The organism is Micromonospora sp. NPDC049497 (genome assembly GCF_044465805.1).
GTDB lineage: Bacteria > Actinomycetota > Actinomycetes > Mycobacteriales > Micromonosporaceae > Micromonospora.
In genome coordinates, this window is the sequence record NZ_JBITMC010000019.1 from 55299 (window position 1) to 112122 (window position 56824).

47 protein-coding genes, 1 tRNA gene and 3 pseudogenes (2 of these 51 only partly in view) are annotated in these 56824 nt (G+C 71.5%); 24 read left to right on the forward strand and 27 right to left on the reverse strand.

What is annotated here, in order from left to right:
* The 3 genes in view from ACIBR0_RS23260 to ACIBR0_RS23270 are tightly spaced (at most 39 nt apart) and all read right to left on the reverse strand, a layout consistent with a single transcriptional unit that may run on beyond the window.
* On the reverse strand, nucleotides 1–879 hold the 5' portion of the coding sequence (locus ACIBR0_RS23260; RefSeq protein WP_396718953.1) for a peptidoglycan DD-metalloendopeptidase family protein. The gene continues 258 nt to the left of window position 1, outside the view; only the first 879 of its 1137 coding nucleotides appear in the window; its start codon is at nucleotides 877–879; its stop codon lies beyond the left edge, outside the window.
* Nucleotides 880–918: 39 nt separating this feature from the next.
* Nucleotides 919–3510 (reverse strand): GH25 family lysozyme, encoded by a 2592-nt coding sequence (locus tag ACIBR0_RS23265; RefSeq protein ID WP_396718955.1) that lies wholly within the window; start codon nucleotides 3508–3510, stop codon nucleotides 919–921.
* On the reverse strand, nucleotides 3507–4037 hold the full coding sequence (locus ACIBR0_RS23270) for a hypothetical protein (protein ID WP_396718957.1): 531 nt from the start codon (nucleotides 4035–4037) through the stop codon (nucleotides 3507–3509). The genes ACIBR0_RS23265 and ACIBR0_RS23270 overlap by 4 nt, the downstream gene beginning before the upstream one ends.
* Before the next feature lie 339 nt (nucleotides 4038–4376).
* Here ACIBR0_RS23270 and ACIBR0_RS23275 point away from each other — a divergent pair, with 339 nt between their 5' ends.
* From ACIBR0_RS23275 to ACIBR0_RS23285, 3 genes are all read left to right on the forward strand, one after another.
* Nucleotides 4377–4904, forward strand: coding sequence for a DUF6244 family protein (locus ACIBR0_RS23275; RefSeq protein WP_396718959.1), 528 nt, complete (start codon nucleotides 4377–4379; stop codon nucleotides 4902–4904).
* A gap of 250 nt (nucleotides 4905–5154) precedes the next feature.
* On the forward strand, nucleotides 5155–5490 hold the full coding sequence (locus ACIBR0_RS23280) for a hypothetical protein (RefSeq protein WP_396718961.1): 336 nt from the start codon (nucleotides 5155–5157) through the stop codon (nucleotides 5488–5490).
* Nucleotides 5490–7694 carry a bifunctional polysaccharide deacetylase/glycosyltransferase family 2 protein gene (locus tag ACIBR0_RS23285; RefSeq protein ID WP_396718963.1) on the forward strand — a complete coding sequence of 735 codons (2205 nt, stop codon included), beginning with the start codon at nucleotides 5490–5492 and terminating at the stop codon, nucleotides 7692–7694. Before ACIBR0_RS23280 ends, ACIBR0_RS23285 begins: the two co-directional genes overlap by 1 nt.
* Here ACIBR0_RS23285 and ACIBR0_RS23290 read toward each other — a convergent pair.
* From ACIBR0_RS23290 to ACIBR0_RS23325, 8 genes are all read right to left on the reverse strand, one after another.
* Nucleotides 7687–8676, reverse strand: coding sequence for a glycoside hydrolase family 6 protein (locus tag ACIBR0_RS23290; protein WP_396718965.1), 990 nt, complete (start codon nucleotides 8674–8676; stop codon nucleotides 7687–7689). The genes ACIBR0_RS23285 and ACIBR0_RS23290 overlap by 8 nt on opposite strands.
* A gap of 63 nt (nucleotides 8677–8739) precedes the next feature.
* Nucleotides 8740–9963, reverse strand: coding sequence for a nitrate/nitrite transporter (locus tag ACIBR0_RS23295; protein WP_396718967.1), 1224 nt, complete (start codon nucleotides 9961–9963; stop codon nucleotides 8740–8742).
* Between the two features lie 13 nt (nucleotides 9964–9976).
* Nucleotides 9977–10738, reverse strand: a complete 762-nt coding sequence (gene narI, locus ACIBR0_RS23300) for a respiratory nitrate reductase subunit gamma (RefSeq protein WP_396718969.1) — start codon at nucleotides 10736–10738, stop codon at nucleotides 9977–9979.
* Nucleotides 10735–11355, reverse strand: a complete 621-nt coding sequence (gene narJ, locus ACIBR0_RS23305; RefSeq protein ID WP_396718971.1) for a nitrate reductase molybdenum cofactor assembly chaperone — start codon at nucleotides 11353–11355, stop codon at nucleotides 10735–10737. The genes narI and narJ overlap by 4 nt, the downstream gene beginning before the upstream one ends.
* Nucleotides 11352–13049, reverse strand: a complete 1698-nt coding sequence (gene narH / locus ACIBR0_RS23310; protein WP_396718973.1) for a nitrate reductase subunit beta — start codon at nucleotides 13047–13049, stop codon at nucleotides 11352–11354. Before narH ends, narJ begins: the two co-directional genes overlap by 4 nt.
* On the reverse strand, nucleotides 13049–16714 hold the full coding sequence (locus ACIBR0_RS23315; protein ID WP_396718975.1) for a nitrate reductase subunit alpha: 3666 nt from the start codon (nucleotides 16712–16714) through the stop codon (nucleotides 13049–13051). The genes narH and ACIBR0_RS23315 overlap by 1 nt, the downstream gene beginning before the upstream one ends.
* A 153-nt stretch (nucleotides 16715–16867) precedes the next feature.
* A complete protein-coding gene (locus ACIBR0_RS23320; RefSeq protein ID WP_396718977.1) occupies nucleotides 16868–17308 on the reverse strand; it encodes a hemerythrin domain-containing protein in 441 nt (146 codons plus the stop codon).
* A 120-nt stretch (nucleotides 17309–17428) separates the two neighbouring features.
* On the reverse strand, nucleotides 17429–18235 hold the full coding sequence (locus ACIBR0_RS23325; protein WP_396718979.1) for a DUF2249 domain-containing protein: 807 nt from the start codon (nucleotides 18233–18235) through the stop codon (nucleotides 17429–17431).
* On the opposite strand from ACIBR0_RS23325, the gene ACIBR0_RS23330 reads away from it, so the two are divergent.
* The 5 genes from ACIBR0_RS23330 to ACIBR0_RS23350 are packed head-to-tail and all read left to right on the forward strand — an operon-like array spanning nucleotide 18234 to nucleotide 23586.
* Nucleotides 18234–18992 (forward strand): helix-turn-helix transcriptional regulator, encoded by a 759-nt coding sequence (locus tag ACIBR0_RS23330; RefSeq protein WP_396718981.1) that lies wholly within the window; start codon nucleotides 18234–18236, stop codon nucleotides 18990–18992. The genes ACIBR0_RS23325 and ACIBR0_RS23330 overlap by 2 nt on opposite strands.
* Nucleotides 18989–20116: a hypothetical protein gene (locus tag ACIBR0_RS23335; protein WP_396718983.1), complete on the forward strand. Its 1128-nt coding sequence runs from the start codon at nucleotides 18989–18991 to the stop codon at nucleotides 20114–20116. The genes ACIBR0_RS23330 and ACIBR0_RS23335 overlap by 4 nt, the downstream gene beginning before the upstream one ends.
* Nucleotides 20116–21459, forward strand: a complete 1344-nt coding sequence (locus ACIBR0_RS23340; RefSeq protein ID WP_396718987.1) for a hypothetical protein — start codon at nucleotides 20116–20118, stop codon at nucleotides 21457–21459. Before ACIBR0_RS23335 ends, ACIBR0_RS23340 begins: the two co-directional genes overlap by 1 nt.
* A gap of 3 nt (nucleotides 21460–21462) precedes the next feature.
* Nucleotides 21463–22824, forward strand: a complete 1362-nt coding sequence (locus tag ACIBR0_RS23345; RefSeq protein ID WP_396718989.1) for a multicopper oxidase domain-containing protein — start codon at nucleotides 21463–21465, stop codon at nucleotides 22822–22824.
* 6 nt (nucleotides 22825–22830) lie between these two features.
* Nucleotides 22831–23586, forward strand: coding sequence for a YwiC-like family protein (locus ACIBR0_RS23350; RefSeq protein WP_396718991.1), 756 nt, complete (start codon nucleotides 22831–22833; stop codon nucleotides 23584–23586).
* Between the two features lie 206 nt (nucleotides 23587–23792).
* On the opposite strand, the pseudogene ACIBR0_RS23355 reads toward ACIBR0_RS23350, so the two are convergent.
* Nucleotides 23793–24901: pseudogene (locus tag ACIBR0_RS23355) on the reverse strand (low temperature requirement protein A); the annotation flags it as partial.
* 328 nt (nucleotides 24902–25229) lie between these two features.
* On the opposite strand from ACIBR0_RS23355, the gene ACIBR0_RS23360 reads away from it, so the two are divergent.
* Nucleotides 25230–25940 (forward strand): hypothetical protein, encoded by a 711-nt coding sequence (locus tag ACIBR0_RS23360; RefSeq protein WP_396718993.1) that lies wholly within the window; start codon nucleotides 25230–25232, stop codon nucleotides 25938–25940.
* Nucleotides 25941–25994: 54 nt separating this feature from the next.
* Here the strand turns inward: ACIBR0_RS23360 and ACIBR0_RS23365 are convergent, their stop codons facing one another.
* From ACIBR0_RS23365 to ACIBR0_RS23375, 3 genes are all read right to left on the reverse strand, one after another.
* Nucleotides 25995–28190: a S8 family serine peptidase gene (locus ACIBR0_RS23365; protein WP_396718995.1), complete on the reverse strand. Its 2196-nt coding sequence runs from the start codon at nucleotides 28188–28190 to the stop codon at nucleotides 25995–25997.
* Nucleotides 28191–28271: 81 nt separating this feature from the next.
* Complete coding sequence (locus ACIBR0_RS23370; protein WP_396718997.1) at nucleotides 28272–29369, reverse strand: LPXTG cell wall anchor domain-containing protein; 1098 nt, start codon at nucleotides 29367–29369, stop codon at nucleotides 28272–28274.
* A 91-nt stretch (nucleotides 29370–29460) separates the two neighbouring features.
* Complete coding sequence (locus ACIBR0_RS23375) at nucleotides 29461–32157, reverse strand: LuxR C-terminal-related transcriptional regulator (protein ID WP_396718999.1); 2697 nt, start codon at nucleotides 32155–32157, stop codon at nucleotides 29461–29463.
* A gap of 193 nt (nucleotides 32158–32350) precedes the next feature.
* On the opposite strand from ACIBR0_RS23375, the gene ACIBR0_RS23380 reads away from it, so the two are divergent.
* Nucleotides 32351–32902, forward strand: coding sequence for a hypothetical protein (locus ACIBR0_RS23380; protein WP_396719001.1), 552 nt, complete (start codon nucleotides 32351–32353; stop codon nucleotides 32900–32902).
* Between the two features lie 203 nt (nucleotides 32903–33105).
* Nucleotides 33106–34122, forward strand: a complete 1017-nt coding sequence (locus tag ACIBR0_RS23385) for an ion channel (RefSeq protein WP_396719003.1) — start codon at nucleotides 33106–33108, stop codon at nucleotides 34120–34122.
* 99 nt (nucleotides 34123–34221) lie between these two features.
* Here the strand turns inward: ACIBR0_RS23385 and ACIBR0_RS23390 are convergent, their stop codons facing one another.
* Complete coding sequence (locus tag ACIBR0_RS23390) at nucleotides 34222–34686, reverse strand: hypothetical protein (protein WP_396719005.1); 465 nt, start codon at nucleotides 34684–34686, stop codon at nucleotides 34222–34224.
* A gap of 210 nt (nucleotides 34687–34896) precedes the next feature.
* On the opposite strand from ACIBR0_RS23390, the gene ACIBR0_RS23395 reads away from it, so the two are divergent.
* The 3 genes from ACIBR0_RS23395 to ACIBR0_RS23405 all read left to right on the forward strand — a co-directional run bounded on the left by ACIBR0_RS23395 (nucleotide 34897) and on the right by ACIBR0_RS23405 (nucleotide 37744).
* On the forward strand, nucleotides 34897–35409 hold the full coding sequence (locus ACIBR0_RS23395; protein ID WP_396719007.1) for an RNA polymerase sigma factor: 513 nt from the start codon (nucleotides 34897–34899) through the stop codon (nucleotides 35407–35409).
* The gene (locus ACIBR0_RS23400; protein WP_396719009.1) at nucleotides 35406–36158 is read left to right on the forward strand and encodes an anti-sigma factor family protein; all 753 of its coding nucleotides are present in this window, start codon (nucleotides 35406–35408) and stop codon (nucleotides 36156–36158) included. Before ACIBR0_RS23395 ends, ACIBR0_RS23400 begins: the two co-directional genes overlap by 4 nt.
* 131 nt (nucleotides 36159–36289) lie before the next feature.
* The gene (locus tag ACIBR0_RS23405; RefSeq protein ID WP_396719011.1) at nucleotides 36290–37744 is read left to right on the forward strand and encodes a glucose-6-phosphate dehydrogenase; all 1455 of its coding nucleotides are present in this window, start codon (nucleotides 36290–36292) and stop codon (nucleotides 37742–37744) included.
* Between the two features lie 153 nt (nucleotides 37745–37897).
* On the opposite strand, the pseudogene ACIBR0_RS23410 reads toward ACIBR0_RS23405, so the two are convergent.
* A pseudogene (locus ACIBR0_RS23410) lies at nucleotides 37898–38115 on the reverse strand (MerR family transcriptional regulator); the annotation flags it as partial.
* Nucleotides 38116–38160: 45 nt separating this feature from the next.
* A complete protein-coding gene (locus ACIBR0_RS23415; RefSeq protein ID WP_396719013.1) occupies nucleotides 38161–38748 on the reverse strand; it encodes a DUF305 domain-containing protein in 588 nt (195 codons plus the stop codon).
* Between the two features lie 472 nt (nucleotides 38749–39220).
* On the opposite strand from ACIBR0_RS23415, the gene ACIBR0_RS23420 reads away from it, so the two are divergent.
* Together ACIBR0_RS23420 and ACIBR0_RS23425 are read left to right on the forward strand one after the other, a co-directional pair.
* On the forward strand, nucleotides 39221–40498 hold the full coding sequence (locus ACIBR0_RS23420; RefSeq protein WP_396719015.1) for a low temperature requirement protein A: 1278 nt from the start codon (nucleotides 39221–39223) through the stop codon (nucleotides 40496–40498).
* Between the two features lie 335 nt (nucleotides 40499–40833).
* On the forward strand, nucleotides 40834–41613 hold the full coding sequence (locus ACIBR0_RS23425; RefSeq protein ID WP_396719017.1) for a formate/nitrite transporter family protein: 780 nt from the start codon (nucleotides 40834–40836) through the stop codon (nucleotides 41611–41613).
* A gap of 431 nt (nucleotides 41614–42044) precedes the next feature.
* Here ACIBR0_RS23425 and ACIBR0_RS23430 read toward each other — a convergent pair whose 3' ends face one another.
* Nucleotides 42045–42764 carry a GAF and ANTAR domain-containing protein gene (locus ACIBR0_RS23430; protein ID WP_396719019.1) on the reverse strand — a complete coding sequence of 240 codons (720 nt, stop codon included), beginning with the start codon at nucleotides 42762–42764 and terminating at the stop codon, nucleotides 42045–42047.
* A gap of 318 nt (nucleotides 42765–43082) precedes the next feature.
* Between ACIBR0_RS23430 and ACIBR0_RS23435 the strand changes: the two genes are divergently transcribed.
* On the forward strand, nucleotides 43083–43529 hold the full coding sequence (locus tag ACIBR0_RS23435) for a hypothetical protein (RefSeq protein WP_357034591.1): 447 nt from the start codon (nucleotides 43083–43085) through the stop codon (nucleotides 43527–43529).
* Entirely contained in the window at nucleotides 43526–44626 is a 1101-nt protein-coding gene (locus ACIBR0_RS23440) for an L-dopachrome tautomerase-related protein (protein WP_396719021.1), read from the forward strand. Before ACIBR0_RS23435 ends, ACIBR0_RS23440 begins: the two co-directional genes overlap by 4 nt.
* Nucleotides 44627–44939: 313 nt before the next feature.
* On the opposite strand, the gene ACIBR0_RS23445 is transcribed toward ACIBR0_RS23440, so the two are convergent.
* The 6 genes from ACIBR0_RS23445 to ACIBR0_RS23470 form a co-directional block, all read right to left on the reverse strand.
* On the reverse strand, nucleotides 44940–45920 hold the full coding sequence (locus tag ACIBR0_RS23445; RefSeq protein ID WP_396719023.1) for an AraC family transcriptional regulator: 981 nt from the start codon (nucleotides 45918–45920) through the stop codon (nucleotides 44940–44942).
* Between the two features lie 333 nt (nucleotides 45921–46253).
* Nucleotides 46254–46652, reverse strand: coding sequence for a hypothetical protein (locus ACIBR0_RS23450; protein ID WP_396719025.1), 399 nt, complete (start codon nucleotides 46650–46652; stop codon nucleotides 46254–46256).
* Between the two features lie 135 nt (nucleotides 46653–46787).
* Nucleotides 46788–47144, reverse strand: a complete 357-nt coding sequence (locus tag ACIBR0_RS23455) for a cupin domain-containing protein (protein WP_396719027.1) — start codon at nucleotides 47142–47144, stop codon at nucleotides 46788–46790.
* Complete coding sequence (locus ACIBR0_RS23460; protein ID WP_396719029.1) at nucleotides 47141–48277, reverse strand: peptidoglycan DD-metalloendopeptidase family protein; 1137 nt, start codon at nucleotides 48275–48277, stop codon at nucleotides 47141–47143. The genes ACIBR0_RS23455 and ACIBR0_RS23460 overlap by 4 nt, the downstream gene beginning before the upstream one ends.
* An 804-nt stretch (nucleotides 48278–49081) precedes the next feature.
* Complete coding sequence (locus ACIBR0_RS23465; RefSeq protein WP_396719031.1) at nucleotides 49082–49522, reverse strand: VOC family protein; 441 nt, start codon at nucleotides 49520–49522, stop codon at nucleotides 49082–49084.
* A gap of 594 nt (nucleotides 49523–50116) precedes the next feature.
* Nucleotides 50117–51163 carry an alpha/beta fold hydrolase gene (locus tag ACIBR0_RS23470; RefSeq protein ID WP_396719033.1) on the reverse strand — a complete coding sequence of 349 codons (1047 nt, stop codon included), beginning with the start codon at nucleotides 51161–51163 and terminating at the stop codon, nucleotides 50117–50119.
* Here ACIBR0_RS23470 and ACIBR0_RS23475 point away from each other — a divergent pair.
* Both ACIBR0_RS23475 and ACIBR0_RS23480 read left to right on the forward strand, forming a co-directional pair.
* Nucleotides 51137–52066, forward strand: coding sequence for a helix-turn-helix transcriptional regulator (locus tag ACIBR0_RS23475; RefSeq protein WP_396719035.1), 930 nt, complete (start codon nucleotides 51137–51139; stop codon nucleotides 52064–52066). The genes ACIBR0_RS23470 and ACIBR0_RS23475 overlap by 27 nt on opposite strands.
* A 416-nt stretch (nucleotides 52067–52482) precedes the next feature.
* On the forward strand, nucleotides 52483–53499 hold the full coding sequence (locus tag ACIBR0_RS23480; RefSeq protein ID WP_396719037.1) for a hypothetical protein: 1017 nt from the start codon (nucleotides 52483–52485) through the stop codon (nucleotides 53497–53499).
* Between the two features lie 203 nt (nucleotides 53500–53702).
* Here the strand turns inward: ACIBR0_RS23480 and ACIBR0_RS23485 are convergent, their stop codons facing one another.
* Nucleotides 53703–54065, reverse strand: a complete 363-nt coding sequence (locus tag ACIBR0_RS23485; protein WP_334483554.1) for a YciI family protein — start codon at nucleotides 54063–54065, stop codon at nucleotides 53703–53705.
* Nucleotides 54066–54189: 124 nt separating this feature from the next.
* A complete protein-coding gene (locus ACIBR0_RS23490; RefSeq protein WP_396719039.1) occupies nucleotides 54190–54615 on the reverse strand; it encodes a hypothetical protein in 426 nt (141 codons plus the stop codon).
* 213 nt (nucleotides 54616–54828) lie between these two features.
* Between ACIBR0_RS23490 and ACIBR0_RS23495 the strand changes: the two are divergent.
* From ACIBR0_RS23495 to ACIBR0_RS23510, 4 genes and pseudogenes are all read left to right on the forward strand, one after another.
* A pseudogene (locus ACIBR0_RS23495) lies at nucleotides 54829–55032 on the forward strand (carbohydrate-binding protein); the annotation flags it as partial.
* A gap of 305 nt (nucleotides 55033–55337) precedes the next feature.
* Nucleotides 55338–55413 (forward strand) — tRNA-Arg (locus ACIBR0_RS23500).
* 306 nt (nucleotides 55414–55719) lie between these two features.
* Entirely contained in the window at nucleotides 55720–56454 is a 735-nt protein-coding gene (locus ACIBR0_RS23505; protein WP_396719041.1) for a hypothetical protein, read from the forward strand.
* Nucleotides 56455–56555: 101 nt separating this feature from the next.
* A protein-coding gene (locus tag ACIBR0_RS23510; protein WP_396719043.1) for a hypothetical protein crosses the window boundary here: on the forward strand, nucleotides 56556–56824 show its 5' portion. The gene runs 55 nt beyond the window's last position; the window shows 269 of its 324 coding nt (coding positions 1–269); it begins with the start codon at nucleotides 56556–56558; its stop codon lies off the right edge, out of view.

Here is a 56824-nt window from a genome sequence, read left to right on the forward strand (position 1 = left end):
CGTGCCGGGGGCGCCGTCGATCGGACCGGTGTAGCCGAAGCCGCGCAGGATCGTCTGCACGCCCTTCCAGGAGTTGGTGCCCATGACGCCGTCGGCGGGGCCGCCGTAGCCGCCCTTCGCGGCGAGCCGCTGGAGGGCGGCGTAGGTGTACGTGCCGGGGGCGCCGTCGATCGGACCGGTGTAGCCGTAGCCGCGCATCACCTGCTGCACGCCGTACCAGGTGTACGTGCCCGGCACGCCGTCGACCGGGCCGGTGTAACCGCCCGCCTGGCCGATCTCCTGCAGGATGACGCCCTCCGTCTGGGGGGCCGGGGTGGGGGTGGGGCCTGTCCCCCCGCCGACGTAGTCGAGCGGGTTGACCCGGACGCCGTTCGGGGTGATCAGGTGCCAGTGCAGGTGCGGGCCGGTGGACGAGCCCGAACCGTCCGCGCCGGCGGCACCCCCCGAGCGGCCCACGACCGTCCCGGACGCCACCGAGGCCCCGTTCGCCAGCAGGAACTGCGACAAGTGCATGTACTGGCTGCGCCAGCCGCCGGCGAGGTGGATCGTGACGGTGTGCCCGCCGGTCCCGTTGTAGTAGATGTTCTCGACGGTTCCCGCCCCGCACGCGGGCAGGTTGGTGCCGACGGCCATGCCGAAGTCGATGCCGCCGAGGGAGCCGCGGTTGAGGTGGGCCTGCCAACCGTCGGTGATCGGGTAGGCGCGGAACGGGTGGTAGATCGCCGGGTTGGCGTACGCCGCGGTCGGCAGCAGCAGGCCGCCGACCACCAGCCCGCCGCCGACCGCCGCGCCGCCCCGCAACATGGCACGACGGCTGATGACGGGAGCGGTACGCGGGTCGTCGCCGTCGCAGCACCCGCGTGATACGTACTCGGACATGGTTCTCTCCTCTTGAGGTGGGGTGGTCGGACGAGTCGCTCAGGGGACGAGGTTGGCGAGTGCGCGGTACGTGTTCGGCCCCGGCACCCCGTCGAGCGGCCCGGTGTAGCCGCCGCCCTGGGCCATGCGTTGCAACGCCGTGTACGTGCCGGATCCGGGTGCGCCGTCGATCAGGCCCGAGTAGCCCCAGCCCCGCAGGCAGGTCTGGAGACCGCTCCAGCTGTACGCTCCGAGCACGCCGTCGGCGGGGCCCGCGTAGCCGCCCAGCTTCGCCATGCGCTGCATGGCCGCGTACGTCTGGCCGCCCGGGACGCCGTCGATCGGCCCGGTGTAGCCGAACCGCCGCATGACGGTCTGGACGCCCTTCCAGCTCTGGACGCCCATGACGCCGTCGACGGGACCGGTGTAGCCGCCGGCGGTCGCCAGGGTCTGCAACGCCTTGTACGTGTTGGTGCCCGGCGCCCCGTCGATCGGACCGGCGTAGCCGTAGCCGCGCAGCACGGTCTGCACGCCCTTCCAGCTCTGCGCACCGGGGACACCGTCGAGCGGCCCCGGGTAGCCGCCGCCGACGGCGATGCGTTGCAGCGTCGTGCCGTCCGCGATCGAGATGGGGCCCGGGACGCCGGAGGTGACGCTGAGATACGTGCGGATGGCGGCGTACGTGTTCGGTCCGGGCACCCCGTCGATCGGGCCGGTGTAGCCGTAGTCGGCGGCGAGCAGCTGGAGTGACTTGTACGTGTTCGGTCCGGGCACCCCATCGATCGGGCCCGTGTAGTAACCCCGGGACAGGACGGTCTGCACGCCCTTCCAGCTCAGCACTCCCAGGACGCCGTCGACCGGCCCGGTGTAGCCGCCGCGCTGCGCGAGCTGCTGGAGCGTCTTCGCGTCGGCCGTCGCGATCGTGACGCCGCCGGCGACCTGGTCGAGGTACGCGCGCAGCCCCGCGTAGCTGTTCGGTCCGAGGACGCCGTCGACGGGGCCGGTGTAGCCGCCGCGCTGCGCGAGCAGTTGCAAGCCCTTGTACGTGTTGGTGCCGGGCACGCCGTCGACCGGACCGCTGTACAGCCCGAGCCGCGTGAGGTGCGTCTGCACGCCCTTCCAGCTGTTCGACCCGAGGACGCCGTCGACCGGGCCGACGTACCCGCCGAGCTCCGCGACCCGCTGCAGCGTGACGCCGTCGGCGAGGGGGATGCCCGGCGTCGGGCCGGGGACCGGGTTCGCGCCGGGCGGCGGCAGGGTCGCCGAGCCGAACGCGTCAGGCTTCGCGACGTTCATGTCGATGGCCACGCCCTTGACCGACCCCGAGGCGCTGAACTGGTGGATCGCCCACGTCGGGTACGCGGTGCCGATGTTCGGGCTGCCCGGCGGTACGTCGTAGTGCGCGATCCACAGCTTCGCGCCGGTCGCCTGCGTCAGCGGCCAGGTCCGTGACCGCAGCAGCGCGGAGTACGTGTACAGGAACGGCGTCACACCCAGGGCCGCCTTGACGGCGTTGATGAACGCGGCGGTCTGCGCGTCGCTCCACACGGGGCTGCCGTCGATGCCCTCGACGTCGACCATCAGCGGATCGCCGGGGCGGTAGTCGTGCAGGTTCGCGAGGAAGTACGCGGAGTCGCCCGCCGCGGTACCCCAGCCCGTCATCCAGTAGTGGCCGACGAGGAACCCGGCCGCGCGGGCGGCGTCCACCTGCCGGGTGTAGTACGGCGACGTGTACGGCTGGCGCGTCCCGTCGTTGGACCCGCCCGACTTGACGACGCAGAACCGGAACCCGGCGGCGCGCGCGGCCAGGAAGTCGAGGTTCGCCTGGCTGGTGCCGACGTCGATACCGGGCACGTAGTCGTTCGCGGGCGGGGTGACCGGCGGATGGGCGTCCAACCACGCCGCGACGCCGCGGATGGTGTTGGGGCCGAGGACGCCGTCGAGTGGTCCCTCGTAGCCGCCGTCGCGGGCCAGCGTCTGGATCGCCGTGTAGGTCCGGGTGCCGGGGATTCCGTCGATCGGCCCGGTGTAGCCGAAGTCCCGGACGGCGGTCTGCACGCCCTTCCAGCTCAGGACGCCCATGACGCCGTCCACGGGGCCGCCGTACCCGCCGCGCAGAGCGAGGCGCTGAAGCACCCGCTGGTCGTCGGCGGTGAGCACGTACTCCGACGGTCCCGGGGTGGTGCCCGGGCCGGGGGCGCCCACGTCGGCCATCCGGTAGCCGACGTTGTCCAGGGTCCAGCCCTTGTAGATCAGGCCGGACAGGGCGGTGTACCGGGCGACGGACTGGGTGCCGATGCAGTACCCACCGGGCGCGAAGTCCTGCCCGCCCGAGAGGAGCGACGACGCCATCAGGCAGCGGGTGCCACCGCCGTCGAGGTCGAGGGCGACGTGACCGGGGTGGCCGCCGTTGCCGTGGTTCGCCCACCAGTGGAAAGCGCCGCGCGGCGCCGCCGAATAGTCGGCGTACTCGGCCCCGGAGTCGATGAACGCCTGATAGGCGGTGCTCCGGGAGTCTCCGAGCGCGCAGGCGCGGAACATCAACGCCTGGCACATGCCGTTCCAGTTGTAACCGTTGTAGAAGCCGGCGCCACCGGCGTCGACGACGTGCTGGCGGGCCCACTGCTCGGCCCCGGCGACGGTCCTGGTCACTGTCCGCTCCGCACGTCGAGGGTGGTGATGGCGAGGATGTCCTCCGCGCCGACGAGTTGCGCCCGCAGCACCGGGTGGGCGCCGGTCGCGGAGGTCGGCACGGCACCGCTGCGCAGCCAGCGGTCCAGCGAGATCCGCCCGGCGCCGTCGGTGTCGAGGTCGAGGTGGCCGAGGCGCGGCGCAGACCGGCGCCCGGAGGCGACCTCGAACCACACGCTGAGGTCGACCCGGTGGAACTCGCTGATCGAGAACCGCACCCGCCGTCCGGCGAGCGGACGGCTGTTCGCGACAAGGGTGAAGACGACGCCGGGCGCGGCGCGTCCGGCCCGGCCCGCCGAGGTCGCCCAGACGTGTACGGGTGCGGAGAACGCGCCCCGCACCGCGCCGTCCAGCCGGGACGCCCCGGCGGCGGAGGCCGCCCGCCCGCCCGCCGTCGCGAGCACCACTCCCGGTACGAGCACACCCGCCCCGCGTAGGACGGCACGGCGGGACACCCGCGGTAGGTTCCTGTCGATCAGATCGGCCATCTGCTCTCCCCTCGCGTGCGGCATCCGCACGTCATCGGCCGGTATCCCGGTCGGGGGCCGTCGGTCATCTTCGCCAGACCTTCGACCGCTCCCGGTCAAGTACCGTCATCGTCGGGGTCCGCCGGGCCGCTGTGACCCAACGGATCCGCAGACTTCGAAGGACGGTCCCCGCCGCCAACGCGGGCGTGACGACGTCGCCCCGCCCGACCGCGTACCTGAGCCGCCCGGTTCGTGGCACTGACGCGGTCACGCCATCGACGACGTCTGGTGGTGGCACGGATGCCCCGGTAGTTTCAGCGGTCAGACACCTTCACTGCCTGCGATCGGAAAGTCGGCTACGTGTCGCACATCGAGAAGATCACCGGTGAACTGCGCGCGCTGATGACGGGCGTCGAGCGCGCACAGGGGTTGGCAGCCGCCGCCGACAGTCAGGCGCAGGAGGTGGCGCTGCGGGCCGCGGCGGCCGGCTTCCTGGCCGTGGCGGCGGGAATGGCCCGGGTACGCAGCACGATCACGGCAATCCAGGGCGACCTGGGTAGCCTTTCCGGTTCGATCGGGGAGGCGACGAAGGCGGCCGCTGCCGTTCCGCACGAGGCCACCACGCAGGAGACGATCTCCGGACTGACACCCGTTCAGTCCGCGGTGGTCAGCGCACGCGACGCGACGGCCGGGGCGATCACCCAGGTCGGTGAGGCACAGCAACTCGTCACCATGATTCTGCGGGGTGGGCAGCCCGGGTCGCTGCTCCAGGCCCTGGACAACATCAAGCAGGTCCTGGTGCTGGTCGTTCAGCGCACCGGCGTCGTCCGACAGTCCATCGAGGCGGCGATCGCCGAAGCGCGACAGCTGGGGTCCTCGGGAAGCTGAGCAGGGCAGGTGTCGTACCCGGCTCAATTCTCTTCGCAGGTCAGCGTTAGTAGATCAAGCGGCCGTGGGTACTGCCCCCACTGTGAAGAACATGAACAGGCGTTACGTCGCGCGCGTGCCGCCAGCCGAACCAGCCCCCGCCAGCCGGGAGTCAGCCGGGATTCCGTGGGCACGTCGGCGGGCCCGCTCCGCCTCACCCGGAGCCGCCCGCGGTGTCGCGGCATCGACCGGGCCGGCCGTCGTCCGTGGCGTGGCCGCACCCACCGCACCCACCCGGCCGGCCGTCGTCCGTGGCGTGGCCGCACCGACCGGGCCGGCCGTCCCGCCGGGCAGCGCCGCTCAGGTGGAGCCGCCGGTACGGCACGGCGTGGTCCCGGTGGAGCCGGCGACCGCCGATGAGCCGGTCGACGTGGCCACCCAGCTGTTGCAGCCACCCGACGTGACGGCGGCGATCTTCGTGGACCGCTCCGGGCGCCGGGGTCACCTGCTGCGCCAGACCGTGTACGCGCTCGTCGCGATCGCTCTCCTGCTCGTCGTCGCGTTCTGGATCGTCCAGGGTCTCGACGTGTTGGGGTCGACGAGCTGATGGCCGTCTGGAGTGGACGCCGACGGGTGGCCGACACCGGCGAGATCGTGCCAGCGTCCACGCCGTCCGCGTCGTCGGCGGAGGAGCGGCGGCAGCGCAGGCGTAACCGCCGACGGTGGATGCTGGCGGCGGTGTCGACGTTCATCCTGCTGAACCTGCTCGCCGTCGGGGCGTACGCGAACGCGCGCTTCACCCCCGACCACCAGAGCGACGGTCCGACCGGGACCGGCACGGTGCCGGCGGTGGTCCGCGACGGCGGGACGGTGGTCGACACGCGCGGCGGCAAGCTGGACGCCCGGCCGATGCCGGCGCGGACGATCGCCCTGACCTTCGACGACGGTCCCGATCCGACGTGGACCCCCAAGGTGCTCGACGTGCTGAGCCGGCACGGCGCACCGGCCACCTTCTTCGTGGTGGGCTCGCAGGTCAGCCGGCACCCCGAGCTGGCGGAGCGGATGGCCCGCGAGGGTCACGAGCTGGGCATCCACACCTTCACCCACCCGGAGATGGCGGACCTGCCGTCCTGGCGGCGCAAGCTGGAGTACTCGCAGACCCGCACCGCCATCCAGTACGTCACAGGCGTCGACACCTCGCTGGCCCGCCTGCCGTACTCCAGCGGGGTGGACTCGCTGGACGACGCGAGTTGGCCGCTGGTGCGGGAGTCCGGCCGGTGGGGTTACGTGTCCGTGTTCAACGACACCGACAGCCGGGACTGGGCCCGTCCGGGCTCGGGCGCCATCATCCGCAACTCCATCCCCGAGGGTGACCAGGGCGCGGTGGTCCTGATGCACGACAGCGGCGGGGACCGGTCGCAGACCATCGCCGCGCTGGACCGCTTCATTCCCGAGATGCAGGCCCGCGGCTACCGGTTCACCACCGTCTCCCAGGGGCTCGGCTGGCCGACCGCCGCCACGGTCCGGCCGGGCGCCGCCGACCAGATTCGCGGCGCGCTGCTGGTCGGCGGCGTGCGGCTCGCCGACGGCACCGTGCACGTCCTGTGGCTGCTGCTCATCGTCGTCGGCCTGCTCACCCTGACGCGCACCCTGCTGCTCTTCGGGTACGCGGTGGCTCATGCCCGCCGTCGCCGCGCCCCGACCTGGTCCTGGGGTGGCGAGGTGAACGACCCGGTCACGATCATCGTGCCCGCCTTCAACGAGCGGACCACCATCGCTGCCGCCGTTCGCTCACTGGCCTCCGGCACACACCCCGGCATCGAGGTGCTGGTCGTGGACGACGAGTCCGACGACGGCACCGCCGACGAGGTGGAGCGCCTCGGGCTGCCCAACGTGCGGGTGGCCCGGGTTCCCGGTGGCGGCAAGGCCGCCGCGCTCAACGCCGGGGTGGCGCTCGCCCGCAACGACCTGGTGGTCATGGTCGACGCCGACACCGTCGTCGCGCCCGACGCGGTGCACCGTCTGGTGCAGCCGTTCGCGGACCCGCGGGTCGGCGCGGTGGCCGGCAACGTCAAGGTGGGCAACCGGCGGCGGCTGCTCGGCCGCTGGCAGCACATCGAGTACGTCATCGGGTTCAGCCTCGACCGGCGCCTCTACGACACGCTGCACTGCATGCCCACCATCCCCGGAGCCCTGGGCGCGTTCCGTCGCGAGGCGGTACGGGCCGCCGGCGGGCTCAGCCGGGCCACCCTCGCCGAGGACACCGACCTCACCATGGGCATCCACCGCGCCGGCTGGCGGGTCGTCTACGAGGAGACCGCCGTCGCCCGTACCGAGGCGCCGAGCACGTTGCCGGAGCTGTGGCGGCAGCGCTACCGGTGGAGCTACGGCACCATGCAGGCGTTGTGGCGACACCGCCGGGCGTTGGTCGAACGGGGGCCGTCGGGCCGGTTCGGTCGACGCGGGCTGCCGTTCATCACCCTGTTCTCGGTGCTGCTGCCGCTGCTCGCCCCGGTCGTCGACATCTTCGCCGTCTACGGGCTGTTCTTCCTCGACCGCTACGAGACCGTGCTCGCCTGGCTGGCCGTCATGGTCGTGCAGATCGTCACCGCGATCCTGGCGTTCCGCCTCGACCGGGAACCGCTGAGCCCGCTCTGGGCCCTTCCGCTCCAGCAGTTCCTCTACCGGCAGGTCATGTACCTGGTGCTGGTGCACTCGGTGATCACCGCGCTCAGCGGTGGACGGCTGAAGTGGCACAAGCTGCGTCGTACCGGCGAGGTGGCCGAGGCCCAGCCGCAACCGGTCACCTGAGCGGTGCCCGCGCCCCGGCTGCCGCCTCCCGGGCGGCAGCCGGCAGCCACGGCGTTGCCGCGATCAGGGCGCGGGCCTGGGCGGGGGAGAAGACGCCCGCCGCCGGTTCGGCCCGGCCGCACGGCCCGTCGGACTCGCCTGGACTCTTGATCCAGAGCAGTGCGGCGACCCGTTCCAGGCCCGGATCGGTGGTCGGCGGTGGACCGAGAGCCTCCGGGGTCGCGTTGCACCACTGGTCGTCCGGCGGCGCGGGCAGCCCGTTGCGCGAGGTGTCGATGACCATCTCCCGATCGCCCACCAGCCGTGACACGGCCAACCCCCACCGGTGGCTGTCGGCGGTGGACTGGCGGTTGGCCACGTTGACCGAGAATCCCTCGGCCCGGGTGATGCCGGACCTTCGCAGCCGCTCGGCGGTCTCGGTCGGCCTCCGCCAGCGGCGATGCCCCGCGTCGAGGTAGACGTGGTGGCCGGCGTCGGCCAGCGTCCGGGTGGCGTCGGCCAGCAGGTCCGCCCGGGCGTCGTCGAAGCAGTCCGCCGCCACCGCGTCCGGCTCCAGGACCACCGCCGCCCGGTCGTCGCCGAGCCGCCGCACGGTCTGCGCGATGAACCGCGCGTAGGCCTCCGCGTCGACCGCGCCGCCCCGGCTCGGGCCGGCGCAGTCGCGGTTCGGGACGTGGTAGATCACCACGACCGGCAGAGCCGCGCGCCGGCGGGCCGCGGCCAGCACCGGCGCCAGGTCCGTCAGGTCGTCCGGACCGGTCAGCCACCGGGCCTGCGGGGTGTCGGCGATCGGATCCAACCAGGTCGCGTCGTGGTCGTCCCGCCAGTGCGCCGCCGGGCTGTCGGTGTCCACCAGCAGGGTCGCGCCGCGGAACGGGTGCCGCAGCGGGCTGTACCCGGCGCCGCCCTCGCCGCCCGCGCAGCCGCCGGCCGTCCCGAGCAGTACGGCGGCCAGGGAGCCGGTGAGCAGAGCCGATCGCATCCGATCACGGTAGGCCGGGACGGGGTCGACCGCAGCACGGGCGGCAGGGACCTGCGATGCGGATCAACCGGTGCGAGCGAGGTTGGCCATCTTGACCGCGGTGAACACCGCCGCGGCCAGCGCGACGTCGGACAACAGCATCAGACCGATCGCGTACGAGCCCTGGATGTCGTACACCCACCCCATCACCAGCGGCGGAACGAAGCCACCCAACCCGCCCGCAGCACCGACCAGTCCGGTCACCGCACCCACCTGATCGGCCGGGGCGACCTTGCCGACCAGGGCGAACACGGCGCCGCTGGCAGCGCCGAGCAGCGCCGCCATGCCGAGCAGCGCGACCGTCGCCACCGGCATCAGGGGCGGCGCGAACGCCTGCACGACGGCGAGGACTGCCACCCCGGCGAAGCACCACACCAGCACCGGCACGGGATGCACCCGGTCGGAGAGCCATCCGCCGGCCGGTCGGGCCAGCACGGCCAGCACCACGAAGCCGGCGGTACGCAGCGCACCGTCGGCGGGCTCCAGTCCGTACTGGGTGCGCAGGTACGCGGGCAGATAGACGCTGAAGGCAACGAAGCCGCCGAAGCCCACCGCGTACAGGAAGCACAGCTGCCAGGTCACGGTCAGCCGCGCGACGGCGGTGAGCCGCTGCCGGAGCGTGCCCGCCGGGCGGACACGCCCGGGTGCGTCGCGCAGCAGCAGGAACGCCAGCACCGCGTATGCGGCCAGGATCGCGGCGATCAGCAGAAAGGGGGCGTCTTCGCCGTACGCGTCGGCCAGCCGCACGGTGGTGAAGTTGGCGATCGCGGTGCCGCCGGTGCCGATGCCGAACACGCCGATCGCGAAGCCGCGCCGGGCCGCCGGGTACCAGCCGGAGACAAGGGGAACTCCGACGGCGAACGCCGTGCCGCCGATGCCGAGGAAGAAGCCGGTCACGATCAGCGCGGGATACGACGACACCACCGTCAGTGTCAGCACCGGAATGATCGTGGCGAGTGTGACCAGGGGGAAGACGACCCGGGCACCGTACCGGTCGGTGAGCGCGCCGACCGGGATTCGGCCGAGGGATCCCACCAGCACCGGTACGGCGACGAGCAGAGACTGCGCGGCGAAGCCCAGGTCGAGCCGTTCCTTGATGCCGGGACCGAGGGGACCCAGCAGCGCCCATGCCCAGAAGTTGACCAGGAAACCGAGTGTGGCGACGGTGAGCTGGAGCGTCGCACCGGGTCCCGTCCGGAGCGAGGTGCCGGGGCCGGAGGTGAGCGGCGTGTCCGTGGCGGTGCTCATCGTTGCTCCTTCCTCACCGGCTCGATCGGGTGCGCCGGCCGCGCGGCCTGGGCAGTTGGGGCGGGCCCTCCCAGCCGGGCCGGGCCGGGCGCAGTCCAGGCCGGTCGTCGCGGCTGCGGTAGACGACGTACGGGCGGGTGGCGTAGCCCACCGGTGCGCTGAAGGCGTGGACGAGCCGGGTGAACGGCCAGAACGCGAAGAGCGCGAAGGCCGCCAGGATGTGGATCTGGAAGCCGATCGGCACGCCGGCCATGATGTCCGGGTCGGGGCTGAGGTAGAACAGCGACCGGAACCAGGGGGAGATCGTCTCGCGGTAGTCGTAGCCCGGGCCGCTGATGTTGGCCCGGACGGTGGCCCAGAGCCCCAGGACGATCACCCCGGTGAGCACCACGTACATGGCCTTGTCGTTGCGGGTGGTAGCGGCGAAGACCGGTCCGGTCAGCCGGCGGCGGGCGATCAGGATGGCCAGTCCGATCAGGGTGCAGAAGCCGGCCACCGTGCCGATGAAGACGGCCATCAGGTGGTAGGCGTGCTCGGTGACGCCGACCGCCTCGGTCCAGGACTTCGGCACCAGCAGGCCACCGATGTGGCCGACGAGGACCATCAGCACTCCGAAGTGGAACAGCGGGCTGCCCCACCGCAGGATGGTGGTCTCGTACAGTTGGGACGAGCGGGTGGTCCAGCCGAACTTGTCGTACCGGTAGCGCCAGATCAGGCCCCCGACCAGGATCGCGATGGCCAGGTACGGGTACACCACCCACAGCAGGATGTTCATCGGCGTCCTCCAGTCGTGTCGACCAGTCCGAATGGTTCGAGCCCGACCTGCTCCACGGGTGGGCCGGTGCGGGCCAGGCGGGCGGCGGCGGCGATGTCTCCGGGCTGTGCGGGTGGCAGCATCTCGCGGACGGCGGCGACCGCCTGCCGGTACACCGACTTCTCCCGCCCCAACGCCTCGACCAGCAGGTCCAGGCCCACCCGGTTCTCCCGCAGCAACCGCCAACCGCGATCGTCGACGGCGGCCAGGTCGAGCACCGTGGGCAGGAAGTCGGGCAGCTCGCCGTCGACGACGGCCAGCCCGGCCGCCTTGTACGCCCCGGCGAACTCCACCAGCGCCTCCCCACGGCGGCGGGTGTCGCCGCTGGTGTAGTAGGTCAGGTGCAGGCAGCAGCGACGCCGGAAGTCGAACATCTCCACGTAGCTCGCCCGCAGGTCGACGGGCGGGACCGCCTCCCGGTGGGCGACCACCTCGCGCAGCGGTCGGCCGACCGCGGCCGGCAGGCCGTCGAGCGCGGCGCGCACCGTGGGCAGCGCCGCGAGCACCTCCTCGTCGGGGTAGCGCAGCAGCAGGGACGCCGCACGGGCGGCCACCGCCCGCCAGGTCGGCTGGCTCACGGCTTACCTCCGTCGACGTGTTCGGATTCGGAGCCACGGGGCGGGAAGAGACCCTTCGGGCTGCCCTTGCCGTCCCAGTTGAGCAGGTTGACCCGGCGGGGTTCGTCGCCCGGGTCGGTGAAGCCCTCGGCGGTCTGCCGGTCGCGCAGCATGTGGAAGGTCTCCACCTGCACCGGCACCGGCGTGCCGGAGGACTCCCCGAAGGGCCCCTGGCCGTACGGACCGCCGCCGCCCATCCCGGGGCCGCCCTCGTAGTCCAGGCTGCACTCGGTGGCGATCTTCTCCAGCCGGTGGGCGTCCTCGGCGTGCGCGGCGGGGATGACGTAACGCTGCTCGTACTTGGCGATGGCGAGCAGCCGGTACATCTCGTCCATCTCCTCGCCGGTCATGCCGACGGCGGCGGCGATGGACTCGTCGCGCTCCTCGCCCAGGTTGATCCGGCGCTGGTAGGCGCGCATCGCGGCGAGCCGGTTCAGCACCCCGCGCACCGGTTCCGGGTCGCCGGCGGTGAAGAGTTCGGCGAGGTAGTCGATCGGGATGCGCAGCGCGTCGATGGCGCCGAACAGGTTGCCGGCCTCCTCCGCGTCGTGGCCCGTCTCGCGCAGCACGTCCGCCACCGGCGACAGCGGCGGGATGTACCAGACCATCGGCATGGTCCGGTATTCCGGGTGCAGCGGCAGCGCCACCTCGTACTTCATGATGAGGTCCCAGATCGGGGAGCGCTGCGCCGCCTCGATCCAGTCGTCGGCGATGCCGGCGGCGCGGGCCGCCGCCACGACCTGCGGATCGTGCGGGTCGAGGAAGACCGAGCGCTGCGCGTCGTACAGGTCGTGCTCGTCCTTCATCGCGGCGGCCTCGGTGACCCGGTCGGCGTCGTAGAGCATCAGCCCGAGGTAGCGCAGCCGGCCGACGCAGGTCTCCGAGCAGATGGTCGGCTGGCCGATCTCGATGCGCGGGAAGCAGAAGGTGCACTTCTCGGCCTTGCCGGTGCGGTGGTTGAAGTAGATCTTCTTGTACGGGCAGCCGGTCACGCACATCCGCCAGCCCCGGCAGCGGTCCTGGTCGACCAGGACGATGCCGTCCTCGGCCCGCTTGTAGATCGCCCCGGAGGGGCAGGAGGCCGCGCAGGACGGGTTGAGGCAGTGCTCGCAGATTCGCGGCAGGAAGAACATGAAGGTCTTCTCGAACTCCTGCTTCACCTGGCCGGAGACCTTCGCCAGCACCGGGTCGCCGGCGGCGATCTCGTTGCCGCCCGCGAGGGAGTCGTCCCAGTTCGCGCTCCAGGTGACCTTCGTGTCCTTGCCGGTGAGCAGCGACTTCGGCCGGGCCACCGGGGTGTCGTCGCCGGCCGGCGCGTTGATCAGGTGCTCGTAGTCGTACGTCCACGGCTCGTAGTAGTCCTGCATGGACGGTAGCTTCGGGTTGGCGAAGATGCTGAACATCTTCTTCACCCGGCCGCCGGAGCGGGGCTTGAGCTTGCCGGAGCGGGTCCGCACCCAGCCGCCCTGCCAGCGCTCCTGGTTCTCGTAGGTGCGCGGGTAGCCCTGCCCCGGGCGGGTCTCCACGTTGTTGAACCAGACGTACTCGACCCCGGACCGGTTGGTCCACGCCTGCTTGCAGGTGACCGAGCAGGTGTGGCAGCCGATGCACTTGTCGAGGTTCATCACCATCGCCATCTGTGCCATGACCCGCATCAGTACTGCACCTCCTGGGAGCGGCGGCGGATCACGGTGACCTCGTCGCGTTGGTTGCCGGTCGGGCCGAGGTAGTTGAAGGCGAACGACAGTTGGGCGTACCCGCCGATGAGGTGGGTGGGTTTGACCAGCAGCCGGGTCAGCGAGTTGTGGATGCCGCCGCGCCGGCCGTTGGTCTCCGACTTCGGCACGTCGATCACCCGCTCCTGGGCGTGGTACATGTACACCGTGCCCTCGGGCATCTTGTGCGTCACCACGGCCCGGCAGACCACCACGCCGTTGCGGTTGACCGCCTCGATCCACTCGTTGTCCCGGACGCCGATCTTCTCCGCGTCGGCCTCGCTCATCCACATGGTCGGGCCGCCGCGGGAGAGCGTCAGCATGATCAGGTTGTCCTGGTACTCGGAGTGGATGGACCACTTCGAGTGCGGGGTGAGGTACCGGACGGTGATCTCCAGCTCGCCGTTGCGGCCGAGTCTCGGCTCGCCGAACAGCTTGTGCATGTCCAGCGGCGGTCGGAAGATCGGCAGGGCCTCGCCCGCCTCGTGCATCCAGTCGTGGTCGAGGAAGAAGTGCTGCCGGCCGGTCAGCGTGTGCCAGGGCTTGAGCCGTTCGGTGTTGATGGTGAACGGCGAGTAGCGCCGGCCGCCGTGCTCGCTACCGGACCACTCCGGGCTGGTGATCACCGGCACCGGGCGGGCCTGGGTGTCGGCGAAGGTGATCTGTTTGCCCTCGTGCTCGGCGGCCAGGTCGGCCAGGCGTACCCCGGTGCGCTTCTCCACGTCCCGGAAGCCGGCCGTGGCGACCCGGCCGTTGGTGGTGCCGGACAGCGCCAGGATCGCCTCGCAGGCGTGCACGTCCTTGGCCAGCGACGGCCGTCCGTCGGCGGCGCCGCCGCGCACCTCGCCGTTCTTGCGGCGCAGGTACTCCACCTCGGGCCGGACGTCGACCGAGAAGCCCTTGCCGGTGGTGCCCAGGTTGTCCATCAGTGGCCCGAGCGCGGCCATCTTGTCGGCGATCGCGCCGTAGTCCCGCTCGACCACCAACAGCTTTGGCATGGTCCGGCCCGGCACCGGCGTCTCGCCGGTCACCGCCCAGTCGCGGACCCGGCCGTGCGGGGTCGCCATCGCGTCCGGGGTGTCGTGCAGCAGCGGCGCCGCGACCAGATCCCTGCGTACGCCCAGCCGCGGCCCGGCGAGCGCGGAGAACGCCTTCGCGATGCCGTGGAAGGCGTCGAAGTCCGTCCGGGTCTGCCACGGCGGGTTGATCGCCGGGGTGAACGCGTGCACGAACGGGTGCATGTCCGTGCTGCTCAGGTCGTGCTTCTCGTACCAGGTGGCGGCCGGCAGGACGATGTCGGAGAAGAGCGTGGTGGAGGTCATCCGGAAATCCAGCGAGAGCAGCAGGTCGAGCTTGCCCTCGGGGGCCTCGTCCCGCCAGGTCACGTCCTTCGGCCGCAGCTCCTCCGGCGCCTCCTCGGCGCGCAGGTTCGCGTCGGTGCCGAGCAGGTGGCGCAGGAAGTACTCGTTGCCCTTGGCCGACGAGCCCAGCAGGTTGGCCCGCCACACGGTCAGTACCCGCGGCCAGTTCTCCGGCGCGTCCGGGTCGGTGCAGGCGAACTTCACGTCTCCCTGGCCGAGCCGCTCGGCGACCCAGCCCGCCGGATCGTCCGGCCGGGCCGCGAGGGCCTCGTCGGCCAGCTTCAGCGGACTGCGGTCGAACGTCGGCATCGACGGCATCCAGCCCGACCGCGCCGACTGGGCCAGCAGGTCCATCGTGTGCTTGCCGTCGAACGCGCCGGTGCCGGTGGGGGAGGAGACCACGTCGGCGGAGTACGTGTCGTAGCGCCACTGGTCGGTGTGCACGTACCAGAAGGCGGTGCCGATCATCTGCCGTGGCGGGCGGACCCAGTCCAGGCCGAAGGCGAGCTGCGCCCAGCCGGTCGCCGGGCGGCACTTCTCCTGCCCGACGTAGTGCGCCCAGCCGCCGCCGTTGACCCCCTGGCAGCCGGTCAGGGTGACCAGCGCCAGGATCGCCCGGTAGGTGGCGTCGGAGTGGAACCAGTGGTTGGTGCCGGCGCCGAGCAGGATCATCGAGCGGCCGCCGGAGCGCTCGGCGTTGTCGGCGAACTCCCGCGCCACCCGGGCCACCTGGGCCGCCGGCACGCCGGTGATCGGCTCCTGCCACGCCGGGGTGTACGGCGCCTCGACGTCGTCGTACCCGGCCGGCCACTGGCCGGGCAGGCCGTCGCGGCCGACCCCGTACTGGGCCAGCAGCAGGTCGAACACGCTCGTGACGAGCTGGCCGGCCACTGTGCGGGTGGGCACGCCCCGGCGCAGCACCTGCGGCGTGTCGGTGTCGAAGCGGGGCAGCTCCACCTGCACCGCGTCGCCCGCGCCGAGGCAGGTCAGCGCCGGCTCCAGGTCGCCCAGGTCCAGGTTCCACTGGCCCTGCTGCTCGCCCCAGCGGTGGCCGAGGCTGCCGCGCGGCACGGCCGGGGCGTCGGTGGCCGAGTCCCAGAGCACCGTCTTGAAGGCCGCCTCCTTGTCCGTCTCGCCCAGGTCCTCGGCGGTGAGGAACTTGCCCGGCCGGTACGCGCCGTCGGCGCCCGGCTCCAGGGTGACCAGGAACGGCAGGTCGGTGAACGTGCGGACGTAGTCGACGAAACGCGGCGTGCGCCGGTCGACGAAGAACTCCTTGAGGATGACGTGCCCCATCGCCATCGCAAGGGCGCCGTCGGTGCCCGGTTGGGCGGGCATCCACTCGTCGGCGAACTTCACGTTGTCGGCGTAGTCGGGACTGACCACCACGACCTTCTGACCCCGGTAGCGCGCCTCGGCCATCCAGTGCGCGTCGGGGGTGCGGGTCACCGGGACGTTGGAGCCCCACATGACGAAGTAGGAGGCGTCCCACCAGTCCCCGGACTCGGGCACGTCGGTCTGGTCGCCGAAGACCTGCGGGGAGGCCACCGGCAGGTCGGCGTACCAGTCGTAGAACGACAGCATCGAGCCGCCGAGCAGCGACAGGAAGCGGGCGCCCACGGCGTGCGACACCATCGACATGGCGGGGATGGGGGAGAAGCCGGCGACCCGGTCCGGGCCGTACTCGCCGATGGTGTGCACGTGCGCGGCGGCGATCATCTCCTGGGCCTCGTCCCAGCCGATCCGCACCAGGCCGCCCTTGCCGCGCGCCTTCTGGTAGCGGCGACGACGCTCCGGGTCGGCCTGGATGTCCGCCCACGCGGCCACCGGGTCACCGAGCCGGCCCTTGGCCTCCCGGTACATCTCCACCAGCACACCCCGGGCGTACGGGTAGCGCACCCGGGTGGGGGAGTAGGTGTACCAGGAGAAGGCGGCGCCCCGGGGGCAGCCGCGCGGCTCGTACTCCGGCCGGTCCGGCCCCACGCTCGGGTAGTCGGTCTGTTGCTGCTCCCAGGTGATGATGCCGTCCTTGACGTACACCTTCCAGGAGCACGAGCCGGTGCAGTTCACCCCGTGCGTGGAGCGGACCACCTTGTCGTAGGACCAGCGGTCGCGGTAGAAGGCGTCGGCTTCCCGGCCGCCGATCTGGTGCAGTGTCCGGCCGTCGGCGGAGACCTCGGCCCGGCGCACCAGGCCTCCCACCGCCAGTAGCGCCCGTCCCGCACTCTCGGTCGCTCGCGACATATGCCTCAATCCTTCGATAGCTTCTGTCGTGATGTCCCACGTTCTCGGCAGGGGCGCCGAAGCGCAACCGGAGTGGGGTGTCCCGGTAATCCTGCCGGCGCACTACCTCCCCGAACCGGGCCGAAGGTCCCGAGATCACCGGCTGTACCTTCGTCACCGTTCGGACCCGGTCGTCGGGGTGATCCGGTCCCAGGCGGGGATCGGCAGCGTGATCACCGCGGCCGGGAAGAGCCCGTGCTCCTCGTTGTCGATGTGCCGGTGCAGCCGGTCGAGGGCGGCCAGCACCGGTGGCCAGTCGGGCGCGGTCCGGTCGACGGCGCCGAGCACGCCGTGGATGTCGTCGTGTTCGGCGCAGAGCTGATCGACCGCCTCGGCCATGCTGCCCTCGGCCCGTAGTTCCGCGAAGAGGCCGCCCTCCTCGGTGGCGGTGTGCGGCATCAGCAGCGCGAGCAGGTCGTCGAGCGCGACGAGGGCGTCGTCAGCGCCGTCGTGCACCGCCGTGCGCAGCCGGCCGGCGGCGTTCGAGATCGTCTCGTGCTCGGCGGAGAGCCGTCCGATCAGCGGGAACCCCCGACAGCCGCAGTAGTTGCACACGAGCCTTCCTCCCCTGGTGGCGGTTTCCAGCCTGCGTCGCGCTCACCACCGGGGGCAGGGCCGAACGGCCCGGTGCGCCGGACGGCGGGCCCTGACCCCGTCGTGCGGAACCCGGCATGCTCAGGCCGCGACCGGCTGGCGGGACAGCCGGACCTGCCACACCTCCGGTCCGTCCTGCAGCCACTCGGTGGTCATGCCGCCGCCGTAGCGGGCCTCGACTTCGGCCAGCAGCGGGCGGGGCGCGTGCGGGGCGACCAGCACCAGCGCGCCGCCGGCGGGCAGCGCGTCCAGGGCCGCGAGCACCCGCGCGTGGCGCTGGTGGTGCGGCAGCAGCCGCACGTCCAGCCGGGGGTCGATGCTCACCATCGGGGCCGGCGCGTCGGCGGAGGCCTGGTCGCCACCGCAGCCGCAGCCTCCCCCGCCGCAACCACCCCTGCCCGATCCGTCCGAGGAGCCGAGCAGATCGTGCATACCGTCCAGCAACGTCGCCAGCGAGACGTCGGGCGCGTCCACCAGCACCGGGACGATCAGGTCGTTCTCCTTGGTTAGGTGGACGGCGAAGAGGGCGGCGAGGGCGCGTGCGGCGGCGGCGAGGCGTACCGGCCGGTCGGCGGCCTCCAACTCGGCGACCAGGCCGCTGATCGCCCGGTGCTCGTCGAGCATGCCCCGGATCAGCAGTGCGGCCTCTACACGATCACCGGCGGCGGTGTAGAGCGAGCCCTCCTCGGCGTACGCGTGCGGCAGCAGCTCGTCGCGGAGCCACCCGAGCAGCTCGTCGCGGTGCCGGAGCGCCCCGGCGGCGTCGCCCTGGTCGGCCGCGTCCAGCAGGTCGTCGACGTGCCGGTCGAGGTCGGCGGCGAGCTGGGCGTGGTGCCGGACGACGGCCTGCGCAGCCTGCTGGTCGGCGGTGGAGCGGGAGGCGGACATGGAACCCTCCAGGGTTTTGTGGTCGAACGACGTTGTAACGTTATCTAACGTGGAAACCCCGAGAACAGGGCCGACCGGCGGAACCATCGACCCGCTCCGCCACCGGGCACTGGGCACCGCCAGCCGGGCCTCGATCCTGGAGATGGTGCGCGCCACCGGCACCGGCATGACGATCGCCGAGGTGGGGGAGCGGACCGGCCTGCACCTCTCCACCGCCCGCGCCCACCTCGACCGCCTGGTCGACGCCGGGCTGCTGGTCAAGGCGCGGGCCAGCGGCGGCCAGCCCGGCCGGCCGGCGTGGCGCTACCGGGTGGCCATGACGGATACCCCTGCCCCGGGGCCGTACCGGGCACTCGCCGCCGCGCTGCTCGACCACCTGTCGCGCCGCAACCCCGGCGACGTCCGGGCCGAGGCCACCCGCGCGGGACACGACTGGGGACGCCACCTCGCCGCCGCCACCGCCGGAGGCCAGGACCCGGTCGACACCCTGCTCGACGTGCTGCGCGGGCTGGGCTTCAGCCCGCGCCGGCAGGAGACGGCCGACGGGACCGTCGAGGTGCACCTGCACACCTGCCCCTTCCTGGAACTGGTCAACCGCAACCCCGACGCGATCTGCGCGCTGCACGTCGGCGTGATCCGCGGCGCGCTCGAGCACGTCGGCGCCCCGCCGAGCGGCGCCGTGCTGGAGCCGTTCGGAGCACCGGACGCGTGCGTGGTGCGGCTGGCCCTGCCGGGTACGACGGACGAGTCGGCATGAGACCCCAGCCCGTCGGCGTGCGCTGGCGGCTTCCCGTCCTCGCCACCGGCGCGTTCGCCCTGCTCACCGGCCTCTACGCCGCCCTGCTCCTGCTCGGCCTGCCGGTGCCCGCGCCGAGCGCGCCGCTGGAGCAGGTGCACGGCCCGCTGATGGTGCTCGGTTTCGTCGGCACCCTGGTGGCGCTGGAACGCGCGGTGGCGCTCGGCGCCCGCTGGGCCCTGCTCGCGCCCGCCTGCGCCGGCGCCGGAGGGCTGGCGCTGGTGCTGACCGGCCCGAGCCTGCCCGGCCGACTGCTGCTCATGACCGCCTCGGTGCTGTTGCTGCTGATCTACCGGCACCTGTGGCGGCGGCAACCAGGCCCGGCCCTCCTGGCCCAGGCCACCGGCGCGCTGAGCTGGTACGCCGCCACCCTGCTCTGGCTCGCCGGCTTCGACGTGCCGGAGATCGTGCCCTGGCTCGTCACCTTCGTGGTGGCGACCGTCGCCGGGGAGCGGCTCGAACTCGCCCACCTCACCCTGTCCCGGCATGGCGAAAGCTGGTTCCTCGCCGCACTCGGCGCGTTGACCGTCGGGGCCACCGCCACCGCGCTGTGGCCGTCCGTCGGGGCGTACCTGTTCGGGGTCGGCCTGCTCGCGACCGTGGCCTGGCTGGTGGTCAACGACGTCGCCCGCCGCACGGTGCGCGCCACCGGCCTGCCCCGCTACGTCGCGGTCGGGCTGCTCACCGGGTACGCCTGGCTGGGGCTGGCCGGCCTGCTCTGGGCCGGCGCCGGCCCGGTGACCGACGGCCCGCGCTACGACGCCACCCTGCACCTGGTCTTCCTGGGCTTCACCATGTCGATGATCTTCGTGCACGCCCCGGTCATCCTGCCGGCGGTGCTGCGTCGCCCACTGCCCTACCGATCCTGGCTGTACGCCCCGCTGGCCCTGCTGCACGTCACCCTGGCGGTCCGGGTCCTGGTGGGTGACGCGCTCGGCGTGCAGACCGTGTGGCGCTGGGCCGGCCTGGGCAACGTCCTCGCGGTGCTCGGCTTCGTCGGCTGTGCCGTCGCCGCCGTACGCGGCGCGGGTGGGGCGCGTGCCCGCACGGCGGCCGTCCCGCCGGTCGTGGCGGCGGTGCGGTGATGGTCCGCGCACTCGGCGGTCCCGCCCCGGCCGACCCCGCCCCGGCCGACCCCGCCCCGGCCGACCCCGCCCCGGCCGACTCCGCGGGCCCGTCCTCGGCCCGGCCCGGCGGTTCCGCTCCGGCCACCACGGCGGCCACGGCGGCCACGGCGGCGGGGACCGGGCGGGCCGGCTGGCACCGCAGGGTCGCTGCGCTGCCGCTGGCCTACCTGGCCGCGCTCGTCGTGCTCGGCTTCGTCCACCCTTTCCTGCCGACCTGGCGCTGGGCGGCCGTCCACCTGCTGCTGCTCGGCGCCGTCAGCAATGCCATCCTGGTGTGGAGCGCCCACTTCACCGCGGCGGTGCTGCGCACCCCCGCCCCGGACCGTCGCCGCGCCCAGGCCGCCCGGCTCGGCATCCTCAACGTGGGGGTGCTGGCGGTCCTCGTCGCCGGGACGGCCGACCGGCCGTGGCTGGGCGTGGGTGGCGCCGCGCTGGTCTTCGCGGCGGTGGCCGCCCACCTCGTCGGGCTCGCCCGGCGGCTCCGGCGCGCCCTCCCGGCCCGCTTCACCGTCACCGTCCACTACTACCTGGCGGCGGCCGTCGCCCTGCTCGCCGGCGTGCCGGTCGGCGCCTGGATGCTGGTGGTCGACGACGCCCTCCGACCCCGGCTGGTGCTGTTCCACGCGCACGTCAACCTGCTCGGATGGGTGACGCTGACCGTCCTCGGTACGCTGCTGACCCTCTGGCCCACCGTGCTGCGCGCCCGGATGGCCGACGGGGCGGTCCGCGCCGCCACCGTCGCGCTCCCCCTGGCGGTGACCGGTCTGGCCCTGCTGGGTGTCGGCGTGCTCGCGTGGTGGCGGGTCGTCGCCACCGCCGGGCTGGCCCTGTTCATCCTCGCGGCGCTGGTCGCCCTGCGTCCCGCGCTGGCCGTCGCACGGGTGCGGCCCCCGTACGCCTTCGCCGGCTGGTCGCTCGCCGCGGCCTCCGTCTGGCTCCTGGCCGCGCTCGGCATGGACGCCGCGACGCTGCTGTCCGCCGACGGACCCGCCACCGCCGCCGACCGGTTCGACGCCGTGCTGCTGCCGTTGCTGGTCGGTTTCGTGGCGCAGGTCCTCATCGGGGCGCTGAGCCACCTGCTGCCCATGGTGCTCGGCGGCGGACCCGGACCGGTACGCCGTCGCACCGCCCTGCTGGAACGGCACGGTCCGCAACGCGTCGCGGCGGCCAACGCCGCCCTGGTGGTCTTCGTCCTGCCCACTCCGCCCTTCGTCCGCGTCACCACCTCGCTGCTGATCCTCGTCGTGCTGGTGCAGTTCCTCGTACCGGCCGCCCGGGTCCTGCTCACCGCCCGGAGGTAACCCGTGTCCGCGCGCCCCGAGACCCCCGCTGCCCGCCCGCTCGGCGGTGCCGCCGCCGGTCTCGCCCTCGTCCTCGTCGCCGTCCTCGTCGGGGTGGCCGCCCAGCGCGTCTCCGATGGCGCGCCGGTCCCGGCCGCCGCGTCCGCCGTGGCACCCACCGGACACACCACCACGGTCACCGTGGTCGCCGACGGGATGCGCTTCCACCCCGACCGGATCGACGTACCACGGGGTGACCGACTGGTCATCGAGCTGATCAACCGTGACCACCGCCGGCACGACCTCGTCCTCGACTCCGGGGCGAAGACGCCGCCGATCGCGCGGGGCGGCATGGACCGGCTCGACGCGGGCGTGGTCGGGGCCGAGACCCGCGGCTGGTGCTCCCTGCCCGGCCACCGGCAGGCCGGCATGACCCTGCGGATCGTCCCGACGGGGTCGGCGTCGACGGGACCGGTGGTGGCAGGCCACCCGGACGGAACCCACGCCCCGGCGGCGCCGCGCCTCGACGCGATGGCCGACCCCGGCGTCACCTTCGTCGCCCGGGACGCCGCCGCGCCGACCACCCCACCCGGCCGGCTGCACCGGCGCGAACTGCACGTCAGGGAGATCCAGCGTGAGGTCGCGCCCGGCGTACGGCAACGACTGTGGACCTTCGACGGCACGGTGCCCGGCCCCGTGCTGCGCGGCAGGGTCGGCGACACCTTCGAGATCACCCTCGTCAACGACGGCACCGTGGACCACGGCATCGACTTCCACGCCGGCGCCGTCGCCCCGGACGAGGTGATGCGCCCGATCGACCCCGGGCAGCGGCTCACCTACCGTTTCACCGCCACCCGGGCCGGGATCTGGATGTACCACTGCTCGACCATGCCGATGCTGCACCACATCGGCAACGGCATGTACGGAGCGGTGATCATCGACCCGCCCGACCTGCCCCGGGTCGACCGCGAGTACGTCCTCGTACAGTCCGAGCTGTACCTCGGCCCGGACGGCGAGCCCGGCGACCTCGCCAAGATGCAGGCGGAGCACCCCGACGCCGTCGTCTTCAACGGCTACGTCGCCCAGTACGCCCACCGTCCGCTGCCCGCCCGCGCCGGCGAGCGGGTCCGCGTCTGGCTGCTCGACGCCGGCCCCAGCAGGGACAGTTCCTTCCACGTCGTCGGCACCCAGTTCGACACCGTCTACCGGGAGGGACGCTGGGAGAACCGACCGGCCGACCCGGGCGGGGCCCAGGTGCTCGGGCTCGGTCCGGCCGCCGGTGGCTTCGTGGAGATGGTCTTCCCCGAGCCCGGCCACTACCCCTTCGTCAGTCACGTCATGGTCGACGCCGAACGCGGTGCCCGTGGCCTCTTCGAGGTGAGGTGACGCTTCATGTCCACCGCCGTCACGACCGTGCGACCGGTCAACCCCCGCCGTCGGATCCGTCGTTTCCTGCCGCCGCAGCACGGCGCCTGGGCGATGCTGCTGCTGCCGTACACCGTCGGGATCGCGCTGGTCGGCCCGCGCTGGCCGCACCTGCCGCTACTGGGTGCCTGGCTGGCCGGCTACCTGCTGTCCTACTACGTCTTCCAGGCCGTCAAGACCCGCCGGCCGGGCCGCTTCGCCGACCAGATGCTGGCCTACGGCCTCGTCACGGCGCCACTCGCGGCGGCTGTGCTGATCGCCCGGCCGGCCGTGCTCTGGTACGCCCCGGTCTACGCCCTGCTGCTGGCCGTCAACGCCGGGTACGCCTGGCGACGGCGGGAGCGGGCCCTGCTCAACGACCTCGCCTCGGTGGCGCAGAGCTGCCTGCTGGTCTTCGTCGTGGCCACCATCTCCGGGGCGCCCCTCAGCGACGTGGCCCCCGCCTTCGTGGCTCTGTTTCTGTACCTCGTCGGCACCGTCCTGTACGTCAAGACCATGATCCGGGAACGCGGGCACCCCGGCTACGTGAGGCTCTCCATCGGCTTCCACGCAGCCGCGCTGGTCGCGGCGGCCTGGCTGGATCTGCTGCTCGTGCCGGCCTTCCTGGTGCTCCTGGCCCGCGCCGTCATCCTGCCGCGTCGGCGGTTGCGTGCGGCCCAGGTCGGGATGATCGAGATCGGCTGCTCCCTGCTCGTGCTGACCCTTCTGCTGGTCGCGTTCTGACCGGCAGCCTGACCTTCGTGCTCCCCGACCGGATCTTCGACTGGGTGTCGCGCTGGCCGCCTGACCGGGCGGCAGCCCTGAGCGCGGTCAAAGGGCCGGTGCCGGCGCCTCTTCAGGTCTGTCGCTGCCCGGCGCGCGTCGGCGATCGCGATGCCCAGCAGGACGAGGGAGGCGGTGACAGCGGCGGCCAGCGGTGTGGTGAACATCAGCGGCAGCGCGAGCGCCAGCAGCAGGACGATGCCGACGATCCTGCGGGCGGAGAGACGGTCGAAGACGATGCGTTCCAGTCGGATCCGGCCCAGGAGGAAGAGGGCCGGGCCGCCGAAAATCGTCATCAGCCAGGCAGCCTGCTGGTCGGCGTCGGCCCGCTTCTGTACGACCTCGTGGCCAATGGCGACCAGGAGAATTCCGATGACCATGATCATGTGGGCGGCACCGGTCCGCCGTCCGATGTCCAGCCGGTTCCTGGCCATGGTGACGGCTTCGGCGAGGACCTGTCCGGAGCGGTAGAAGTAGATCCGCCAGAGCAGGACCGTGGTGATGAAGGCCACCACAAGTGCCAGCGTGCCGGAAACGCTCGCCGGCAGGACGGTGTAGGTGGTTCCCACCGCCAGCACGCTCTCGCCCAACGCGATCAACAGGAGCTGCTGGTAACGCTCGGCCAGGTGGTGACCGCCGTGCATGGCCCACGGGCTGATCGACCGACGAGTGAGGCGGGGAACGAACCATCCCACCCGGGCCCCCACGAGATCGAAGGTGATGGCCAGCATCCACAACAGGACCCTCGCCTCGTCCTGCACGATTCCTCCGACACCCACGGCACGGCAGAGACAACGGACCACGCCGCCGACCGGCGGTAGAGGTCTTGGAGTGGGACATTCCCCCGCAGCATCACCGCGAGGATCAGCGGCCGGCCGAGCTGGAGGAGGACATAGGGCAGGGCGAAGGCCAGACCTCGTCCGATGAACGCGTCCAGCAGCGACGTCGTCATGAGCAGGAGACCGAAGGCACTGGCCAGCACCATCAGCTGAATCCCCTGGTGGCGAGGATCGAAGCGGCTGCTGATGTGCGCGGTCGTGGTCCACAGCCACAGCAGGGGCAACACCAGCACGAGGGCGTAGAGCAGCGACGCCCAGCGGATCACGAGGTCGTCGCTGAGCAGGTCCGGTGTCACTCGGTCGACGACACCCTTCAGCGCGAAGACCAGCACCAGGTCGAAGAACAACTCCAGGAAGTTGGCCTGCCGCGACTGCTCCGGACCACGCAGCAGGTTCTCGGCTCCCGGGGCGTCGTTCCTACCCCCGGCGCTCCTCATCGTGCGCGGCGATCTGCCCACGGTCGGGTCGTCGTCCGCCACTGCGAGCCGATCCCGGACAGAGCTGTCGACCGAGCCGGGTCACCCGGCAGACTCGGCGCCAGGCCGGCGTCCCGGTCCGGGTCGACAGGAAGCGGTTGGTCCACGACGTCCTCCCTCAGGACAAGGTCGACGAGCCGACCCTGGAGTGGGGCGGTGCCAGCCGGCGACATACCCGTCGGGAATTCGGCTACACACCGGCGGTATGAGGGGCAAGCCAGTGGGTACGGGTTGCCTATGCCGAGCCGATCCGAAGCACCCGGGCCGGCGTGAGCCGCCGCGCAGGACGATGACCGAGCACACCCGCCGGGACGAGGGTGCGCGCCGGGCACGGCAGGAGGACGACGCCCGGCTGAACGGTCTCGCCCGTCGGCTGGACAAGCCGATGGGGGTCCTCGGCCTTCTGTTCCTGCTGCTGGTGCTGGGCCAAGCCGTCACCCACGACCAGCCAGTCGTCGGCGTGTTGACCGTCACCAGCTGGGTGCTGTGGGCGGTCTTCGTCGCCGAGTTCGCGCTGCGTGCCTGGCTGGCGCGCCATTGCGCCCGTGAGTTCTGGAAACGCAACTGGTGGCAGGTGATCTTCCTCGCCGTGCCTTTCCTGCGGTTCGCCCGCGCCGCCGCCGCGCTGCGTGCCGCGCGCAGCACCGGCGTGGTAGCCGCCGCCGTCCGCGGCTCCCGATCGGCCGGCCGGCTGCTCACCGACCGGCTGGCCTGGCTCGCCGTGGTCACCGCGACGATCATCCTCGCCGCCGGGCAACTCCTGGTCGTCGTCGGCTCCTACCCGGCGTACGGGCAGGCCCTGCACGACGTCGCCCTGACCACCATCACCGGCGAGCCGCTCGCCGCCACCGACACCTTCGCGCAGGTCCTCGAACTGGTCCTCGCCGCGTACTCCGTGGTGGTCTTCGGCACCCTCGCCGGTGCACTCGGTGCGTTCTTCCTCAGCCAACAACGCGACGAGGAACAGGCCCGACGTTCGGCCGCCGACGCGAAGCCGTGAGCTCGATGTCCCGGGGCCGGGGCCGTACCATGCTCGGCTCGGCCTAAGGCCCGACTACCAGAGCACGGAAGGCATGGGCACCTCCGTGCCGTGGGCGAACCAGTCGTTCCACTTGCGGACGTCGGCCGAGAACGCCCCCGAGGTCGACGGCGCTACGAAGACATCGGCGGCACTGCCCCTGGTGAAGGCGACCACGTCGTCGCGGCCGTCACCGGTGAAGTCGCCCGCGCCGGGGACCGCCACGCCCCCGGCGAAGTCGCGGTGCCACACAGTCGGATCACCGAACAGCCGGGTGGCCCAGTAGCCGACCATCGAGAGGGCGACGCGGACGAACGGCGCGTCACCTCGGGAGAACTCCGCCACATCGTCGCAGCCGTCGCCGTTGAAATCGCCGACCGTCGGTACCGCGGTGGCCAGCGCGAAGCGGTAGCTCCAGAGTGTCGCACCCGCGAACCGGTCCCCCTGGGAGGAAGCGACCAGCACCCGGCCGGCCCCACCCCGCTCGAAGGCCGCCAGGTCGTCACGCCCGTCGCAGTCGAAGTCACCGACCAGCGGCACCGCGTCGCCGCCGAGGAACGAATCGCTCCACCGCACGCCGGTGCCGACGAAGCCGGTCCCGTTCGACAACGCCACGTACACCGTGCGGTTGACCGAGGGGCTGCCGAGGACGCCCCGGGTCACGGTCGCGATGTCGTCACGGCCGTCGCCGTTGAAGTCACCGACCGCCGGAGTTTCGTTGGACGCGGCGAACCAGGTGTGCCACCGCTGCGACGGCCCGAACGACGATCCCGTCGACAGCGCCACGTAGACGTCGGCGCTGGTGCCGCGCGTGAAGGTGATCAGGTCGGCCCTGCCGTCGCCGTTGACGTCACCGACCATCGGGATCTCCTCACCAGCGCCGAAGTACTCGTGCCACTTCGATCCGGCGCCGAAACTCGACCCGGTGGAGAGCGCCACCCAGACGTCGGCGGGCGTGCCACGTACGAAGGTGACGATGTCGTCGCGGCCGTCGCCGTTCACATCCGCCCCGGTACGTCCGAAACCATCGTTGCCCGGACCGTTGACGTCGGTGTAGAGCACCCGGTTGGGCGAGCCCCGGTGGTCGGTGACCCGGTCCCGGCTCGCCTCGTTGATCAGGGTGGCGGCCACCAGTGCCGGCGAGGCGGCCGGGAAACGCTGGAGGTAACGGGCCGTCGCCCCCGAGACGTGTGCGGTCGCGATGGAGGTTCCGCCGGTCAGTCCGGTGCTGGTGTCGCTGGCGTTCGTCGTGGTCGGCACGCTTTCGCCCGGGGCGAACAGGTCCACACACCCGCCCCAGTTGGAGCTTGCCGTGCGGTCCTTCAACGCGTGCACAGCGGCGACCGTGACGACCGCCGGCACCCTGCCCGGGGAGGAGCCGCACGCGTCCTCGTTGGTCTGGCCGGCGGCCGCCACCACCGTGATCCCACGCCTGATCAGCTCGGTGGCTGCGGCGTCGACCACCGTACTGGGCGCCGACCGGAAGCTGAAGTTGGCCACGGCCGGGCGGATCGCGTTGACGGCGAGCCAGTCCACGGCCGCGAGGAGGGCTGCCGTGGTGCCGGCGCGGCAACCGATCCGCACCGAGTGCAGGCGGACCCCCTTGGCCATCCCGTGGACCCGACCGCCGATCACTCCCGCCATCGTCGTGCCGTGGCCGTTGCAGTCGGCCGACCCACCGGGGCCGGTGCCCGCATCGCCGAACGAGACGTCAGCGGAGGCCCGACCCTCGAAGTCGTGGTGGCTCTGCCGGATACCGGAGTCGACCACGTACACGTGCACACCCGAGCCGTCCGAGTCCCAGCGGTAGACGTCGTCCATCCCCCGGCGCTGGTCGCTCAGGTCCAGCCCCCACGGCGCATCCACCTGGTCGCCCAGGAACTCCAGCTCCACCTGCTGCTCGACGTACGCGATCTCGGGATCCTTGCTGAGCGCGTACGCGGTCTCCAGGGTCGTCGTGACCGCGAAGCCGCGCAGGACGTGCTGGTAGGTGAATTCCAGCTTGCCCGGATAGGTCGCCAGCAGCCGGTCGGCGGTCTGCTCGACGGTCTCGTCATCGGACTTCGGTTTCGCCAGGACCACGACGTAGCCGTCCTTGACGGCGTCCTCGGTCGCCGGCCGGAACTTCTCCTCGGCGGCGGCGGCGGCCGACGGCACGGGAGTGAGCAGGGCCAGGACCGTCAGTACGACGGTGGCCAGGGGAAGTCCGCGTCCTCGTCGTGGGGTCGACATCGCATCTCCGATCGGAGTGGTGGCTGACGGCCGGTGCACCGGCCCGGCGACGGGTCGGTGCACCGGCCGAGAGTGCTCTGCTCAGGCCCGGCCGTTGCCTGCGCTGAAACGCAGCCGACGACGCCGGGTCAGCAGGAACAGCGCCACCCCGGTGCCCACCAGCAGCGACCCGGCCAGGGAGAACAGGGTGGTCGAGGCGCCGGTGACCGGCAGTCCGCCACCGCCACCGGGCGGGGCGGCGGATGATCCGCCGGGCGTCGGCGCCGTCCCGTCCGAGGTCGGCGTCGGCGTGCTGCCGTCGGAGGTCGGCGTCGGCGTAGCGCAGGCCGGTTCCCCGACGGTGTGCCGGCCCAGTTCGCTGCCGCCCACCACGTCGCGGACCAGTACGGCGGTCCCCGGCGCGGCCGTCACGTCGACGCGGGCGTCACCGCCGGCGGCGAGTACCGCGGTCCCGGCGACGCTGCCTCCGGCGAGCACCTCCACCCGGAACACCCCGCCGGCCGTGCTCGTCAGGTCGACCCTGACCCCGTCACACCCGTCGGTGAATCGCACCTCGACCTCGTCCGGGTTGCACCGCTCCGGCCTGTCGTAGGTACCGGAGAACCAGTGCGCGAAGCCGCTGCCCAGCGGGGTGACCACGTAGAACCGGGCACCGTCGGCGAGCCGGAAGTGCAGGTCGCGGCTGCCGGTCGCGACGGGCGGGACGTCCCGGCCTCCGACGCCCTCGATCAGCACCTGGATCCCGGTGATCGGGGTGGTCCCCAGGTTGCCGAACGTGACGAGCAGCGAGGAACACTCACTGGCCGCGGTGACGGTGAGCTGTGGCGGATCCACGCAGTCGGCCGGTGACCGGTGCAGGTACTCGCGGGCGGGCAGCCCTTCGCGCCGGATCTCGAACACGGCACCGTCCCGCGCGCCGTACTTCTGGCCGCCCCGCTCCCGCATCTCGAACTCGTCGATCACCACACCGTCACGCAGCACGGTGGTCGCCCACGTCTCGTCACCGCCGATGGTGCCGGTGTCCCAGTCGAAGGCGACCGCACCGCACAGGTTCTCGAACCGGATCTCCGGCGGGTCCGCGGCGGCCGGGGCGGTGGCACCGAGGACCAGACCCCCGATCAGGAGGAGTGAACCGACGGCGGTGCCGAGCAGCCGACGGAGGAGAACGGGTGTGCGCATGCGGATGTGCCTTCCCGGAAGGAACGAGAGCCTGTTCGGACCGGACAAGCCCAGCACGGCCGCCGGCCGGGACGCATGAGTGCCGGGGTACTCAATTCGGGTCCGGGTCGCCGACGGAGAGGGCGCCCCGCAGCTCTGCCCGCCCGGCGACACCGAGCTTGCGGTATGCCCGGTTCAAGTGGTTCTCCACCGTGCGCTCGGACAGGTGCAACCGCTGCGCGATCGACCTGGTCCGTTCGCCGTCCGCCGCGGCCAGCACGATCTGCTGTTCGCGGGCGGTCAGTCGACTCACCGCCGTGCAGGGGCGCAGCGCCGGGGAGTTGACCGGTTCGGCGATCCGGGCCAGATGGACGTCGACGACCAGCCGGGCCCGGGACACCCCGTCGGGCTCGTCGCCGGCCAGCCAGCGGGAGCCGGCAAGGCTCGCCGCCTCGGCGGCGTGCAGGGGCATGTCCAATCGGCCGAACCGGTCGGCGACGTCGAGCAGGCCGTCGGGTTCGCCGGCGACGGCTGCGGTGGCGTACTGGACGACGACCGCGCCGAGCGCCCACCCGGGGTCGGGTGGGTGGCGGTCGAGCAGCCGGGCCGCTGCCCCGGCACCGCCGAGCCGGACCAGGTCGAGTGCGCCGAGGGTGGCGGCGCCGACCGCACCGAGCCGGGCGTGCTCGGCGACGGCGTCGGCGAGCAGGACGACGCCTGCTCCGCCGTCCCCCCGGGCCGCGCCGTGCCAGGCGCGGGCGCGGGCAACCTCCATGTCGAACAGTCGGACCGAAGCTGGACCGCCCGCGTACCGGTCCAGGTCGGTGACGGCGTCGTCCACCTCGAGCCCGAGCTGGACGCCGGCCTGCACGCGGACCGCCGAGGCCCAGCGGCACACCGGACGCAGGCCGATGTCCCCGGCCACCAGGCGGGACTCCTGGGCCCAGCGCAGAGCCGTGCGGGGCCGGCCCCGGACCAGCGAGATCTGGGCCAGCACGAGGGCGTGCAGCGTCTGGCTGACCGGATCGGGCGGATGCAGGCTGGTCTCGTACCCGGCCAGGGCGAGTTCGAGCGCTGAACCGGGGTCGGGCCGGTAGCAGCGCAGCAGAGCGAGGAACGGGGAGATCCCGCTGCTCTGCATCTGGCTCGCTCCCAGGTGGCGCCGGGCCAGCGGCAACGTCTCCAGGATCAACGCCTCCGCCTCGGCGATCCGACCGGCCAGCAGCAGCGCGCACCCGGCGGCGGAGCTGGCGGCGAGCCGGGACGAGACCGGCCCTGGCCGGCGCAGGGTCGCCAGGGCCGCGTCGATCACCGTGCAGTCGAGCTGGTACGACCGCAGGTAGAGACCGTAGGCGTCGAGCCCGTCGCGCCAGGGGTTGGGCAGCTCGGCCGCCACCGGCCCGTCCGAGCGGGGGTGCCCCGCCCCGCCCCTCGCCCGTTCGGACGCGAGTTCGAGCATGGTACGGGCGGCGTGCACGTCGTCGGCGGCGTGCACGAGGATCTCGGCGTGCTGGATCGCCACCTGGCAGCGGTCCTCCTCCGTCCCGTCGACGGCGACCTGCTCGGTCAGCTCGACACAGAGCGCGACGGCTTCGTCGGCCCGTCCCAGGTGGGCCAGTGCCCGGACGGAGGCCAGCCCGGCCAGCATGCCGCCTCCCGCCGACCAGGCAGACTGGGCGAACCGCTGGGCCAGCGCGTGCTCCCGGGTCAACGCGGCCCGTTCGGCGGCGGCCAACATGAACTCGGGGTTGACGGGGCCGCCGCCGTCGAGCCGCCACAGCGCGCTCCGGATGAGGTTCCCCGGGGCCGGCGGGCCCTCGGCGTCCAGCGCGTCGGCGAGCCGGCGGACGTGTCGCCGCCGGCCCAGGGCCGGGGTGTCGGCCCGGAGCAGTTCGCCGTAGAGCGGATGGCGGAGCCGGACCACCGGTTGATCATCGAGGTCCACGGCGATCAGCCCTCGGCGCTCCAGCGCTTCCAGCACCTCCTCGCCGGTGATGGCGGACGCCACCGGCAGAGGGACGGGTTCGCCCGCCGCAAGCAGTTCCAGTGCCTCTCGTTCCCCCGTCCCGGTGTCGGTGAGTCGACCTCGTAGCAGCTCGGCCAGCCGGGGGATCGCTGTCATCGGACCGGTGAGCTGCCAGAGGCCGTCCGGGCAATCGAGGAGGCCGGATTCGAGCGCCGAGGCGACCAGTTCGCGCAGGAAGAGTGGATTCCCGGCGGCGGCGTCGCGCAGGCGACGCAGCGTACGACCCTCCACCGGACCGTCCAGAGCGGCCGCCAGCAGGGCGTCGGACGCCTGCGGACCGAGCGCGGCGAGGTCGATCCGGACGACGCCGGCGTCCTTCCACAGCGCGGTCAGCGCATCCCGGCCCGGCTCGTCGGTACGCGCCGTGGCGAGCAGCGTGACCAGTCGCTCGATGACGGCCTGGTGAAGTACGGCGAGGGATGTCTCGTCGAGCCGGTGAGCGTCGTCGACGAACAGGATCGTCGGGCCCTGCTCGGCGAGGCGACGGAGGCCGAGCAGGCCGAGTTGCACGGGGTCCAGGCCGCCGGTCCGGCTGTCGACGGGCGGGAGCAGCCCGTTGAGGCCGGCGAGTGTCAGACCGGACCCGGCGACCGGCCAGCGCACCGGCAGGACCTGGGCGCCTCGTATCCGCTCGGCCGCTTCCTGGGCCAGGCGGGTCTTGCCCACGCCGGTCGGACCGGCCAGCAGCGCGCCCGGAGACCCGGGGACCCGCAGCGCGGCCACCGCCGCGGCCAGTTCCCTGTCGCGGCCGATGAGTGGCGACTCGGTAGCCGGCCAGGTCATGGCTGCACCCTAGTCCGCGTTCACCCTCGTTCGGCTCAGGCGAACCGGTGGGGAGGCTCAGGCGGGAGGCCGGGTCATACTCCTGCGGAACGGGGACCTGACACGGACAGGTCACGGGTTGCTTGTCGGGATGGGACACACTGGGCGCCACCGCTGGCGGCTGCCGTTGGCGGGTTCTCCGACAGGAGCCGCCATGAAGGCCAGGACGATCATCTCGACCGTCACCGCGTTCACCCTCACTCTCACGGTCGTGCTGCTGCCGGCCGGTCCGGCGGCGGCCGACACCGCCCTGGGCGACTGTTACCACTCGACCGCCCCGCAGCACCAGGACCCCGCCCCCTGGCCCGCGCCGGGAAGCCGGCAGACGACGTGGTCGTCGCCCATCAGCATCATCCGCTCGGACGCGTTCCGGGTGACAGCCCAGGGCAGCGTCCAGATCGACCGGTGGGGCACCACCAAGAGCATCGCCGGCGAGCTACCGGTCGCTCCCACCACCGGCGGATGGCCGGCACCCGGTGCACCCCGGTACGCGCTCATCGCCCGGGTCACCACGGGCTCGATGTGGGTGAAGAAGACCAGCCGGGAGTACGGGTCCAGCTCCTGGTTCCCGGTCGGCACCGACAGCGACTGCATGCTGTTCTCCAGCAGCGGTGGCCCGGTACCGCAACTGGTCTTCACCTTCAACGACAACAACCTGGGCGACAACAGCGGTGGGGCGGGGGTCGTCGTACGACAGTGGTTCTGAAGAGGCGGGGCATTCAGGTGCCGGGGCCGGCGTACGCGTGGGTGAGACGCAGGGCGCGGCACCGCAGGAGGCCGGGAAGACGCCGGTCTGACCGTTTCCTCGGCCCCGGGCCAAGTTGCGCAGGCCCGCCGAATGCCTGATGTTGGGCGGATGCCCGGGCGAACACGGCGACGTCGGGTCGGGTGGCAGCGGAAGGTGGAGCGGTGGGTGTGCTGGGGGTGCTGGTCGGCCTCCTGGTGGTGGGGACGATCCTGGTGGACGCGGCGCTGACGACGCTGTCACTCGCGGGCGGGGCAGGTCCGCTCACCCGGCACGTGTCGCAGGGCACGTGGCGTCTGATCCGCCGGCTTGCCGGCCGTGGCCCCCGACGACACCGAATCCTTCGTTGGGCCGGCACCAGCGTGCTCGTGGCCACCTTCGTGGCCTGGGTCGTCGGACTGTGGATCGGCTGGTTCCTGGTCTTCAATGCCACCCCGGAAGCGGTGCTCGACCAGTTCGGCCGTCCCGCCGACGGCTGGTCCAGGTTCTACTTCACCGGGTTCTCGATCTTCACCCTCGGCGTCGGTGACTACACGCCGGGGACCACGGGTGCCCAACTCGCGACGACGGGCGCCGTGCTCACCGGTCTGTTCCTGATCACCCTGGGCATCACGTACCTCATGCAGGTGGTGTCGGCCGTGGTCGACAAACGCACGATCGCCGGCCACATCACCGCCCTGGGCGCTGATCCGGCCGACATCGTCCGTCGTGGCTGGGCGGACGGGCAGTTCGCCCCCATGTTCACCCAGCACCTCACCAGCCTGACCCCGGAACTCGTCCGGCTGGGTGAAAGACATCTGGCGTTTCCGGTACTGCATTTCTTCCACGCCGACAGCTGCGGAAAGTCCGCGTCTGCGGCGGTGACCGTGCTCGACGGGGCGCTGCTGCTGTTACGCGCCGGTGTCGGTCCCCGACACCGGCCGGATGTCGGCGCGGTGGAGCCGCTGTCCCGGGCACTTCAGCAACTCGTCCGCACCCTCGACGGCTCCTTCATCATGACCGCCGACGATCCGGTGGCCGCGCCACGACTGGGGGACCTGACCGGGGCCGGCATCCCGGTCACCGACGAGCAGGCGTTCGCGCGGGCGGTCGACGACTCCCGTACGCACCGCTGCCGGTTGCAGGGCTGGTGTGCCTCGGACGGCTGGGACGAGATCGACCTGCGGCTCACGCTCGACTGACGGCAGGGAAGGGCAGGAGTCGCACTCGACCGGCGGAGGGAGGCAGCGGCCCAGGGGAGGTCGGCCGGTTCGCCTTCCTCGCCTGCGGTTTACCCCGCGCTAGTTGCGGGTCGGTGCCCGCCCGACGCGCGTTCCCGCCATGGCGTAGACCAGGCCGAGGATCAGGCCGAAGGCGAGGTGGCCGGCCAGGCTGCGCCAGGCGACGGTGTTCAGCTGGAAGATCATCTCGTTCATGCCCAGCCAGGCGGGCATGATCAGCAGCGCGCCGAGGACCCACCAGGCCAGCCCGTAGGCCAACCCGACCCCGAGGGCGGTGGGCAGGATGAGCGCCCACCGGCCGAGCAGCACGGCGAAGAGGGCGCCGAAGAGGGCGGAGTTGGCCAGGTGGACCAGCCACCCAACCGCGACGGACTCGCTGCCGACCAGCATCGCCACCATCGGCAGCATGCCCCACGCCTGCATCATGACGCCGAAGACGACGCCGCCGGCCAGACCACCGGCGACACCCGCGACCAGGCGGGCGGATAGTGCGACGGGACCTGCGGCGGTGTGAGTGGTTGCCATGGATGATCCTCCTCCTCGTGTCCGGCGTATCCACGCCGGTACGCCTGCGGCGTCGCGCCGACGACGGCGGACGCTCTCACCGGCACAGGACGCACGGATGCCGCGACTGATTGCACGGCCCGGATGTTCCGACCGGTTCTGAGGAACGGGGGACACTGGTGCAATCAGATGCGCCCGCGGCGAGTCCTACCCGGTCAGATGGGTGGGTGAATGAGCGACGACGAGTTCCTGCAGGCGATGCACGAGCACCTGGACCTGGTCTACAACCTGGCCCGACGCCTGGCGCGGTCCCGGCCGCAGGCCGAGGACCTGGTGCAGGAGACGTACCTGCGGGCTTTGCGGGGGTGGCGGCGACGGCCGCCGGACGACGTGCGGGCCTGGCTCGCGACGATCTGCCTGAACGCCGCGCGCGCCGGGTGGCGGTACGAGTCCGTCCGGCCGGTCGAGGTCCTGGACCCCGACGCCGGGACGACGTTGACGTCGGGCAGCGACACCGCGGGCGAGGCGATGAACGGGCTCGTCCGCGATCAGGTGCACCGCGCGTTGTGGCGACTGCCGGCCGCGCAACGGGAGGCGATCGCGCTGATGGACCTGTGCGGGTTCACCGCCGCCGAGGTCGCGGCGATGACGGACACGCCGCGCGGCACGATACTGGCCCGGGTGCACCGTGGGCACAAGAAGCTCGCCGAGCTGCTGCAACGACAGGGGGTGACGTCCGAGTGAGGCATGACGACGGCGCCACCGTCGGCGCGTACCTGGCCGGTGAACTGCCCGACGGGCCACGCGAGGCGTTCGAGACGCACCTGCTCACCTGCGACCGCTGCTGGAGCGAGGTCGACACCGGACGCCGCGGCCGGGCCTTGGCCCACCTGGCCCGGGAACCGGCCCCCCCGCACCTGGTCGCCCGACTCACCGGAGCCGTTGCCGCCGAACGGCAACCCGGCGATGACGCCGCGATCGACGGTCGGACGTCCTGGCTCGGCAGGCTCCGGCACGGGCGTGACCGGCGGTCGTGGGCGCTTGCCGCCGCCGCGCTGGTCCTGGTCGCGGTCCTCGGCGCGGCGGTCGTTGGCCGGAACACCGCAAGCACGCCGGCACCGCAGATCACCGTCGCCGTCGCCGGCTACCACGACGACCGCCTGCCGGGCACGAACATCCCCGCCCAACCTGGCCCGGACCTGTCCGCGCTGCGCCTGTCCGCAGCTGGCGCCAGCGCCGGCCACCTGGCCGGACAACCCGTCACCGGGTACGCCTACCGGGACGACACCGGGAGACGACTGATCATCTACGTCAGCGACGAACCGTTCCCCATGCCAGCACAGGTCGAGAACCCGATCGGAGGCGACGGCGCCGGGATGATGCACCTCGACGGCGTCGTCGTTCTCTGTTCCCGCCGCCCACACACCGCGCTCGTGCTCGGCGATGACGAGGACCTCGTGCGGCAGGCCGCCAGCACCCTCGACCTGACCTGAGCGCCCCTGGCGCCGGCGCCAGTCGGTCTCGAGTGCGGGATTGGCTCCGGGCCGCAGCGACGGGTGATGGGAGGGTGTGCCTCCGCGCAAGGGGCGGGTATCCACCCGAGCGGCAGGGCATGGTGGGGTGCATGGAGACATCGCCCCCGAGCGCCGCGGAATTCGCGGCCGACCGTCCCGCCCCCGGCGACCCCGTACCGCAGACGCTGTTGTTGCTCGGCGCCAGCGGTGACCTGGCCGCACGTCTGCTGCTGCCCGGACTGGGTCGGCTGGTGGCCAGCGGGGCACAGCCCGACCTGACGCTGATCGGCAGCGGAAGGGACGACTGGGACGACGAGCGGTGGCGCCGACGCGTGGCCGACTCCTTCGCCAAGGTGGGTGCGGATGGGCCGCGGGAAACCGAGGTGGTCCGTGCCGCCCGGTACGTGCCGGCCGACGTGACCCTGGAGGAGGACCTGCGGCGGCTGCTGGCGGCCTGTCACGGCCAAGTGGTGATCTTCTTCGCGCTGCCGCCGGCGATCACCGCGCGGGCCGCCGCCGCGCTGGCCCGCATCGGCCTGCCGCCCGGTAGCCGACTGATGCTGGAGAAGCCGTTCGGCACGGACGCGGTTTCGGCGCGGTCGCTCAACGACATCCTGGCCGGGCTCGTGCCCGAGGACCAGGTGCACCGCATCGACCACTTCCTCGGCAAGTCCACCGTGGTGAACATCCTCGGGCTGCGCTTCGCCAACCGGATCTTCGAACCGGTGCTCAACGCCGCGCACGTGGCCTGCGTGGACATCGTCTTCGACGAGACCCTGGGCCTGGAGGGCCGCGCCGGCTACTACGACGGCGCGGGTGCGCTGGTGGACATGGTGCAGAGCCACCTGCTGCAGGTCCTCGCGCTGATGGCGATGGACGCGCCGCCCACCCTCGACGCCCGGGACCTGCGTGGCCGCAAGGCGCAGGTGCTGCGGGCCACCCGCGTATGGGACGACGACCCGGTGCGGTGGAGCAGACGGGCCCGGTACACCACCGGGGAGGTGGACGGGCGGCGGCTGCCCGCGTACGCCGACGAGCCCGGCATCGATCCGGCCCGGGGGACCGAGACGCTCGCCGAGGTGGTGCTGGCCGTGGACACCTGGCGGTGGGCAGGCGTGCCGTTCCGGCTGCGCTCCGGCAAGGCCCTGGCGGGCACCCGCAAGGAAGCCATCGTCACCTTCAAGCAGCCGCCCCGGGTACCCACCGGCCTCACCGGGTACGAGCAGCCCGACCGGCTGCGGATCGGCTTCGGCCCGGACCGGCTGGGCCTCGACGTCAACGTCAACGGCCCAGGCAACCCGCTGGAACTCGATCAGGTGCACCTGATGGCCGACTTCGGCCCGGGCGAGCTGCCGCCGTACGGAGAGGTGCTCCGAGGCGCCTTCGAGGGCGACCCGACCCTGTCGGTGCGGGGCGACACCGCCGAGGACTGCTGGCGCATCGTGGAGCCGGTGCTGAAGGCCTGGCGGGCGGGGACGGTGCCCTTGCAGGAGTACCCGGCCGGCAGTCCAGGGCCGAACGACTCCCTCCTGACGCCCGCGCCCGGTGAGATGCGTCGTCCCTGACGACGGCCTCGACCGCCGAGGCTCTCCGACGCCCGGAAAGGCGACTCCCACGCCGCGCGGGGGTCGCCCTCCCCGGGGCCGGCGTTCCGGTCTGGCCGGCCCGCGCCGTGACTGCCTGCGGACTCCGGCCGTACCGTCGAGGGTGCCGACAGCTCAGCGGTGGGGCCCGTGCTGGTCGAGGCGGTGGCGCAGGGGGGTCGGCGAAGCCCGCGGCGATGGCCAGCTGCTCGCGCAGTGCGTTCACCCGGGCGGTCGTTCGCGACGGTGTGGAACATGCCGAGCCGGTCGAGCAGGGCCGGCCGGTCTTCCTCGACGGCGGTGGGCAGGGCGTCGAGGACACCGAGCGGCGAAACGTCGGCATCAAGCGGGAACACCGGCCAGGGCGCACAAGACTGGGACGACACGGATCGACGGTCTCAACCGGCGGGGCACTGGCGGCTGGCGGACTCGTCGTACTCGGGGACGGGTCGGGCCTGCGCCTCCTCGGGGGTCTCGGCCACGCCGTTGCGCCGGATGTCCTCGATGAGCCACTCCATCTCGGAGATCTCTCGCCGCTGCGCCTCGCTGATCTCCACGGCAAGCTGGCAGACCCGCACGTCGTCGAGGTTGGACCGCTCGGACCGGGTGATGGCCATCGAGTGGTGCGGGATCATGGAGTTCATCCAGCCGCTGTCGTCCACGGTGGCCTGGCTGCGGTCGAGGACCACACCCGTGCCGAGCAGAAGAACGCTCGCCGCGACGATGCCCAGGTTCGCCTTGGTGTTGCGGTACATGTTCCGCATCCAGCCGAGCATGACCATGCCCATCGTGCCGCCCATGGCGAACGCCATGAACATGCGGCTCTCGCTGAAGCGGATGTCGCTCCACCGCCAGGTACTCAGGTACATCACGCCGTACATGACGACCATGGCGGTCAGGATCATCGCCCCGAAACGCAGGTACATCTTCATCTCGTGCGACAGCCCCTTGCCGGGACCAGCCCCGTCCGAGTTCCGCTCGTCCATCACCCCTGAGCCTCCCTTCCTTGTCGTGACCTCTCCCCATATTCCGACCGAGGGTGCGGCCCGGGAACTCCCCGCAGTTCCGCCCCTACTCCGTCGCCCCTACCCACGGGCTGACCGGGCGAACCGATCATCCCGGCTCACCGGCGCACACTTCAGGGAATCTTCATACTCGCGGGCCGGCTGCTTGACCTCGTGCCTGCGAACCTCTTGGTGCGATCCCTGCCGACTCGCGCCACCTCACCGACGGCCGGGCGGACAGACCTCCCTGACGGCCCAGGCCGACGCCGTTGACACACTGCCGGGTTGGTCGACCGTCGGACCCGCGCCCGAGCTGGAGTCGAAATCCCGCCTGGTGTCCGAAGATGACCGTATCGCCGCCGCCCTGTGAGGCGACGGGCGACGGGCTGCCTGTCACCTGTGCGGCGTTTCAACTTTTCGCCTGCTGCGGCCTGCCAGCCTGAAGACTGAGTCGGTGACCGAGGGCGCAGCCGGTGGTCGGCGAAACCAGGAGCCGCCTGTCGAAGAGGCGGTGCGGGCGGGCAGCAGCGCGGGAGAGAAGCGCCGGGCTGACTTCGTCGAGTTGTTCTTCGATCTGGTGCTGGTCTTCGCCTTGTCGGTGGTCGTCTCGCGGGTCGTGCCGGACCTGACCTCCGACATGTTCACCCGGCGGTGGGCGGGGTTGCTGTACGGTCTGGTGCTGGTCCTACCGATCCTGTGGCTGTGGACGACCACCTCCCACATCACGAGCCGGTTCGATGCGCGGCGGCGACCGGTCCAGGCGATGGTGCTGCTCACCGCGTTCGGCGTGGTGTTCATGGCATCGTCGTTACCGTACGCGTTCCGGGAACGCGGATGGGCGTATGCCGTGCCGTACGTGGTCCTTCAGGTGGGTAGGCCGCTGGTCGTCATCCGGCTGCGGCGGGATCCTGCGCTACGGGCCCTCTATCTCCGGTCGGCGATCTGGTTCGGCGTGTCGGCGGTGCCGTGGCTGGGCGGCGCCCTGGTCGAGGATGCGGCCCGGGTGGGCCTGTGGTCGCTGGCCATCACGATCGACCTCGTGTCGGCCCGCTTCTCCTGGCCGGTACCCGGCATGAGCCGGGAACTGGACGACGCCTGGGACCCCTCCAACACCCATCATCTCGCCGACCGGTACGAGCAGCTGCTGCTGATCGCGCTCGGTGAGAGTGTGCTGGCGCTGGGATTCACCTACACCGACACGCCGTTGTCGCTGGCCACGACGCTGGCTCTCGTTATTGGCTTCGCCACCTCGGTCGTCCTGTGGAGGATCTACTACTACCGTGCGGGGCAGGTGCTCCCCGAAGCCATCGAGGCTGCGGGGGACCGGGTTCGAGAGGGGCGAATCGCCGGACGCGCCCACATGATCATGGTTCTGGGTATCGTGCTCGTGGCGATCGGGTACGAAATCGCCGTGACCCGCCCGGTCGACCATGTGCGACCAGCGTGGCTCGCCCCCATCCTCGGCGGGCCGATGGTCTATGTCGTCGGCCGCATCAGTTTGGAACGTGTGGTCTTCAATCGGCTCTCCCGGCGCCGGCTCATCGGGATCGCGGCCCTGGCCGCCGCGGCACTGCCACTGGCCTTCACCACACCGTTGATCGCCGCGAGCGGAGCCCTCGCCGTCCTTCTCGGCATGGCCCTGGCCGACGCCCGACACGCCCGCGGCCGACAGCCAGAACCCCCGTCGCCACCCCACGGCCGAACTGGATCCGACCCGGCGCAGGCGCAGTGACACCGGCCGACCCGGTGCTGCCCGCCGGCCGTACCCACCGGCACCAGCTTCTGATACCCATCCGTCACCCAGGTCCCGAACCGGGAAGTGGATCGCACCGGATCTTGTAGAGGCAGCACCGCCGGTTCAGCGGCGGATGCGTTCGGGGCGGCGGTGCCCGGTGGCACGGCGGCGTCGGGCACGAGGCCGAGTGCACCCTGAGCCGGCAGGTGGTGGCCCTGCTCGACGAGGCATCCCCGGACAGCACTCCGCTCCCGGCGTGGCGGACCGACCGGAGCACCGGGCGATGGTCAGGCGGCGCGGTTCGCTGCTCCTTGTCCGGGTATCCGGGGCGAATGGCAGGAGAGCCGCGTCCTGAGGACGTCTACGACCGTGCGCGGGGTGAGGGTGAGCGTCGCCTGTCGATGAGTGCGTTGGAACAGGCTTCCACCGGTTTCATCGCCGGGGTGACGATCGTGTTCGGAATCGTCGCTCTCGGTGTGGCACGTGAGCTGGTCGCGCCGGACTACGCCTCGGGGGTTGGTCAGCTGATCGGGGCGCTCGCGTTCGGTATCGGGCTGGTGTTCGTGGTGGTCGGGCGCACGGAGCTGTTCACCGAGAACTTCTTCGACCCGGTGGCGGCGGCGATCGCGCGCCGTCGCGCCTCGGCTGCCGGACAGTTGGCGCGGCTGTGGTTTCTGGTGCTGTTGCTCAACTTCGTCGGTGGAGCGGTGATGGCCGCGGTGTTCGCCGTGCGCGGGACCCTGCCCGGCCGCGCGCACGAGACGCTGGTCCTGGTCGCGGAGGAGATCGCCGCCAAGGAGGGCCTGGCCACCTTCACCCGGGGGATCGCCGCAGGCACGTTGCTCACGCTGCTGTCGTACCTGCTGCACGCGGTCGGGTCGGCGGGTAGCCGGATCGCACTGGCGTACGTGGTGGGGTTCTTCCTGGCCCTCGGCCCGTTCGATCACGTCGTGGTCTCCGGCCTGCACCTGTTGTTCGGTATCTGGCTGGGCGCCGACGTGAGCTACGCCGACCTGGGGCTGAACGTCGTGCTCGCTGGTGCCGGCAATCTGGTGGGTGGTCTGCTGCTCATGACGCTGACGCACGCGGTGCAGGCCCGGGGCGCCCGCTGAACGCTCACCGAATCTGCCGCATCCTGCGCCGCGACATGCGCCGCGAGCTGATCAGCGAGGACGAGTTGTACAGCCAGCTCCGCCAGCAGGGTGTCTACCTACCGTCGACTTCCTGCCCGGTCTGACATGTAGTACGCACGGCGGACCCGGCCGATCTGGCGTCAGCCGAGCGCGCGGAGGCGGTCGGCGAGGGTGTCGCGGTTGAAGTCGAGGAAGCCGTCGGGGTTGGATCCTGCGTTCTGCAGGACCAGGTGGTCGAAGCCCGCGTCGGTGTACCTGTGCGGCCCTGCACGTCGAGCCAGGGATGGAAGTGGTCGCTCATTTCGACGAAGTCGAAGCCGACCTGCTCGGCTCGGATCGCCTGCGATTGATTTCCTTCGGCCCGAACCCCTCGCTGGCCAGTAGGTAGGCCGGCGAAAGGTAGATGTGGGTCAGCGTTCGGGTGTCCCGGCTGCCCGGTCGACGAGGGCCTGGGCCACGTCGCGGACCTTGCGGTTGGAGTCCTGCGACACCCTCGCCAGGATGTTGAACGCCTCGGTGGGGGTGCAGCGGCGTTCGGCCATGATGATGCCCTTGGCCTGCTCGATGACCGCGCGGCTGGCCATCGCTTCCCGCATCTGCTGGGCCAGGGTGGCGGTGCTGTCGTAGAGCTGCGCGTTGGCCAGGGCGACCGCGGCGTACGCGGCGAAGGTCTCCAGGACGGCGACCGTGTCGTCGTCGAAGGCGTGCGGGGTGCGGGCGTAGACGTTGAGCGCGCCGACGACGGCGTCCTGGATGGGTAGGCCGATCGACAGCGAGCTTCCCACCCCTACCTTCACTCCACGATCGGCCCAGTCCGGCCAGCGGTCCTCGGCGGTGAGGTCGGGTACGGGCAGGACGTCGCCGCTGGCGGCGGCGTCCAGGCAGGGGCCGCGTCCCTGGGCGTACTGCCGCTCGTCCAGTTCCCGGGCCAGGTCGTCGGTGAACGCTGCGGTGTGCCCGGTGCCGTTGCGGACCAGGGTGACCGACACCTCCACCGGTGTGGTCAGGGCGCGTTTGGCCAGTTCGGCGACGCGTTGCAGGACGTCGTCGAGGCCGGTCTCGCCGAGCTTGATGCGGCCGAGTTCGGCGAAGGCGTCAGCGGGGTCCGTCGGCAGGGGGGGCCATGGCACCCAGTTCCTTAACAGGCGGCACGCCCGCAGAACCAGAAGGGGGTGGGCGCGCGGATGGCAGTCCGCGCGTCGCGGACCGCTGCACGGACCCACTGGGGCGGAGCCGGGACCAACGCCGGTGCTCGACGCCGATTCGTCACACCCGGTACGGCGGATGTGAACTACAGGGCAGCCACCATACCCCCGCTTCCGGCGAACGCCCCAGCAGCAGAGGGGTTGGGGCAGGCTTGCCACCGGGTGCCCGATTTCGACCGGGTTGCGCCGGAAGGTGCGCTCGGCCCGGGGTGTCATCGGCGGGCAACGGGGTAGCAGGCGAGGATGACGCCGACCAGCAGAGCACTCATCGCCGGCGCGGCCGGCGCGTCCGCCTTGAACGCCGTCACCTACCTGGACATGGCGGTGCGGGCCCGGCCGGCCAGCAGCGCCGGGGAGGACAGCGCCACCCGCCTCGCCGACCTGGCTCACGTCGACCTCGGTGACCAGCAGGCCGGTGAGAACCGGAAGTCCGGGCTCGGGCCGCTGCTCGGCTACGCCACCTCCGTGGCCGCCGCCGGCGTGTGGGCCGCGGCGGGTGGCCGGCGGCTGCCCACCGCCGTGTCGACGCTGGCGCTGACCGGCCTGGCGATGATCGCCTCCAACGCCCCGATGACCGCGCTGAAGGTCACCGACCCGCGCTCGTGGTCGGCGGCCGACTGGGTCACCGACCTCGTCCCGCACCTGGCCTACGGTGCGGTCACCGCCGTCGCCCTCAAGGCCCTGCGATGACCGGCCCGGTGGGTGACGAACCGGTCGGCGAGCTGGAGGTCGTACACACCTTCACCGGGCCGATGCCGACCGGCGTGAGCGTCTCGCACACCGGGCGGATCTTCGTCAACTTCCCGAAGTGGGGGGACCAGGTGCCGGCCACCGTCGTCGAGCTGGGCGACGGCGCCGAGGTCCCGTTTCCCGACCAGGCGTGGAACAGCCCGTCGGCCGACGACGACGCGCAGGCGTTCGTCTCGGTGCAGAGCATCGTGGTCGATCCGGCCGACCGGCTGTGGGTTCTCGACACCGGCAGCCCGATGTTCCAGCCGACCCGCCCCGGCGGGCCGAAGCTGGTCCGGGTGGACCTGAACACCGACAGCGTCGCCCAGGTGATCACCTTCCCGGCCGATGTGGCGCTGCCCAGCACCTACCTCAACGACGTGCGCTTCGACCTGCGCCGCGGCGAGGCCGGCGTCGCCTACATCACCGACTCCTCCGACTCCGGGCCGAACGGGATCATCGTGGTGGACCTGGCCACCGGCGAGTCCTGGCGGCGGCTGCACGAGCATCCGTCGACGAAGGCGGAACCGCTGGAGACGTTCCGGCCGGTGGTCGAAGGACGCCCGTTCCTGGAGCGCCCCGCCGACGGCGACCCGAAGCCGGTGAGCATGGGCTGCGACGGCATCGCCATCGCCGCCGACGGCGCCCGCCTCTACTACTGCCCGCTGGCATCGCGCCGCTGGTACAGCGTCGCCACCGACGCCCTGACCGACCGCGCGGTCGCCGATGCGGAGGTCGCCGCGACGGTACGCGACGAGGGCGACAAGGGTGGCGGCTCCGACGGTCTGGAGACCGACGACACCGGCCGCCTCTACCTCACCTCCTACGAACACGACGCGGTGCTGCGCCGCCGCGCCGACGGCGAGTACGAGACCGTGGTCCACGACCCCCGACTGCTCTGGCCGGACACCATGTCCGTGGCCGTCGACGGGTACCTGTACGTGACCGCCAACCAACTGCACCGCCAGCCGACGTACCAGCGCGGGCAGGACCTGCGCCGCAAGCCGTACGTCCTGTTCCGGACCCGCATCGACGCAGGCCCGGTCCTGCTGCGCTGAGCCGACGCTGCCCCGATTTTCGACCGGTCGGGGACAACGAGCGGGGTCACGGGGGCCGTCGAAGCCCTCGGTGGCCCGCTCCCGGCGCACGTTGCGCCAGCGCCCGCCTGCCCAGTTCGGAGTCTTCTGGACTCAACGCCTGCCACACGGTGGTGACCTTCTCGTACGGCTGCGCGGGCGGCAGCAGCGGAACTGCCGGATCCGCCCTGCTGCGAACGCAGCACGCCGCGACCTGTGCCGGCGTCACGCTCGTTGCGAGCCGGTGATCCGGCGCACGCCTTTGGTCCGCACTCCCCTCACGGTGAGGCGGGCGTCAGGTGCGCAGAGTGTGGCTGGGGCTGCTGCCGTAGGCGGCGCGGTAGTCGGTGCTGAAGCGTCCGAGGTGGGTGAAGCCCCAACGCATGGCGATCATGGTGATGGTGATGCCGGTGGTCGGGTCGGCGGCCTGCAGGTCGCGGTGCGCGCGTTCGAGGCGGACCTGGCGGGCGTACCGCATCGGGGTGGTGTCGTGGTGGCGGCGGAACGCGAGTTGCAGAGCGCGCGGGCGCACGCCGGCCGCGGCGGCGACCTGTTCGACCGTGATCGGTTGGTCGGCGTGGTCGTCGATGTAGGCCACGGCGCGGCGTAACGCCCGGGGAGTGACCTCGCCGGCGGCCCGCAGGGCCCGGTCGTGGGCGGTGTTGGGGAACACGGCCAGGGCCGTCGCCGCGAGCAGGTGGCGGGCGTTCCCGGCGATCAGCGGGTTGGCCATGAGGGCAGGGTCGGACAGCACGCTGCGGGTCAGGTGGGAGACGGTCCGGGTCCAGTGGCGACCGAGCGCCACCGAGATCGGCCGGGAGCTGTCGAAGCGCAGGTCCGCGCCGCTGATTCCGGTCTGCGCGTGGGCGACCTCTTCGAGCAGGGCGCGGGGAAGGCGGGTGGTGAACGAGTCGATGTCGTCGAAGTCGGCGTCCTCGGGCTGATCCGGCAGCATCAGCGCCACATCGCCGGGCCGGAGCCGGTACTCGTCCTTGTCCCTGGCGATGGTGAAGCGGCCGGTCATCATGTGGGTGATGTTGAGGTCCCCGTCCGGGGCGGTCTGGAGTTGGGTGCGCGCTGAATAGTGCAGGCGGGTCACGCCGACGTCGGCGAGGCCGGTCGTGATGGTACGGAGGCCGGCTCCGTCGCGGCCTTCCCCCGAGAACCGCACTTTGACGTCGAAGAAGGCTCGCCGGATGTAGGCGTGCGCCTCATCGGTGTCACCGGTGGCGTAGCGCTGCCAGTGCGAGCCGGAGTAGACAGTTCCAGCTGTCATGCCTCCGCCTCTCCTGCCAAAACCCCCGGCGACCCGTTCTATCCACGATACGCATCACCTTCGCGACAGGCGCAGCGCGCTTCCCGTCCCCGTGGCGGTAGGGCCCCGGCTGCGGATACGCAGCAGGTAGATCGCCGCTCCGGAGTTTCCAGGGCGATCCGGCGGGGGCCCTTGGTCAAGCAGTCGGGCAGGGGCACCCGCGTCCAACCGTTCGCGTCCGCGTCAGTCGCAGGGACGAGTCGGGTACGTCGACAAGCACATCCGGTCATCGTCTCCGCGGCCACGGCTCGTGCTCCTGCCGGCGGGAACCGCCCGGGTGACCGGGCCGGCGCCTCAGGGGGTATTGGCGTCGCCGTGGCGCAGGACGGCGCCGATGCCGTGTCTCAACGGTGCGTCGTCGGGCCCGACGAGGACGAGGTCGGCGTCGGTGGCGGCGATGGCGCGCAGCAGAGCGCCGTCGGCGCGTACCCGTTGGGGGTCGCGCACGCCGAGGGCGCGCAGGGTCTGTTCATCGGCCGCGACGAGGGTGGGGTCGTCGGGGCTGATCCAGAGGGTGTCGGTGGACGAGGCGCCGTCGACCAGCAGCACGGTGTCGACCTGCCCGCGCCGGAGTGCGGCCACCACCTCGGCCAGCCCGGTCGGCGCGGTGCCGTCCCCGGCCCGGGCCTGGTAGCGGTCGATGATGTCGCGGGTGTGCCGGTCGGCCACCTCGGCGATGGCCTGCACGGTCACGTCATCCAGGCACGGTTTCGATCTGCGAGGCAAGCGGCTCTCGATTTGCGGAGCAATTCGTGTTCAGTATGCGGGTTTCCGGTGTTCGACTTGCGGCCGTCGACCGTGGCGATGCCGCGCTTGCCGCGGCGGGGCTCAGAGGGCGTTGTATTCGACGACCTCTCCGTCGCGGATGCCGGTGAGGGCGAGGTGGGTCATCGGGCCGTCCGGTCCGGCCTCGTGCCAGTGCTTGACACCTGGTGGGCACCAGACCACGTCGCCGGCACGGAACTCCTCGACCGGTCCGCCCCATTGCTGGGTCCGGCCGACGCCGTCGGTGACGACGAGCCGTTGCCCGCCCGGGTGGGTGTGCCAGGCGGTGCGTGCGCCAGCGTGGCCGGTCCCGTCCACCTCGCCCGCCGGCTGTCTCCGCACATCCGTGCGCCACCAGCCCCACCGGCACCGGGACGGTGCGGGCGGCGACGTCGCCGCCCGCACCGTCCGGGCACTCACATCACGAACGGGAACGTGCCCCAGTTGTGACCGAGCTTGACCGGGGTGCCGAGGCCGGTGCCCCAGTGCGGGTAGTACCAGAGGTCGCCGGCCGAATCGACGCCGAGCACGTCCGCCTGACCGTCCCCGGAGAAGTCGGAGGCGAAGACGTGCTTGAAGGTGCTCCAGCCGTGACCGATCTTGACCGGAGTGCTGAGCCCCGCGCCGTTGTGCGCGTAGTACCACAGGTAGCCCGCCGAGTCGACGGCGAGCACGTCCGCCTGGTCGTCACCGCTCCAGTCGGCGGCCATGACCTGTTTGAACGTGCTCCAGCCGTGGCCGATCTTGACGGGCGCGCTGAGCCCGGTGCCGTTGTGCGGGTAGTACCAGAGGTAGCCCGCCGAGTCGACGCCCAGCACGTCCGCCTGACCGTCACCGCTCCAGTCGGCGGCCATCACGTGCTTGAACGTCCCCCAGCCGTGGCCGATCTTGACCGGCGCGCTGAGCCCGGTGCCGTTGTGCGCGTAGTACCGCAGATCGCCCACGCCGTCGACACCCAGCACGTCGGCCTTGCCGTCACCGCTCCAGTCGTCGGCCATGACGTGCTTGAAGGAGCCCCAGCCGTTACCGATCTTCGTCCGGGCCGAGAGGGCGAGACCGTTGTTCGGGTAGTACCACAGGTCGCCCGCCGAGTCGACGCCCAGCACGTCCGCGTGCCCGTCACCGCTCCAGTCGGAGATCGTCTCGGTGGGGCGCGTCGAGCCGCAGTTGGCGCTGGTGATCCAACGATCCGGACCGTAGCCGCTGGTCATCCCCGAGGGAACCCCGTTGAAGTAGGACTCGGTGAGGCCCCCGTCGGCGTACTGGACGTAGTGCAGGTGCGGGCCGGTCGAGTTGCCGGTGTTGCCGACGTACCCGATCAATTGCCCGATGCCGACCTGCTGCCCCTGGCGGACCACCGGGCCCGGATCGTCCATGTGCAGGTACTGGGTCTGCCAACCGTTGCCGTGGTCGATCATGACCCACCAGCCGCCGCTGGATCCCCAGCCGGCGAAACTCACCGTACCGCTGGCCGAGGCGATGATGGGCCGGCCCAGGCTGCCGCTGGGATGGGTCATGTCGATCTTGTAATCGTGCCCCGGGTAGGTGGTCATCAGCCAGGTTTCGCCGCACGGGAACGGCACCTGGAAGAGCGGTCGCGGTCCGGCCCGCGGAGGCGGGCGTGGCGAGACCGACGGCAGCCAGGACGACGAGGGCGAACAACGCCCCCAGGAATTGGCGGATCGAGCGTGTCGACAAGGACGGCACCCTTTCTGTGGATGGTGCAGCACGTGGTGGGCATCAGGAGGCACGCCTCGACACCGGCCGTCGACACGGTGCCGGATCCGGTGAGTGCGGGGAGTCAGATGATGCCCACTGGTGAACTTCGGACCTTATCGATCACACCTCATCGATGGCTGGCCGACAACCCAACGAACCCGCGGAAACCCGCGACAGCGGGCACCGGCGGTCGCTTCACCCGGCCTGCGGTTTCGCGGCCGGACGGTGCCGCCGGAGGACGTCCACGTCCTGATACCGCTCGTCCAGCTTCCGCGGATCTGGCCCGCTCCTCGGCGAGCGGGCCACCGTCAGTTCGCTTTGTCTGGGTGGCGGTGTTGGTTGGCGTCAGGGCTGCCGTCGAGCGGTGGTACGTCGGTGAGGGCGATGCAGAGGCGTGGACCTGGTAGCGCCAGCAAGCCACCAGCACCGGCACCACACCCAGCCCGGTGCCCAACGGTTCCGGCGGCTACGACATGGGCGCCCGCCGCTACGGCCCGGACACCGCGAGCATGAGCGGACGATCGCGGACCGGGACACCGTGTCGGGCACGAGGACCAAGCGGTGGACCAGCGCCCGGCCGCCGACTCGTAATGCGCAGGTCAGACCGCCCGGCAGGGCGACCTTAGAGCTTTCGTCGCTCAGCCGAAGGAGACGAGTGCCCCGCGCTCGTCGAAGACCGCCGTGCGCGCCCAAGCGATCTCCCAGCGGTTGCCCTCGGGATCGGCTATATATGCGGAGCGGCCACCCCAGGACCGGTCGATCGGCTCGGCCACTACCGTTGCGCCCGCGGCGACGGCCGCAGCGAAGGCCTTATCCACCTCGTCTCGGCTGTCGACGTTGCAGGCCAGAGTGACGCCGGACCAGCCGCCGGCCGGGTCGGGCATGTTCGGTGCGGCCTCGGCGGCCAGGTCGTGCAGTGGATAGAGCGCGAGCAGAACCCCGCCAAGTTGGAAGGCGGCCCATCCGTCATCGCTGGTTGGTAGTTCGGGCCAGCCCAGTGCGCGGTAGAACGAGCGCAGGGCGCTGATGTCGCCCGCGCCGAGGGTGACGACGGACAGCCGGGAGGGGACGCTGCTCATGCTGCCGATCATGCCTTCTCGCTGCCGCCACGTGGCCGTTGACATCAACGGCTGACGTCAACCGATAGCGATTCCTCATCGCGACATCCCGAGCCTATCCCGATCGGACAGCGGCAGATCCGTGCACGTGATCTTCGTGCGCATGTCAGTGTGACGGCTGCATCCCAGGCCCGAGGCGTAGCATGCGGCGGCTGTGTACGTCCGCCCGAGACGCTTACCGTGGGCCGGCCGGTAGGTTGTTTCGGGGAGAAACCCGATGTCGCCGAGATGTGGCAGGCCCATTGTGACCGCTGGTTTCCACCGCTGCTGCGCGAGCCGAGGTCGGCGACATCGATGCAGCCCTTCTTGATGCGTGGACCGCAGGCTGCGTTAGCGCCTACTCCTGGGTCCTTGAGAGCACGGCGGCGGCCGTGATGCGCAACTGGAAACCGGCAGCCATCAATCGGATGGTCCATCGTGACGCGAGACGGACCGCCCAGACAAATGGACGGCGCATCCTGCGGGTTGGTGGCTGACGCCACCAACCCGCAGATGGCCAGCGACTACAATCCGCAAACCCTCAGCGGACAGTGAAGCGGATCTCCTGCTGCAGTGCTAGGCGGCATCCCGCTGGTCCAGCCACTTGAGAATCGCCTGGTTTGTTTCGTCCGGCTTTTCCTGCTGGATCCAATGACCGCAATCCAAACTGACCACTTCCACATTCGGCACGAAGTCTGTCAGTCTTTCGGACCTCGCGACCGTATCGCGGTCGCCGTAGATCATGAGGGTGGGTTGTCGGATGATTGGGTTCACCTCCGCCAGCAGACGCCAATTGCGGTCCAGGTTTCTGTACCAATTCAAACCGCCCGTGAAACCTGTTGATTCGAAGGCGGAGACGAAGACGGCCAGTTCGCTGTCGCTCATGATGGGCTCACCGAGTGGGGTTTCCATTCTGGCGAGGTTGATCAACGCATTGCCCGGCTGCGGCTGCGCGAGGGGCACGTCCTTCCGGTACATGTTCCGGAGGAACTGGGACGTGTTCTCCTCGAACACGGCGTCCGCGACGCCCGGCTGCCGGTTGAAGTGGACGAAATAGAAGTCGCTACCGAGCACATCCTCCATGAACTCGATCCAGGGCTTATCCCCGCGATCGAGGTACGGCAGGCTCAGGTTGATCACCTTGCTGACACGGTTCGGGTGCAACAGGGTCAGGCCCCAGACGACGGCTGCGCCCCAGTCATGACCAACGAAGGTGGCATCGTCGTATCCGTAGTGATCGAGCAGTGCGACGAGGTCACCCGACAGGTGTGCGATGTCGTAGTCGGTGACTTCGGTCGGGCGGGATGAGTTGCCGTAACCCCGCTGGTTCGGGACGATTACGTGGTAGCCCGCTGCCGCGAGGGCGGGCATCTGATGGCGCCAGGAGAAGGCGTGCTCCGGCCAGCCGTGACAGAGCACGATGGGGTTCCCCGCGTTCTGCCGGCCGGCTTCGAAGACTTCGAGTTCCACACCATTGACCGAAATGCGGGTGGGCTCGGGAAAATCGGTTGTCATGCCGGCATCTTGCCGACCGATACCGGTCACCTCCTGACCGGTTTTTGTGGAAGTGTTGTCGGAGTGCGAGCCGACCGGTTGATGGCCATCCTCCTTCTGCTGCAACATCGCGAGCAGGTGACAGCAGCGGAGGTCGCCCGGGAGTTGGAGGTCTCCGAGCGCACCGCCCGCCGTGACCTCGACGCCCTGGGTATGGCCGGGGTCCCGGTGTACTCCATGCAGGGCCGAGGCGGCGGCTGGCGCCTCGTGGGCGGTGCCCGCACCGACCTGTCCGGGTTGACCGCGGGTGAGGCCCGCGCCCTTTTCCTGGTCGCCGGCCCGGTCTCGGCTGCGACGCCGGCCGTGAAAGCGGCGCTGCGCAAGCTCGTCCAAGCCCTGCCGGAACCCTTCCGGGTGCAGGCCGAGGCGGCAGCGTCGTCGCTCGTCATGGACCCGCAGCGATGGGGGGCGAGCCGGGACGAGCCCCGACCGCCTCGCTTCCTCGACGCGCTCCAGGACGCGGTGATCCGCGGTGTCCAGGTCCGGCTCGGCTACGTCGACCGCGAGGGCACCGAAACCGAGCGAACCGTCCACCCGCTGGGCATCGTCGCCAAAGGCCCATCGTGGTACCTCGTCGCCAACACCGAGGCAGGTCGGCGGACCTTCCGGATCGACCGCGTTTCGTCCGCCGACCCGACCTGCGACCCCGCGCACCGGCCCGAGGACTTCGACCTTGCCGAGGGCTGGCGCGCGATCGCCGACGAGGTCGAGCGCAAACGAATGCCCCTCGAAGTCCGGGCGGTGTGCGCGCCCCAGGGGATAGGCGTGCTCCGGATGGGGTTCGGCGGTCGGCTCGAAGTGGGAGGTTCAAGGACCGACGGTCGCATCGAGGTCGTGATCCGCGGCAACGACGAATACATACTCGCTGGCGAGCTTGCCGGGCTGGTCGAATGGATCGAGGTCACCGGCCCTCCGGGTGTGCGAGACCACCTAGCCTCGATCGGCAACACGCTCGTCGAGCGATACGGCTGAGACCGGCAGGACGTCGTACGGCAGGACGACAACCGAGGTCATCGGGCTCTACAGCACCGACGAACTCCGACTGATCACACGCCACTACGACGAGACGAGCCCCATCTACGCGGCCCAGCTCCCCGTCTCCGTAACGACGAGCTGTGAGCGAGGATGCCGCTCGTCATTGACGCGGTAAGGAGCAGCAGCCGTGGCAGCACCCCCAGCATGGGGCGACGTCGACGCACGCTCATCGGCAGGACCGCGCGTCGAGCATCGCCGCGCCCTCTGTGACGTACCGTGACGCCGGGTCGGCGGCATGTTGGGGCGTTGGGCGGCGCCTGAGACGCGAGCACGATCGCCGGCCGTCGGTCACTAGCGTGAGCCGGGTGATCCGAGGAAGGCGCGGCGTGGAAGCTCCCGCTAGGCTCGCGCCGGTGATGACCCGGACAACCCCTGCACGGCCTCTGGATCTCAGTGAATTGTTCTCCGGCGTTAACGCGTTTGCGCGAACCGCGACGCGGCTGCATCCGCGGCCCGGCGACCCCGACGTAGGAGGAAGCCACGTCGGCGGGAGGTTGTTGTGGCCCGCCGATGAGCCGTGGCCGGTCTGCGCAGGGCCGCACGTTGTTCGCCAGGAGACCGCGATTGCGCCGGATCTCGTCGCCCGGATGCAGGCGGGAGACCGGGCCGCGATGCAGCAGCTGGCTCGGGACGTTCCCGGCTTCGCCGGAACGATGACCACGGACCAGGGCTCGGTCGCGATCGGCTCCGTGACCGTGTCCGAGCCGACGCCGAGCCCGATGGTGGCGGTGGCCCAGTTGCACGCCGCCGATGTTGCGGATCTGCGCTGTCCCGATGACGCCGATCTGTTGCAGGTGCTGTGGTGCCCGAATCAGCACCGCGACGGGGACTATGCGGGACCGGCAGTCCAACTGCGGTGGCGCACGGCTAGCGGCGTCACGACCATGCTACCCACCCCGCCGCCGCCCACTGTCGCTCGCGAGGAGGACTATCTGCCCCGTCCGTGCGCTCTACACCCAGAACAGGTCGTCGAGTATCCCTGGTGGCAGGAGCTACCGGCGGAGTTGGGCCAACGGATCCGGCAGTGGGACGACAGCCGTCAGTTTGGTGAGGAGACCTACTTCTCCGTGTCACAAGCGCCGGGGTGGAAGGTCGGCGGATACGCAAACTGGGAGGTGTCCGATGTGCGGCCGATGGACTGCCCTAACTGCCGCCAGCGCATCGACCTGCTGCTCACCATCAGCTCCAGCGAATCCGACGGTGGGAGCTGGATGCCGGTGGAGGAATCCCACCTGCAGCCGTCGTGGACCGACCCCCAGTGGAGGGCCGTCAACGAGCCAACCGGTATCACGGTCGGCCGCCGCGGCGACCTTCGGATCTTCGCCTGCTTCAAGTGCCCTGCAACGCCATACAGGCTAAACCTGCAGTGACCAGCCCGGACCGACGCCGTCTCCTCGCCAGCGAGCGACCCGCGGCAGATGAGTACGGCGAAGCGCTTTCGTCGGCCGGCTCCGGGGGCGGCACTTTTCTGGCCGCCCCCGTGTCTGGTCAAATCCTTGCCGATGCCGCAGCAGCGACGTCGCCCCGGTGCCGGCCACGCCTCGGCTCAAGCCTCAGCCGACGAGTGACGATCTCATCCCTGCAAGACGCGCCGCGGCTTGAACCGGCGAACCTCCTGGGGCCAGCCGCATGCCTCCGCGATTTTGCCAGCCCACATCCGGGCGGTCGCCTCATCCGGCACGTCCACGATGGTCAGGCCACCCAGGAACTCCTTGCTCTCGACATAGGGCCCGTCGGTGAAGACCATCGCACCGCTTGTGGCGTCTGCGCTGAAGACCGGGCCGTCCTCTTCCTCCAGGCCCCCGGCGAAGACGAATGCCCCGGCGGCCTTGATCTCGTCAACAACCGCCCTGGCGAGTGGACCGCGCCCGCGGAACCACTCCTCGGTGTGGTCACCCACCCACTGCTGATTGAAGTAGATGAGGTACTCAGGCATATCCGCTCCCTCTGATCGTCCGGACCCGACGTCCGTCTCTGCATACGCTACGAACGGCATCCGGCAGATCCGACACTCTCCAGCTTGATTTCTGTCAACCGGTCAACCGACGCACTCACATCGGCTACTTCTGTTGGGTGATCGTGGCGGCTGAGATTTCGCCGCTCTGCATGTTCCCGGTCACCACGACGGTGTCGCCGGCCTGGAGGTCCTTGAGCGCGCCGGGCAGCCGGACCTGCGTACCGTCGTCGGTCTGCACGGTGACCACCTCGCCGGACTCGCGCCGGATCTTCATGACGGTTCCGTCGATGTCGGTGACGGTGCCGGTGGTGGCCGGGGTGGCGGTGGCTGCCGGGGGAGCGGCGCCACCGCCACGGGCACCGCCGCCGCGGGCCCCACCGGCGGGTCCGTCGACCGCCGCCCCGCGCCCCGTCGGCGCGGGGTAGAGCCGCTCGAAGACCCGTACGGCCTGGTCGGCGGGCAGGCCCGGCCCGTCGTCGGTCACCTCCAGCACCGCGGCCGGCGTTGCGGCGGGCAGCGGGTCTCCCACGCCGTGACGGGCGGCGGTCCGGCCGGTATATGGCGCAGTCGCCCGGCGCGGACCGTGACGCGGGCCTGCGGCGGCGTGTGCTGCAGGGCGTTGTCCGCCGGTGCCGACGGACGCAGCATCGGGTACGTCACCGACGGCTCCTCGGTCACCTACGAGGTGGGCATCACCGCCACCGGGCGCCACCGGGTGACTTTCCGCTAGGCATCGGCGGCGGCAGGCGGCCGGATCAGCGTCAAGCAGGGCCGGACGCAGGTCGGTGCCACGACCGCCACCGGCACCGGTGGCTGGACGGCCTGGCGTACCGCCACCGCCGACGTCGACCTCAAGGCCGGCACGAAGCAGCGTCTCACCCTCACCTTCGAGGGCGACGGCGACTACCTGCTCAACCTGGACCTTTTCGACATGGTCCGGCGCTGACGGCAACGCGCACCAGGTGTTCCGCCCGGCAGGACCCGGTCGGGCGGAACGCCGCCGCTGCCGAGAACAAATCTGGCACATCGTGTCCGGGTTACCAGCCGGCGCTGGCGGCAGGGTGAGGTTGCCGCCGACGCGACCCTGCCCCGCCGGCCGCTCCACCCTGCCCATCAAGACCCATCGGAGTCACATGGAGACTCGGGGTGTGGTCCTAGGCTGAGAGAACGGGGGTGCGGATGACGTGAGTGAACGTGGGCCACTCCCTGCCACCCCAGGTGAACCCCAAGGTCGCTAGACTGGGCCCTCGCGCCCTCGTAGCTCAGGGGATAGAGCATCGGTTTCCTAAACCGTGTGTCGCAGGTTCGAATCCTGCCGGGGGCACCAGGTCACAGCCTTGATCACCGATCACTCTTCCGCCTTCGAGGCTTCCGGGTCCGCGGCGTACCCGATCGCTTCGCCCCTTTGCCCCGCTCGCGTCCCGGTGCGGGACGGCCTCCGCATCCCGTCCCTCGACCGCCCGGGCGTAGTGGCGGATCGTCAGGCTGGCGCGCCACCCGGAGTCCTACCCGGCTCGTGTGAGTGGCCCGCACGGAATCTGGCCGGGTGAGCCGGAAGAAGCCGCCGCACGGGTTCACCCAGGGAGCCCGGAGCCGATACCGTGCGGGGTCGAGAGGTGACACGGGGGGACATGTGCGACAGGGTGGCGACTTCGACGTGGACGTGGTGAAAGCCCTCCAGCGCGACGCGACCGCACTCGCCGGCGAGTTCGTGGCGTTGATGGGGCGGGTCCGGGACTCCGTCGGAGCCGATGGCGCGGCCATTGTGGAGCTGGACCGCGCCGGGCTGGTGTCCGGTGTGGAGCTGGCGCCGGACTGGCGTACCACGGTGGGACCACAGGGGCTGCCGGAGACGGTCCTGGCCGCCGTCCGGCAGGCCATGGTGGCCCGCGCGTCCGCCGAGGCGGTCGTCGCCGTCGGCGACCCGGTCGACGGCGGAAAGGGTACGGGTGACGGGGTTCCGGGTGATCCCGGCTCGCCGGAGTCGGTCGGCAATCTGCGGGACCTGCTGGCGGTGCTCGATCGCTTTGACGCCGAGCTCGCTTCTGCCGCCGACGCAGAGCCGGTGGAGGGGACGGCCGAGGTGCCGCCCGTGCCGGAGGTGGCGGGCAGCAGCCCGAACGGCACCGTCACGGCCCGCATGACCGAGGACGGGTCCCCGGTCGCCATCGAGGTCGACCCGGACTGGTTGCACGCGGCGTCGGACGAGCGGATCGGCCGGGCGCTGCGGGACGCGCTGTACGACGCCCAGCGGCAGACGTCCCCGCCGTCGGGCGGCGCCGACGACGCCTCGACCGCCACCGTTGAGCTGCACCGGCTGACCGCGCGTCCGGAGGTGCTGCTCCGCAAGATCGGGCTGATCCGCTGACCGCACACCGGCGACCCACGCCGACGAGGGCAGCCCACAGCCAACACGAAGAGACACGACAGAAGGCCGAACACCGAGGACGAGACGGGAAGACGGTACGGATGACCACACCAACAGGGGAGCAGTTGGTCGCCTCGATCGAGGCGCTGCACACCGACGCCGGTCGCTGGTACGAGATGGCCGACCAGTTGGAGGCGGCCGCGGAGGACGCCGCCGGGCTGGTGCTGAGCACGTTCCACTTCTCGGGCCTGGGGCACCTGCTCGGCATCGACGGGTTGTACGAGGAGTTCCAGCAGGCCGTCGTCGCTCTGCTCCGGCAGGGTGCCACGAACTTCGAGAGTGTCGGTGGCGCGTTGCGGGCCGCCGCGGA

Excerpts from the sequence above, each read along its gene's own strand:
- ACIBR0_RS23270 (WP_396718957.1), bottom strand. The coding sequence starts at position 4,037 with ATGGCCGATCTGATCGACAGGAACCTACCGCGGGTGTCCCGCCGTGCC.
- ACIBR0_RS23285 (WP_396718963.1), top strand. The coding sequence starts at position 5,490 with ATGGCCGTCTGGAGTGGACGCCGACGGGTGGCCGACACCGGCGAGATC.
- ACIBR0_RS23290 (WP_396718965.1), bottom strand. The coding sequence starts at position 8,676 with ATGCGATCGGCTCTGCTCACCGGCTCCCTGGCCGCCGTACTGCTCGGG.
- ACIBR0_RS23295 (WP_396718967.1), bottom strand. The coding sequence starts at position 9,963 with ATGAGCACCGCCACGGACACGCCGCTCACCTCCGGCCCCGGCACCTCG.
- narI (WP_396718969.1), bottom strand. The coding sequence starts at position 10,738 with ATGAACATCCTGCTGTGGGTGGTGTACCCGTACCTGGCCATCGCGATC.
- narH (WP_396718973.1), bottom strand. The coding sequence starts at position 13,049 with ATGCGGGTCATGGCACAGATGGCGATGGTGATGAACCTCGACAAGTGC.
- ACIBR0_RS23315 (WP_396718975.1), bottom strand. The coding sequence starts at position 16,714 with ATGTCGCGAGCGACCGAGAGTGCGGGACGGGCGCTACTGGCGGTGGGA.
- ACIBR0_RS23330 (WP_396718981.1), top strand. The coding sequence starts at position 18,234 with ATGGAACCCTCCAGGGTTTTGTGGTCGAACGACGTTGTAACGTTATCT.
- ACIBR0_RS23325 (WP_396718979.1), bottom strand. The coding sequence starts at position 18,235 with ATGTCCGCCTCCCGCTCCACCGCCGACCAGCAGGCTGCGCAGGCCGTC.
- ACIBR0_RS23335 (WP_396718983.1), top strand. The coding sequence starts at position 18,989 with ATGAGACCCCAGCCCGTCGGCGTGCGCTGGCGGCTTCCCGTCCTCGCC.
- ACIBR0_RS23340 (WP_396718987.1), top strand. The coding sequence starts at position 20,116 with ATGGTCCGCGCACTCGGCGGTCCCGCCCCGGCCGACCCCGCCCCGGCC.
- ACIBR0_RS23350 (WP_396718991.1), top strand. The coding sequence starts at position 22,831 with ATGTCCACCGCCGTCACGACCGTGCGACCGGTCAACCCCCGCCGTCGG.
- ACIBR0_RS23360 (WP_396718993.1), top strand. The coding sequence starts at position 25,230 with ATGACCGAGCACACCCGCCGGGACGAGGGTGCGCGCCGGGCACGGCAG.
- ACIBR0_RS23365 (WP_396718995.1), bottom strand. The coding sequence starts at position 28,190 with ATGTCGACCCCACGACGAGGACGCGGACTTCCCCTGGCCACCGTCGTA.
- ACIBR0_RS23370 (WP_396718997.1), bottom strand. The coding sequence starts at position 29,369 with ATGCGCACACCCGTTCTCCTCCGTCGGCTGCTCGGCACCGCCGTCGGT.
- ACIBR0_RS23375 (WP_396718999.1), bottom strand. The coding sequence starts at position 32,157 with ATGACCTGGCCGGCTACCGAGTCGCCACTCATCGGCCGCGACAGGGAA.
- ACIBR0_RS23380 (WP_396719001.1), top strand. The coding sequence starts at position 32,351 with ATGAAGGCCAGGACGATCATCTCGACCGTCACCGCGTTCACCCTCACT.
- ACIBR0_RS23390 (WP_396719005.1), bottom strand. The coding sequence starts at position 34,686 with ATGGCAACCACTCACACCGCCGCAGGTCCCGTCGCACTATCCGCCCGC.
- ACIBR0_RS23395 (WP_396719007.1), top strand. The coding sequence starts at position 34,897 with ATGAGCGACGACGAGTTCCTGCAGGCGATGCACGAGCACCTGGACCTG.
- ACIBR0_RS23405 (WP_396719011.1), top strand. The coding sequence starts at position 36,290 with ATGGAGACATCGCCCCCGAGCGCCGCGGAATTCGCGGCCGACCGTCCC.
- ACIBR0_RS23415 (WP_396719013.1), bottom strand. The coding sequence starts at position 38,748 with ATGGACGAGCGGAACTCGGACGGGGCTGGTCCCGGCAAGGGGCTGTCG.
- ACIBR0_RS23425 (WP_396719017.1), top strand. The coding sequence starts at position 40,834 with ATGGCAGGAGAGCCGCGTCCTGAGGACGTCTACGACCGTGCGCGGGGT.
- ACIBR0_RS23435 (WP_357034591.1), top strand. The coding sequence starts at position 43,083 with ATGACGCCGACCAGCAGAGCACTCATCGCCGGCGCGGCCGGCGCGTCC.
- ACIBR0_RS23440 (WP_396719021.1), top strand. The coding sequence starts at position 43,526 with ATGACCGGCCCGGTGGGTGACGAACCGGTCGGCGAGCTGGAGGTCGTA.
- ACIBR0_RS23445 (WP_396719023.1), bottom strand. The coding sequence starts at position 45,920 with ATGACAGCTGGAACTGTCTACTCCGGCTCGCACTGGCAGCGCTACGCC.
- ACIBR0_RS23460 (WP_396719029.1), bottom strand. The coding sequence starts at position 48,277 with ATGACCACCTACCCGGGGCACGATTACAAGATCGACATGACCCATCCC.
- ACIBR0_RS23465 (WP_396719031.1), bottom strand. The coding sequence starts at position 49,522 with ATGAGCAGCGTCCCCTCCCGGCTGTCCGTCGTCACCCTCGGCGCGGGC.
- ACIBR0_RS23475 (WP_396719035.1), top strand. The coding sequence starts at position 51,137 with ATGGCCATCCTCCTTCTGCTGCAACATCGCGAGCAGGTGACAGCAGCG.
- ACIBR0_RS23470 (WP_396719033.1), bottom strand. The coding sequence starts at position 51,163 with ATGTTGCAGCAGAAGGAGGATGGCCATCAACCGGTCGGCTCGCACTCC.
- ACIBR0_RS23485 (WP_334483554.1), bottom strand. The coding sequence starts at position 54,065 with ATGCCTGAGTACCTCATCTACTTCAATCAGCAGTGGGTGGGTGACCAC.